Source organism: Paenibacillus sp. PsM32, from assembly GCF_030433815.1.
Lineage (GTDB): Bacteria > Bacillota > Bacilli > Paenibacillales > Paenibacillaceae > Saccharibacillus > Saccharibacillus kyungheensis.
Genome location: NZ_JARUWY010000001.1, coordinates 57,672 through 115,342 on the forward strand (window position 1 = coordinate 57,672; position 57,671 = coordinate 115,342).

Consider the following 57,671-nt stretch of genomic DNA (forward strand, 5'->3'; position numbering starts at 1 on the left):
ATTCGCGTAGATCGTCCCAGACATAATGGTAATACACCTGTTACTGCTGGATCAAGTGTACCGGTATGCCCTATTCTTTTCATGCTTACAAGACGCCGAACTTTGGCAACTACATCGTGAGACGTAAAGCCCGCCGGTTTATGTACCGCAAGCACTCCATCAAATTCATTCATAATGACTCCTTCACCTGCTGGATCACCTGTGCTGTAACTTCTTCCAGAGTACCTTCCAAACGGCAACCTGCAGCTTTGATATGACCTCCACCGCCAAAATGTTGAGCAACGGCTGCCACATTCACTTTACCTGCAGAACGGAGACTTGCTTTGACAGCATGATCATCAATCACTTTGAAAAAGATACCAACTTCGACGCCTTGAATATTGCGAGGATAGTTAACAATACCTTCTAAGTCTTCATTATCGGCTCCAGCTATAATCATATGTTCAGGTGTAACATGGACATGAGCAATTTTGCCATCTTCACTCAATTGTAATGTCGATAATGCCATCCCTAATACTTTTACTTGTGGTAAAGTCACTTCTTCTAGCAACGTTTCTGCTAAATCAGGTCCATTTACACCAAGATCAAGTAATCGTGAAGCAATCTCCATCACTTTAGGAGAAGTACTAGAATAACGGAATCCACCTGTATCTGTTAACAGACCAGTATAAATAGCTTCTGCTACTTCTGTCGTCCATTTCACATCAAAACATTCAATCCAGTCATATAAAATTTCAGCAGTTGCGGCTGCATCTGCTTTGATCAGATTTACTTCGCCATAATTATCATTGGTTGGGTGATGATCAATATTTAAAATAGAGGCTGCATCGCTCATCCAATGGCTAACTAAACCGACACGTTTGAAATCTGCACAATCTACACAAATAACATGTTGATATTGACGTTCACTACCATCTGCTTGTTGATCAATAATCTGATCAGATAAAGTTAAATAGTGCATTCTTTTGGGAATCGGTCCTTCATTCACTAATGTGAATTTTTTGCCTAGACAAGACAGAAGCCAGCCCACTACTACAGTGGAACTGACTGCGTCTCCGTCCGGCTGAACATGCGAAACCACTAGAAAATCATCGTGCTCCTCAATAAATGCTTTCGCATTCAGAAGCCCCTGTTCATAGGTCTGCATCGCCGTCTCCTTTAAAGATCAAGCTATATGGCTTGATCCTTGTAAAAGTGTTTATCCTTATTCGTTCGTTTCGTCTTTTTTGATCTCACCCAAAAGTTCTTCGATACGACTGCCATAAGCAATCGACTCGTCGATTTTGAAAATCAACTCAGGAGTGTGACGCAAACGGATACGTTTGCCCAATTCAGAACGAAGGAATCCTGTTGCTTTTTCGATACCTTTTAAAGAATTTGCTTTTTGCTCTTCATCACCCATCACACTAAGGTATACCTCAGCTTGTGATAGATCATTAGTGACATCTACACCTGTTACCGTTACAAAACCGATACGCGGGTCTTTCATTTCACTTTGAATAAGCAAGCTTAATTCTTTTTTGATTTGTTCTCCGACTCTACCTGTTCGGATTTTAGCCATGTTTTTTCACCTCGCACTTAGCGCTCTACGGTTTCCATTATGAATGCTTCGATAATGTCGCCTTCTTTGAGGTCATTGTAGCCATCTAATGTAATACCACATTCATACCCTTGAGCCACTTCTTTAGCATCGTCTTTGAAACGTTTAAGTGAATCAAGTTTACCTTCAAAGATAACAATACCATCGCGGATCAGACGGCTTTCAGCAGCGCGGACCATTTTACCGGAAGTAACCATACATCCTGCAATCGCTCCAACTTTACTGATTTTGAATACGCTACGTACTTCAGCGTGACCAACAACAACTTCTTTATATTCTGGATCCAGCATGCCTTTCATAGCTTGCTCGATTTCTTCAATAGCATTATAGATAACACGATGTAGACGGATATCTACTTTTTCTTGTTCTGCTGTTTGTGTTGCTTGGCTATCTGGACGAACGTTAAAACCGATAACGATCGCATTAGAAGCAGCAGCAAGGATAATATCGGAATCGTTAATCGCACCTACACCACGGTGGATAATTTTGACGCGAACGCCTTCGACTTCGATTTTTTCCAATGAACCTTTAAGAGCTTCAACCGAACCTTGAACGTCACCTTTGATAATAACGTTAAGATCTTTGATTTCACCATCTTTGATATGTTGGAAAAGATCATCCAATGTTACGCGAGTGTTCGCACCCAATTCAGACTGGCGATGTGTAATCGCACGTTTGTCAGCGATTGAACGAGCTTTACGCTCATCTTCAAACACCATGAACGGATCTCCAGCTAAAGGAACTTCAGTCAGACCTGTAATTTCTACTGGTGTAGAAGGACCTGCTTCTTTGAGGCGACGACCTTTATCACTTACCATTGCACGAATACGTCCAAAGCAGTTACCTGCTACAAAAGCATCTCCAACTTTAAGCGTACCGTTTTGAACAAGGACACGAACTACTGGACCGCGACCTTTATCTAGTTCAGCTTCAATAACTGCACCACGAGCACGTTTGTCAGGATTTGCTTTGTAATCATTGACTTCAGCAACCAACAAGATCATTTCAAGCAAGTCTTCGATACCATTACGTTGTTTTGCAGATACATTCACGAAGATTGTATCTCCACCCCACTCTTCCGGTACCAATTCATACTCTGTTAATTCTTGTTTTACTTTATCAGGGTTAGCGCCTGGTTTATCGATTTTGTTTACAGCAACAATAATAGGAAGACCCGCTGCTTTCGCATGGTTAATCGCTTCTACTGTCTGTGGCATAACGCCATCATCTGCTGCAACTACGATAATTGTAATATCTGTTACTTGTGCACCACGAGCACGCATAGCTGTAAACGCTTCGTGACCCGGTGTATCCAAGAAAGTAATTTTCTTTTTGTTGATTTCAACTTGATATGCACCGATATGCTGAGTGATACCACCAGCTTCGCCACCTGTTACATTGGTAGAACGAATCGCATCAAGCAATGTTGTTTTACCATGATCGACGTGACCCATGATCGTTACAACTGGAGGACGTGTGCTCAAATCAGCTTCATCATCGACTTCTTCAACCGTTTCAAAACGATCATCTTCAACCGCGATTTTGATTTCGACTTCTACCCCATAGTCGCTAGCAAGCAACTGGATCGTATCTAAATCAAGCTCTTGGTTAATCGTAGCCATTACGCCACTTGTGATCAACTTTTTGATAACTTCTGAAGCATCTTTATGAAGCAATTTAGCTGTTTCACCAACAGTCATTTCACCGCGAACGATGATTTTCTTAGGTGTATTATCAATTTTCTCACGAGGAGGTTGGTTGCTATATTGATTTTTGCCGCGACCTTTACCGCCACGACCGTTATTGTTACGGTTACCGTTGTTGCTACCATAACGGTTACCACCGCCACCACCGGAGCGATTGCCTCCGCCTTGACCGCCACCAGTACTGTTGTTGCGTTTAGGACCGGCATTACCATTTCCAGCACCGCCACTAGCATTACGGTTACCATTGCTGCTAGTACTGCTGTTACCGCCTGTAGAACCAGCACTTCTTACTTGACCTGAAGGTTGACGGTTTTGAGAGCTGGATTGAGATGGTGGACGAGAAGCGCTGCTTGGTTGACGGCTGCTTGGTCCTGATGTTGAAGATGTTCTAGCACTGCTGTTATTGCTTCCCGTACTTGGACGGTTACTTGATTGACTAGACGACGAGTTACTACGGTTACTGTTAGAGGAACCGTTTTGGGGTTTGTTATTCCCACTATTTGAGTTGTTCTGCGTTTTCGTATCCATACCTACCTGCTTTTCCTGTTGAATTTTTGGACGAGTACTATCCGCACTCGTGTTTTTGGTTGTTGCATTGACATGCTTATCCTCAGCATTGGATTTGATATCTTTAAAAAACTTTTCCACTTTGGATACAGCATCATTTTCCATAACACTCATATGATTATTGACCGGTACATCCAGTCTTTTTAAGATCGTAATGATTTCCTTACTACTCATATTGAGAGATTTCGCATATTCATAAACTCTCAGTTTATCCTTCTGCTCCTGTGTGCTCAATATATTCCACCTCCGAGGAATTCCCCATTCGTTTGCGGAATAACTCTGCGAAACCCTTGTCGGTTAGAGCCAACACGACTCGCCCATCTTTACCTATGCTTGAGCCGAGCTGATCACGATCATACCCAATAAGAAGCGGAATAGTGTAACTTCCGCATTTATCACGGAATTTTTTTTGTGTATTATCTGAAGCATCTCCAGCTAATACGACAAGGGTGGCTTCGCGAGAACGAATAGCTTTGAGAACCAATTCGTCTCCCGATAACACTTTGCCGGCTCGCATCGCAAGCCCGAGTAGGGATAGTTCGTTATTCATTAGCGCCTCTTTCCTGTACTGTACAAAAATCGTTTTCTACGTTGCTAAATTCGTTGGCAAGTTGCTCATATATTTCCGCACTAACAGGCGCTTTGAGTGCGCGATCAAACGCACGACTCTTTTGTGCCAAACGAAAACAGGCCATGTTGCCACAAATATACGCACCACGTCCCGATTTTTTACCGGTCAAATCCATTTCTACCTGATCGTCTGGCGTACGTACAATACGCACTAGACTTTTTTTCGGCATCATCTGCTGGCAAGCTACACATTTGCGCAGTGGCACTTTTTTGGTTTTTATCATCATCTCATGTCCCCCTTCGAACTCCCCATATTGTTATCATAACATCAACATCCAAAGCGGCACCTGTCCCCTGCCATTTTGAGGGAAAGTCCTATCAGGCATACAAATGAAAATGTTTAGTCAACCGATATTGAATCTTGATGCATTTCTTCGCCGGCTTCTTTAGGACGACCGTACTCTTCTTCTGCTTGCGTCTCGCTCTTAATATCAATCTTCCATCCTGTCAATTTGGCAGCAAGACGAGCATTTTGCCCTTTGATACCAATTGCTAGAGATAGTTGATAATCAGGAACGATTACACGTGCCATCTTCTCATCTTCAAATACTTGAACTTCAAGCACTTTGGATGGACTTAGAGCATTAGCAACATACTCTTCAACACTTTCAGAATAGCGAACGATATCGATTTTTTCACCGCGAAGTTCGCCAACGATCATCTGTACACGTATACCACGAGGACCTACACATGAACCAACTGGATCTACTTCTTCATTGCGTGAGAATACAGCAATTTTAGAACGGAAGCCTGCTTCACGTGCTACAGAACGAATTTCAACTACGCCATCAAAAATCTCAGGCACTTCAAGTTCAAACAAACGTTTAAGTAATCCTGGATGTGTACGTGATAAAATAATTTGAGGGCCTTTAGTTGTATTTTCAACTTTAGTGATGTATGCCTTAATACGTTCATTCATGGTGAATTTCTCGTTAGGCATCAATTCAGTTAAAGGAAGTACAGCTTCAATTTTGCCTAAATCTACATAGATGTTACGCGCATCTTGACGTTGAACGATACCTGTTACAATATCTTCTTCTTTGTCGATAAATGCATTGTAGATCAGACCGCGTTCAGCTTCACGAATACGTTGAGTTACGACTTGCTTCGCTGTTTGTGCAGCAATACGTCCAAAGTCACGTGGAGTCACTTCGATCTCAGCTACATCATCTAACTGAAAATTCGGGTTAATCTCACGTGCAGATACGACAGAAATTTCTGTACGTACATCCATGACTTCTTCCACTACATTTTTACGAGCAAATACTTTGATAACTCCTGTATTACGGTTCATATCAACACGTACATTTTGTGCCGCATTAAAATTACGCTTATAACTGGAAATTAGGGCTGCCTCGATCGCTTCAAACAGGATGTCTTTGCTAATCCCTCTGTCTCTTTCCAATTCATTCATTGCTTCAATAAACTCCATACTCATGTGCTTCAAGTTCCCCCTTTCAAAAAACTACCGTTTAAAAAATGATTGCCAGTCTTGCGCTGGCTACTTTTTCATATGGAATAGTGTGTGTTTTTTTGCCCGCTTCGATCAGCAATTCTTCATTCTCGAATGAAAGCAATCGTCCTTCAAATTCCTTCTGTCCGTCTAAAGGTGCATACGTCGTTACAAAAACATCTTTGCCAACTGCTTTTGCAACATCTTCACTCTTTTTAAGTGGACGCTCTGCACCTGGAGAAGATACTTCTAGAAAATAAGCTCCAGAGATCGGATCATTACCATCCAATTGTTCACTTAGATATTCGCTAACCCGACTGCAATCTTCGATATCAATACCGCCGTCCTTATCCACGAACACTCGCAAAAACCAGTTGTTACCCTCTTTTACATATTCCACATCGACCAACTCGAAGCCATGCTCACTCAAAAATGGCTGTACCATTTCTTCTACGGTCGTTTTAATCTTCGGTGTGCTCAAACAATTCAACCCTCCATCACCTTAAAATCCTATATGCAAAACATGTTGTTGAACAAATTCATTATTGCCGCTTTTTGTAGAAAATCGAACCAATTTAATTCTCTCGGTTCGATCGTCTGCGTCATTATTTCCTGTAAATGTATTCAACAACCTTATACCAAAGAGTAAAGAGTGGGTTTCCCCACTCTTCACAAAACGGTTTTATCTTCCTTATCACCTTAAAATTATATCATAATTCCAAAGGAGTGACAAGTAAATAACCTTGACTACACAGCGCTAGCGCTTGATGTAATCTTATCACAAGCTTTCTTAAAACAGCGACAACTGATTACTTTCTGGCAAGCCACGGAAGCAACCCATTTGAGTCATCAATTCTACAATCGTTTTACTTGCTTTGGACTTCTGTTGGAAATCTTCTATCGATAAATATTCTCCATGTTGGCGTGAAGCTGCAATATTACGTGCTGCATTATCACCAATACCCGGTACTGCGGAAAATGGAGGAATTAAGCTATCTTCATCCACTGTAAATGTTGTCGCTTCTGAGCGATACAGATCAACCGGTTGGAATTTGAATCCACGAGCTGTCATTTCCAGTGCCATTTCTAGCATCGGAATCATATTCTTTTCTTTGGTTGGCGCTTGGAATCCCATTTGCTCAATCTCTACAATTTTGCGATAGATCGCTTCGTATCCCTGACAACATAGATCAGGATCAAAGTCTTCAATCCGCACTGTAAAATAAGTCGCATAATATTGGATCGGATAATACAGTTTGAAGTAAGCCGTCCGCACTGCTGAAATAACATATGCAGCCGCATGGGCTTTCGGGAACATGTATTGGATTTTAAGACAAGAATCAATATACCATTGCGGTACTTTGCATTTCTTCATCTCATCGATCCACTCTTGTGATAACCCTTTACCTTTACGTACACTCTCTGTAATTTTAAAAGCAAGACTGGCATCCATACCTGCTTTATAAATTAAGAACAACATAATATCATCACGACAACCAATAACCGTTTTGATATTACATGTATTATTTTTGATCAAATCTTGCGCATTGCCTAGCCATACCCCTGTTCCATGAGACAGACCGGATATCTGTAACAAATCGGCAAATGAAGATGGCAAAGATTCAATCAACATCTGACGTACAAATTTGGTACCCATTTCTGGCACGCCATAAGTCGCTACAGGGCTACGCAATTGTTCTGCTGTAATTCCTAAAGCTTCTGTTGAGTTGAACATACTCATGACTTTAGGATCATTCATTGGAATTTGAGTTGGATCGACACCAGTCAAATCCTGTAACATCCGCATCATCGTTGGATCATCATGTCCCAGTATATCAAGTTTGAGCAAGTTCGCTTCAAATGCATGATAATCGAAATGAGTGGTTTTCCATTCTGCTGTCACATCATCCGCTGGAAATTGAACTGGTGTAATATCTTCGACATCCATATAATCCGGTACAACAACGATACCGCCGGGATGCTGTCCTGTACTCCGCTTAACGCCTGTACATCCAGACGCAAGACGACTGAGTTCAGCATTACGCCATTTTTTCTGATGTAACTCTTCATACTTTTTGGCAAATCCAAACGCTGTTTTCTCGGCTACTGTACCAATCGTACCTGCGCGGAATACATTTTTTTCGCCAAATAATTCTTTGGTATAATTATGAGCTTTCGGTTGATAATCTCCAGAGAAGTTCAAATCGATATCGGGAACTTTATCTCCTTTAAATCCTAAGAACGTTTCAAATGGAATATCTTGGCCTTCCCCTTTAAGCTTACCATTGCAATCAGGGCAGTCTTTATCAGGTAAATCAAATCCACTAGGAATACTACCATCTAAAAACCATTCACTATGTCTGCACTCTGGATTGGTACAGATATAATGAGCAGGCAATGGATTTACTTCAGAGATCCCCAGAAATGTTGCTACTACTGAAGAACCTACTGAACCCCTTGAACCTACTAGATAACCATCTTGATTTGACTTTTTAACTAATTTTTCTGAAATCAAATAGTTGGCAGAAAATCCGAACTTGATAATAGGCTCTAATTCTTTTTCAAGACGTTTTACTACTACATCTGGCAGATCTTCACCATAAATAGATTTCGCCGTATCATAACAAGTATTCCGAATTTCTTCATCTGCTCCATCTAAAATCGGTGTAAATAATTTATCAGGAAACAGTTCAAATGCTTCAAAACGTTCTGCTAATGCTTGCGTATTGGTGATAACAACTTCTTTCGCTTTGCTTTCACCCATAAAGCTAAATTCTTCTAGCATTTCATTGGTAGTGCGTAAATGAGCATCCGGTTTACGTTGATCTTTAAGCGGGCTAAAGCCTGTAATCCCGTTAATCGTAATATCGCGGAACAATTTCTGTCTTGGTTCTAAATAATGAACATTTCCTGTAGCCACTACGGGCTTTTCTAATTTAGCTCCAATATCATAAATCTTGTTTACTGCAATCTCTAACTCACGAGGACTTGCAACCAATCCTTTGTCTACAAGATGCATATACATCGTTAACGGTTGGATTTCTAGTACATCATAAAATTGAGCGATTTCTTCTGCTTCTTCAACCGATTTGTTCAAAACAGCTTCGAAAAACTCTCCCTTTTCACAACCAGACAGTACGATTAATCCTTCTCTATATTCAGTCAACACTGACTTAGGAATACGAGCTACCCGTTTGAAATACTGAGTATGCGATAAAGTGACTAATTTGAATAGATTCTTTTTACCAATCTCATTTAATGCATAAATGCCACAATGGAAAGGACGTACATTGGATAGATCCTGTCCTACAAATTCATTTAGCCGATCCAAACGAGTTAAGCGACGCTCTTTATCCGCATCATTTAATAAGCCGAATAAGATGCCTCCAAGCGCTATCGTATCATCTATCGCCCGGTGATGACTTTCCAGCGAAACTTTATATTTGGCTGCTAATGTGTTCAGACGATGATTTTTCAATGTTGGATAAAGTAAACGTGCAAGTTCAAGTGTATCGAGTACCGGATTTTCCATTTCAGGTAAATCATGATTTTTGAGTGTTGCTTGAATAAATCCTATATCAAAACGCGCATTATGAGCGACGAGAATACCATCGCCAGCAAATTCTACAAATTCACGAATGACTTGATCAATCTCTGGCGCTCCGCGAACCATATCGTCTGTAATATTCGTCAATTGTTGAATATTATAAGGAATACGTTCATGCGGATCGACAAAAGTAGCATAACGATCCAACTCTTTGCCATCTACCATTTTGATCGCTGCAATTTCTATAATTTTGTTCTGTGTTACAGATAAACCTGTGGTCTCTATATCAAAAACGATATACGTAGCTGTTTTCAGATCAATCGGTTGAGGATTGAGTACAATCGCTACAGCATCGTTCACTACATTCGCTTCAAGTCCATACATGATTTTGATACCATGCTTTTTAGCTGCTTTATAAGCTTCTGGATAACATTGCACTCCGCCATGATCGGTTACAGCAATCGCTGAGTGTCCCCATGCTGCCGCTGTTTTCACATATTGATCTATCGGTGTAATTCCATCCATCGAACTCATTGTCGTATGCAAATGGAATTCAACGCGTTTTTCATCTGCATCATCTTTGCGTCCAGCCGGTGCTTTGACTTCACTAAGATCAGACGGAATCATAACAAGTTCCGGTATCGTCATAAAGCGATCATATTCCACTCTACCGCGAGCTTTCACCCATTTACCATTAGCCAGTAGATTCATAATTTTGAGATCTTCTTTATTTTTGGCGAACATTTTCATTTGTAATGAGTCACTAAAATCAGTTAAGAAATACGTGAATAATGTACTACCGTTACGAAGCTCTTTGCTTTCGAGTCCGAAAATTGTTCCTTGAATCGTAATTTTCTTTTCTTCGTCTTGAATATCTTGTAGCGGTGTCGGTTGCTCTTTGATCTCATAACCGACTTGCAAGCGAACAGGTTCTCCATCTGCATCGGTATCTTCTTCAAATTCAGATTCCATACTGGTCATCAATTTCTCGATTTCTTCCAGTTCTTCTTTGCGACGTTGTACATGGAATTCTTCTACCGCTTCTGTTGTATTCTCCCCGACTTGAAGCTTGATCCGCAAAGTCAGATTAAAATAATCTTGATAAAAACGAATAATCGCTTGATCGATTTGTTTCTTTTTAGCCAGTTCCAATGACATATTATCGCTCATCGTCACTGTGACGGTATGATCATCTACCATATATTTAGCACGTGTCATCCAACCGTTGACCGAAGGAATTTCGCGTTGTACCCATTCCAAAAACATATTCCAATATTCTTCTACAATCTGTACGACATCTACAGCTTCATCGTATTGAAAAAGAAAACGGATTTTCGCGATATGTCCCATTTTCTCCTGAATATGCAAGCAAAATGCACGATAGGTAGGTGCTGCGACTAATGTTTCTTTAGCAATCACGATTTTCCATTCTTTGTTACTACGACTAATCTCTACACGATCAATCATCCCATCTGCAAAATGAGGCTCCATTAATCCAGCAGGTACTTGTGCCTGATTCATTAACAGCTCGAATCGTGTTCTTTTCTCTCCACTAACGCTCATAAGATCCCCCTTTCCAAAAAGCAACAAGCCTCCACAAAAGTTGGTATCAGACTGCCGTCTACTCCACTCTGTTGGAAGCTTGCCTGCTTCAATAGCTTTGAACCTTTAGCTATATGTTCATTTCAGCCCTATACCAACAGCAGCTAGAAATTGAATTGTACATGTATTTGATCTACCTGAATAGATCTTGTATGACCAAATATCTTAATACGCACGAGCGAATACAACAGTGTGTTTCGCTGGCTTTCCAGTTACTAAACATTTTTCTTTTTGAACATCTAATTGGAAAGGAATATTACGGATCGTTGCTCCTGTTTCTTCTTTAACTTTGGCTTCGGATTCGATCGTACCATCCCAGCCTGCGATAAAGAAGCCACGTTTTTCTTCCATAATAGCTTTCATTTCATCTAGTGTATCTACTTCATGCATGTTTTCTTCACGGAACGCCAGTGCACGATCATACATTTCTTGTTGTACTTGCTCTAACATATTTTGAACTTCTGTAACGATATTTTCAAGAGCGACTTGTTTTTTCTCGCCTGTAATACGAGAAACCAATACGCATACTCCATTTTCCATATCACGAGGTCCAATTTCCAGACGAACCGGGATACCGCGCATCTCGTACTCGTTGAATTTCCAACCTGGACGTACATCTGCACGATCATCAATGCCTACACGTACACCTGCTTTTTTCAACTCGGCAAATAATTCGTCAGCACGTCCTACCACCATATCACGTGTTTTAGGAGGGCCAATCGGAATGATCATGACCTGTTTTGGAGCTACTTTAGGAGGCAATGCTAATCCACGATCATCACCATGCACCATGATCAGTGCACCGATTAGACGTGTACTTACACCCCATGATGTTGTATGTGCATACTCTTGCGTATTTTCACGACTTAAGTACTGAATTTCAAATGCTTCCGCAAAGTTAGTACCCATAAAGTGAGATGTACCTGCTTGTACTGCACGTCCATCTTTCATCATGGCTTCGATCGAATACGTATCACGTGCGCCTGCAAATTTCTCAGAAGGGCTCTTCTGTCCTGTAATTACAGGGATGGCTAAGAAACTTTCTACAAAGTCACGATATACTTCAAGCATACGCATAGTTTCTTCACGTGCTTCTGTTTCTGTCTCATGAGCTGTATGACCTTCTTGCCACAAGAATTCACTTGTACGTAAGAACGGTAATGTACGTTTTTCCCAACGAACAACGTTCGCCCATTGGTTAATCAATACAGGTAGATCACGGTACGATTGAATCCATTTGGAATACATATGTCCGAACATTGTCTCTGATGTAGGACGGATTGCCAAACGTTCTTCCAGCTTATCTCCACCTGCTTCAGTTACCCATGGCAACTCAGGGTTAAATCCTTCAATATGCTCTTTTTCTTTTTCAAAAAAGCTTTCTGGAATAAACAATGGGAAATATGCATTACGATGACCGGTTTCTTTGAAACGACGATCTAGATCTTGCTGAATATGTTCCCAAATTTCGTATCCATCCGGGCGGAATACGATACAACCGCGTACAGGTGAATAGTCCATTAATTCAGCTTTTTTGATCACATCAATATACCAGCGTGAGAAGTCTTCACCTTGTGGTGTAATTTCAGTTACGAATTGTTTGTCCTGCTTATCATTCGACATAAAAATGGATATCCTCCTGTAAGTAACCAAATATTTAGCGAGTGTACATCAATAATGGTAGCATCGATATCTGCCACTATTGCTCACTCATTTTATCTTATTGTATCACGATTGGTAGTGCTTGTTGAATGATTTCAGACAAAGAAGCAAAAGAGTGAGTATTGCAACATCCTTCAACTTTACGCTGAGGCGTACATGTTGCATTTCCACCCTTCTGCTTCTGTGGTCTTTCCTTTAGTATATCATGTCTGTCTAGATGTTAAAGGAGAGAAATTATCCTTTAATTAAACGTACAATATCATTATAAGTTACAGCAATCATAAGCAAGAATAACATTCCAAATCCGATCAAATGAACCAGACCTTCTTTGCTTGGTTCAAGTGGCTTACGACGTATCCATTCCACAAGTAAGAAAATCAAACGACTTCCATCTAATGCTGGAATAGGGAGCAAATTGAATATACCCAAGTTGGTACTGATTAGCGCTGTCCACAGAATCATACTGTCGAGTCCTTGTCTAGCCACTTCAGTCGTTACTTGAATCGTACCTACAGGCCCTGCAAGATCATTCAGATGGAACTGTCCGAAAATCAACATTTTCAAACTTGTCAAAATCGTTGTACTCATATCGATAAAACGTTCACCTGCATAGCTGAATGTTTCACCAAATGAAGCTGAACGAGTCTGAGGTTCTACTGCTACACCGACTTTACCTACATTTTTTTCATTGGCTTTCGGAGTAATAGTAACCGTTTGTTCTTTACCACCACGTTCAATCGTCCATTCCATTGGTTTCCCAGCAGAAGATTCAATCAAACTAATCATTTTCACAGAATCCCCAGCAATGTTAGTTCCATTAACCTTTTCAACTAGATCGCCTTTCATCAGTCCACTAGATTGAGCAGGAGAATTAGAAGTAACTTGACCCAAAATAACGCCAGTCGGATTCTCTACAGGTACACCTGTCATACGTACTAAGATCAGACAAAGAATAAAAGCAAGAATAAAGTTCATCGCCGGCCCTGCAAAAATAGACAATGCACGTTGACCTACAGTTGCACTATTAAACTGACGATTACGTGGTGCAATCTGAATATCTTGACCTTTAATCGACATCATCGCTTTGGGATCTACATTAAAAGTCTGAATATCACCATCAACATCCAGTACAATTGTGAGATCGTCTATAATATCTATCGATTGTACTTCACCACGAATTACATTTTTGCGATTATCTAATTGATCTACAAAAATCGTTTTTACCACTTCATTTGCTGTGCGAATAGCGATCGTCTGTCCAGGCTGAATCTCAACCAGTTCAGGATCTTCACCAGCCATACGTGCGTAACCACCGAAAGGTAATAGACGCAATGTAAATACAGTTTCATCTTTTTTATATGAAAACAGTTTTGGGCCGAAGCCAATAGCAAATTCGCGTACTAAAACTCCTGCACGCTTGGCAAAATAATAATGCCCCCACTCATGCACCGTTACAATAATAAAAAACATGAGTACCGTCATAACTACTACTTGAAGTGTCTCCAAATCGCCAAATCCTCCTTTTTCGCTTGCGACCGAAGGTCTGCACTTTTAGATTATCACTTTTGTATGGTCTGATACAAGCAGAGCATGGCGAACATCAAGAAATAAATTCCATTTCTGTTGATAATCCCGGTTATAGGCATAATCGTAATGATACAAAACCACTACCGCATAATCGATACGAAACGTCTATATTCTGATCACTTCATGATTTAAAACATATGATCTTCATACTTATAATACTGAAAATGCACTTGCTCTCGCTCTTGTCTGTGCATCAGTAGCATAAATAACTTCCAGTTCTGGATTGGCAATCACTTCATGCTGTTGTAGCGCATCTGCAATAATGTCTTCAATCAGCAAGAAAGGAATTTCTCCATTTAGAAACCGAGAAACTGCAATTTCATTAGCAGCATTAAATACTGTAGGAGCTGTACCGCCCAGACGACCCGCTTCAAAAGCCATACTCAAGCAAGGAAAACGAACATAATCCATTTCACGGAAATTCAATTGCCCGATCTGAGCTAATGACAGACGCGAAGAAGGAGCTTGCTGACGATCCGGATAAGTTAAAGCATATTGAATCGGTACACGCATATCAGGATTACCTAGCTGCGCAATAATACTCGTATCTACAAATTCAACAAACGAATGAATAATACTTTCAGGATGTAGCAATACAGAAATCTGATCATACGGCATATCAAATAACCAGTGTGCTTCGATCACTTCTAGTCCTTTATTCGCCATCGTTGCAGAATCAATCGTAATTTTAGAACCCATAGACCAGTTAGGATGCTTGAGTGCATCAGCAACAGTCACATGCTTCAATTGCTCTCGTGTACGATCACGAAATGAACCACCTGAAGCAGTCAACGTTAATTGATGTATACGTTCACGAGGTTCTCCATTTAGACATTGAAATAATGCTGAATGTTCGCTATCAATCGGCAACAATTGAACACCTTTTTGTCTAGCACGAGCTGTCACTAAATGTCCTGCTGTTACCAATGTTTCTTTGTTAGCTAGACCTATCGTTTTGCCAGCATCAATCGCTGCTAGTGTAGAAGGAAGACCCATGCTACCCATCACTGCTGTTACTACTGTATCGGCATCTGTTCCGGCTGCAATTTCAATCAGCCCTTGCTCGCCATAAAATACTTGAATATGAGCAGGCAATTGCTGTTTGATCTGTTCTGCTGATTCTTTAGAACCTACAGAAATTTTAGATGGCTTAAATTCCAACACTTGCTGCATTAACAATTCTATATTGTTGCCTGCTGCAAGTCCTTCGACTTCAAAAGCTTCAGGATGAGCACGTACAACATCTAATGTTTGAGTACCGATTGAACCTGTAGAGCCAAGAATAGCTAATTTTTTCATTGTGCACCCCGTTAGATTACAATAGGTTATCGTTTAAATGATTATTTATTAAAAAGGTAAAAGGAACGCAATATGAACAAGCGGAAATACCATTAACCAGCTATCACAACGATCCAAAATGCCACCATGACCAGGTAATAATTTACCAGAGTCTTTGATTCCATAGATACGCTTGTATGCCGATTGAATCAAGTCACCCATTTGTCCTACTACAGCCGCAGCAATACCTATACATATCGCATTGGTCATTGGAAGTAGTTGTGGTGATATCAGTGAAAAAATAACAGCCACTACAATAGCAAATACAACTCCACCAATCGCACCTTCCACTGTTTTGTTAGGGCTGATTGAAGGCCACAGCTTATTTTTGCCCAACATTTTGCCTGTAAAATAAGCTCCAATATCACTAGCCCAAATCGAAGCAAGCAACATAAAGGTCCAGAATAATCCATGTCCATCTGGTGTCTGACGTGTATCTGCAATATATGCAAATCCTGTACCTATATAAACGGCTCCGATAAACAGTAGCGCCATTTGTTTAATATCCACTTTATTTTTGGAAATAACAGTAATGGATAACAACAATAGCATCACAATCCACATACTGTGATCATTAGACAACGGCGGTTCAAGATTCATTAATGTCCATGGGAAAAGCATATACAGTACACTAATATATCCGATTACTGCCGGTGCTCCAAACGGAGTCGACTTTGTCATGATTACAAACTCATAATATCCAATAAGAGCCATCACCACCAGCAGGCCATGATAAGCATAGCCACCGAGCAGGCAAAGCCCTAAGTAGAGTGTTCCGGCTACAATGCCAGTGATTATCCGCTCTTTCACAATCCATCCTCCATCCGAACAAATGGATATCCCCTGCCATTGCAGAGATTCCCATTCATTTCAAACCACCATATCTACGAGTTCTACGCTGGTATTCTACTACCGCTTCGATCATATGTTGCTTGCCAAACTCTGGCCAAAAAATAGGAGTAAACCACAATTCTGTATAGGCAAGTTGCCACAACATAAAATTACTCAGGCGAAGTTCTCCGCTTGTTCGTATAAGTAAATCAGGATCAGGCATCCCTGACGATTGCAAAACACGCTCAAAACTTTCAGAAGTGATATCTTCTATACGCATTGTACCGTTTTGTACCGCTTGTGCTACTTCTTTAACACCTTCAGTAATTTCATCACGACCTCCATAATTCAGAGCAAATGTAAGTACCAGCCCTGTATTATTAGCAGTATCGCGAATCGCTTTTTCCAAAGGCTCTATCGTATGAGGAGGCAATACTTCTTTATGTCCCATCAAACGAATCTGTACATTTTTTTCAATCAATTCATCCAATTCAGATACTATAAATTCACCAGGAAGTTTCATCAAAAAGTCAACTTCCTCTTTGGGTCTTTTCCAATTTTCAGTAGAGAAAGCATACATGGTTAAATATTGAACTCCCAAGTCATCCGCAGCAATTGTGGCACGCTTTACAGCCTTCATACCATTTTGATGACCCATTACACGCGGTAATCCCAAACTTTTCGCCCATCGTCCATTGCCATCCATAATGATAGCGATATGCTTTGGAATATTATCTTGCGAAAGCTCGGCGGAAACCTGTAGCTCTTCCTTTTTCCACCACGAGCGAACACGCTTGAGCATCACTTTTCCTCCATGCCAGTAGTGAAAAGAGACAAACCCCACCTATTCGGAGGGGTCGTAAGTCTCTTACACTTCCATAATCTCTTTTTCTTTTGAAGCAAGTACATTGTCGACTTCCGCAATGAATTTGTCCGTAAGTTTTTGAACATCTTCTTGGTGACGACGTGATTCGTCCTCAGAGATATCTGTTTTTTCTAGCTTTTTGATATCGTCATTTGCATCACGACGAATATTACGAACCGCAACTTTAGATTCTTCGCCAAACTTTTTAGTTAATTTCACTAATTCAGAACGACGTTCTTCTGTCAAAGCAGGAATACTCAAGCGTACGATGTTACCATCATTAGCAGGTGTAAGACCCAAATCTGACTTCATAATCGCACGTTCAATATCAGCTAAAGAAGATTTATCCCAAGGCTGAATAATCAATGTACGAGAATCTGGAGTACTGATATTAGCCAATTGATTAAGAGGTGTCAAAGCACCATAATATTCAACTTGTACGCGATCTAAAATAGAAGATGAAGCGCGTCCAGCACGAAGCGTGGATAGATCACGACTTAACGCTTGAATCGCTTTTTCCATGCGTTCTTCTGCACTTTTTTTGATTGATTGAGGCATTAATCTACACTCCCTTTGACGATCGTCCCGATCTTCTCGCCGAGCACGACCCGTTTGATGTTTCCTTCTTCGGTAATCGCAAACACGATGAGTGGAATATTGTTATCCATACATAACGATGAAGCTGTAGAGTCCATTACACCTAGATTTTGGTTCAAGATATCCAGGTATGTAAGCTGTTCGAATTTTTGAGCATTTTCGTCTTTAAATGGATCTGCTGAGTAAACGCCATCCACTTTGTTTTTCGCCATCAAAATAACTTCTGCTTCGATTTCAGCAGCACGTAAAGCAGCTGTTGTATCTGTAGAGAAGAAAGGATTACCCGTACCCGCTGCGAAAATAACGACACGACCTTTTTCTAAGTGACGAATAGCTCTTCTGCGAATATAGGGTTCTGCGATTTGTTGCATTGCAATAGAAGTCTGCACACGAGTAGGAACTTCAATTTGCTCTAATGCATCTTGCAAAGCTAAAGAATTCATTACAGTAGCAAGCATACCCATATAATCGGCTGTCGCGCGGTCAATACCATTTGCGCTACCCGCGATTCCCCGCCAGATGTTGCCTCCTCCACATACAATCGCAACTTCTACACCCAACGCGACGACTTCTTTGATCTGATTGGCAATTGAGACGATTGTATCGGCATCAATACCGTATCCGTTTTGACCCGATAATGATTCACCGCTGACTTTCAAGACAACTCTTTTAAATACAGGTTTATTCAATTGTATACCCTCCACTTTGTGAAAATTAGTCCTGATGGTAATAAAGCCGGATAGGGCGCTAATACTGCCTGTTCCGGCTCTGCCATGAGGTTCTCGGAATGATAAGATTTTACAAAAGAAGGAACACAGTCTGTGTCCCTTCCTTCTGTTCTATTCTTAAATCGTGTTCCGGTTATTGTAAATCGCTTTGTCGCTAGTCGCGATTATTGATTTACTTGTGCCATAACTTCTTCAACAAAGTTGTCTTGTTTTTTCTCAAGACCTTCACCTAGTTCATAACGAACGAAGCGACGGATTGAAATGTTTTCACCGATTGTGCTGATTTTTTCATTCAACAATTGATCGATTGTTTTATCAGGGTTTTTAACGAAAGTTTGCTCCATCAAGCAATACTCTTCATAGTATTTACCGATGCGGCCTTCAACCATTTTTTCAACGATTTTTTCTGGTTTGCCTTCGTTCAACGCTTGAGCTTTCAAAATTTCTTTTTCTTTCTCAAGAGCTTCTGTAGGAACTTCTTCACGACGAACATACAATGGGCTAGCTGCTGCGATTTGCATAGCGATATCGCGTGCAAACTCTTTAAATTGGTCTGTTTTACCAACAAAGTCAGTTTCACAGTTGATTTCTACCAATACGCCGATACGACCACCAGCGTGGATGTAAGATTCAACTACGCCTTCTGTTGCAGCGCGTCCAGCTTTACCAGCTGCTGCAGAAAGACCTTTTTCACGAAGTACGTCTACTGCTTTAGAGATATCACCATTTGTTTCTTCAAGCGCTTTTTTACAATCTAACATTCCTGCGCCTGTTTTTTCACGAAGTTCTTTTACTGCGCTAGCATTAACTGCCATTGTTGTAACCTCCATATAATTAAAAATTTAGTTTTTTTATACATCATCTTAAAAAAAGGGCAGTGAGAGGTTATCCACCTGCCAACCACCCTTTTTATTTTGTCATTCATTTAAAGATAATATGAATAGAAACAATTATGCAGTTTGCTCGCCTTGGTTAGCTTCAACCACAGCATCAGCCATTTTTCCAGTCAACAATTTAACAGCGCGAATCGCGTCATCATTACCAGGAATAACATAATCGATTTCGTCTGGATCACAGTTAGTATCAACGATACCTACGATTGGAATACCCAATTTACGTGCTTCTGCAACAGCGATACGCTCTTTACGAGGATCGATGATGAACAACGCGCTAGGCAAACCTTTCATGTTTTTGATACCACCCAAGAATTTCTCAAGACGATCTTTTTCTTTGCGAAGCAAGATTACTTCTTTTTTAGGAAGAACTTCGAAAGTACCATCTTCTTCCCATTTTTCCAACTCTTTCAAACGATTGATACGTTTTTTGATCGTTTCAAAGTTAGTTAGAGTTCCACCCAACCAACGTTGGTTGATGTAGAATTGACCAGAACGCTCAGCTTCTTCTTTAACAGAATCTTGAGCTTGTTTTTTCGTACCAACGAACAATACTGTACCGCCGTCAGCAGCGATGGATTTTACAAAGTTGTAAGCTTCATCAACTTTTTTCACTGTTTTTTGCAAATCAATGATGTAAATTCCGTTTCTTTCTGTAAAAATGTAACGATCCATTTTCGGGTTCCAACGACGTGTTTGGTGACCGAAGTGTACGCCAGCTTCTAAAAGCTGTTTCATGGAAATAACTGCCATATCCATGTACCTCCTATTATTTTGGTTTTTTGTGTGCCTCCGCAAACGTCAACTTTCGGTAAAACTTTTCGTCTGAAAAGCACCTTTACCTGAAATCAGAATGCGTGTGTTTTAACACCATTAGTTAATATATCACATCAAATAGCTATTGCGCAACACCCAAATTGATCATTATGTATATGGGATCATATTCAGACGTGAAGCCGTCTTAATAATGCAGTAATCACATTATTGAGACGGCTCATGTGTAATCTTATCAATAATCGAATCCAGATCTTCACCCGCATTTAGCGTAAAAGTACCAACCTGTAATTTAGTATTGGCTTTGAGTTCCGAAACACGATTCACAAATTCTTTTTGACTGTCGATCACACCTTCTGTTTTTAAATTATAAGCGATATCATTAAGCATTTCTCCGCTTGTAATCTTAAAAGTAGTTGGTGTATTCGGTTGTGCCGGGGAACTTGGATTACTTGTTTTAGGCGTTGTTGAATTAGTGGTCGTTTTGGTTTCTTTAGACTCTGGTGTTGTTGGATCTGCTGGCGTGGTCGGTTGCTCACTGGTCGGTTCTTTTGTAGTAGCCTGACCGTTCGCTTTTTCCTTCGCCTGTTTGGCTGCTTCTTCTTTTTGCTTTTCTTCTTGTTGCAACTGTTTCCACTCGTCGCTACTATAGACTTTCTCTGTTGAAGCATACACCTGCATATTTTGAGCTTGAGCCGCTTCTCGAATCTGCTCAGCTGTTAGCTGTGTACCATCAAGCATCGTTTGTCCTTTGCCAATATTGAAAAGTTGAAGCAATACAGCACCAATAATAATTCCTATTCCTATCCCAATCATCAAAGAACGGTTTTTAATCACGTATGTTCCTCCTGTTTGGCCAACTGCAAAATCAATTGAACTTCGCCACGTTGTAAACCTACCGTTTTGGCTATTGTATCAATTGACTTCCCATTTTTGTAAAGGGCAAACAGTTCTTGATAGCGATCCTGAATACGTTCTGTCGTATCTGCTTGCTGTTCTACAATTGGCTCACTATGCTCTTGCGCCATTCGCGCAGCTGACTCTCGTAACGCATCTCCTTGCGTTCCTGTGCCCTGTGATGGCGTATACGAAGGGTTCTGCGTAGGAGGTATCGGCTGAGCAACAGGTTGCATTATAACAGGATCTGGCTTTTGTTCTAACTGTATCAAACGTTGTCTCATTTCGGTTAACTGCTCTTGCAGCGCTAATTGCTTCGCTGTAGACTCTTGTTTGATTTTGGAGACTAGATCAATAATCTCTTCGTTCTCTTTCTCGATCTCGGCCATATAATGTTCCAATGTATCCTCTACTTTATCCACAGTAGCCATAGACTGAGCGGTAGCTGCCACATTACGAGCTTTGGGTAACAAAAATCCATATACAATCGCGACTGCCCCGATTAGAACAATATATATCCATCCTGGCAAATTCATTCAACTCACTTTTTATGTGGTTTACATTTTTAGAAAGACAAATCGATATTCTTGCCTTTGTAAGGATGTTCCGCTGGCGTAGCTTCAGGAGTAGGGTGTTCGTCTGATTGATGCTCGCTCGCCGTATGATGATGTTCTCCAGCTTCTCCATCATGAATAAAGTTGGATGACGACTCGCTTACTTCTCCACTACGGTTACGCATACGCTCTGTATGCTCATTTATTTGCTCGGCCAGTAAAGTCTGATCAATCGCTGGACGCAACAAGTGCGCTTGTTGAATTTTACCCACTTCACTGGTTCTAGGAATAGCAATTTGCAATTCAATATTTCGCATACTCATTTCAAACACCCCACCTTATGGTCAATTAATGGTTGGAAACCATCACAATATCACCATCATCATATGTGAAGCTAACACGTTCAGAGGTATCCTTAATATATTTGGTATATCGACCGATCACAACTTTGGAACCGCCAAAAATCGTATGAATCACTTCAACTTTGGCTTTTGCTGATTCTTCAAGTGTTCTTTCAATTTCCCAAATACTTTCTTTAATTTCATCATGTTCACGCAGTTGGCTTTTTTTAGTCGCCGATAATTTAATACGCAAAGCCAATTTGTCTGAACCTAGTTGTCCAGCAGAAGCAAGCTGATCGAGTAAATGAAGTGCTTTTTCTGTTTTTTCCAAATTTTCCACATGCGTTTTTAATTCTTTACGTAACACACCTAATTGATTGCGTAGTTCAGGCAATACGCCTACTTCAATATCTGTTACTGTAAAGCTCGTATTACCAATGGTTCGCGCAACAACTGTTTCACCTGCTTGTAATTGTCCACCTACAATTAACCCTTTAGGTCCATTACAGAAAATACTTTTACCAGCACGCACGTTAGAATGCATAATACTTTGAGAAACAATTACCGCTTCACCAGCTTCTACATTTCCATCCTGGATAAATGAACTTTTGACATTGACAGCTGCTTTGACCAGACCTTTATGATAACCGATCACTCCGCCTGTGATTTCAATTGAACCACCAGCTTCTAGCTCTGCGCCTTCTACACCGCCAACAATTCTAATATCTCCAGATGCTTTAACGCGAAAATTAGATAATACATTACCACGAATAACGACTGTTCCTACAAAGTCGATATTGCCTGTATGGTAATCTATATCTCCATTAACTTCATACACAGGAAATACATTAATTTTACTTTTTTCGGTTAAAGATATCATACCATCCAAAGCAGCATATATAACGGTATGTTCAGGATTTAATACAATATTTTTACCTACTTTAAATCGAGCTTCTTTACCTGCTTTGTAAGGAATAGGTTCTCCTGTAACAGATATTCCATCTTGCCCTGGTAAAGGATCGATTTTTTTACCGATCATTTGTCCTTTACGAACATTGTTCAGCTGTACTAATTCTTTGTAGTCTACTTTACCATCTTGAGTTTCGAGTGGTCTTCTACCAACATCATCAAATGATACGGTATATTCAATTCTTCCATCTATTCCATTCACTGGCTTTTGTCCTTGAGCAACGATCACTTTGTCCAAAGTATAAGCTTCAGGATTACTAGAAATTTGTTGTAAGATGATTGAATCAATTCCATTACTCAAGCCTTGCGTACGCAAAAATCCCTCCAGTTGTTCGGCTGTGCATTCAAATTCTTGATCAAACTTAGTAAATTCAAGATAGGCGACAGATTTATCATCAGAAAAAATAACTTTTAAATACGGGTCTATTGCTAATTGAGAGGTCACGCCTAATTCACCCTTTCATACAAGTAGCGGCGTCTCACATGTCTTGCATTAATAGACCTTTTTGCTTATCCAGTGCTCCACGTAATCGTAGAATAGCTTTGGAATGAAGTTGAGAGATTCGTGATGGTGATAATGACATGACTTCAGCAATCTCACTGAGTGATAGGTCTTCATAATAAAGTAGTGATACAACCGTTCTCTCTTTATCGGTAAGCTTTTCAATACCTTTCATAAGCGATTCTTTAAGTACAAAATCGTTTACAGTACGATCTGGATTTTTGGCTTTCTCATCTACGATCAAAGACATTCTTGTTTCAGACTCTTCTTCACGAATAGGATCTTCCAATGAAGTAATCGTCATAACCGCTACGTCTTGAAGCATATTTTGAAAGTCTTTTTCTGTAATATCCAAATAGTTACTAATTTCTGCATCCGATACAGAACGTAGATATTTTTGTTCCAATTGCTGATAGGCGTCTTCAATTTTGCGTGCTTTCTCACGTACCGATCTTGGAACCCAATCTCCTTGACGAAGACCATCCAATATCGCACCACGTACTCTCCAAGAAGCATATGTTTCAAATTGAAGTCCACGTTTATAATCAAACTTTTCAATTGCATCAATTAAACCCATAACTCCATTACTCATCAGATCATCTTTAGAGACATTTTTGGGTAATCCAATTGCAAGGCGGCTGGAAACATATTCAACGGTGCCATAGTAGTTTTCAATTAGCTTCTTCTTGGCTTCGACGTTTCCATACTCCTTCCACTGTACCCACAACTCTGAATGATTTAGATGGGTTGCTTTTTGCTCGCTCAATTGCTTTCACCCTCCTTACTTTTGTGTCAGGTGACGAACAGCCTTCGCCATTTCCTCCGGATCTTGTTGCTTGGTTGAAACCAGTTTGGGTGGATTAAGAGGAGCAAAGCTATCCTTTTCCACTGTGTCTGTTGGTTTCGGTGTTAGTAAGTCACTTAATTCCTGATCTTGATCAGGTGTGACTACATCAAATTGGCTGCCTCTATTTGGATCATCTGCGGAAACAGAAGTTGATTCATTTCCCGAAGAAGTAGGGCTAGAAGGCTTATTCGATGTTGCGCTTGCAGGATTGGCTAGAATCCCTAAAACAAAGCGCAACACGAATGCCAAGAAAAACCATAATGCGAATCCTAAAACCCCTCTAAATAAACTTGTGGTCCATAAATTGTTTTCGATAGAAGCAAAAAAAGTAATCAAAAAACCGATAAAGCCTAACCAGAGATTAATTTTAATATTCCCTACCATAGGCTATAATTCCTTCTTACCCATTTGTACACTTCTTATGAACAAAATCCCAGAAATACAATCCATCTCTATGGTTCGTCCGTAATTAGCGCCAGTGTCCTCTGCTAACAATGGAATTTTGTACTCTTCTAAAAACAATTTACATGCTTCCACATTACGAGGACCAATTCGCATGTGATCACCACCACTAGAAAAATTAAACATTTGAGCACCACCAGCCATTTTGGCAACCAATCGTGAGCGTGAAGCGCCAAGCTCAGTCATTTTGCGAACTAATTCTGGAAGTGCAGTATCTGCGTATTTTGCTATATTCAATTGTCCGTCTCTAGCAATATCCGATGAAGGAAGCATCACATGAGCCATCCCTGCAAGTTGAATGTTTTTGTCATATAGCGTTAGGCCCACACAAGAACCAAGTCCCGTCGTTCGAATAATTCCGGATGTTTTCACGACGTTTAAATCCGCCATACCCACTTTAACAATATTTTGCTCTTCAATCATCAGTTAATGGAACTCCTAATGATTTGAAAATTTTATCAAAAGATTCAGGGTCCGGAATCAAGAAAAACTGCCCTTCCACTTCTTCTTTTCCTTCTAAAAATGTAGTATCGATCAACAACGCATCGTCACCCATTTCTCCGAATTGGATCAGACCATAGTTCAAAATTGCACCTGCCATATCCATTGCGAGTCCAGGCACTGTAGGTGTCATTGAAAGTTTGGTAAAGTCTGCTAATGAAGATAAATACGAACCTGCCAAAATATTTCCAATTTCTGAAAGTGCAGATTGTTCCATCTCATTAAAAAATTCTTCGTCGCTGGCTTCAATCCCTGCTAAGCGATGAAGCAATCCTTTACCTGCTTCAGGAGTTAGAATAAAAAACAAATTGCCCGGCGCTTCACCTTCTACACGAAAGAAAACAGCAAGAACGATTTGTTCAGGTCCGCCAACTTTATCAGCGATTTTTTCAAAAGGTAGAATTTGAACTTTGGGTACTGCCATATCAATCGGTTTATCTAAAAGCTGGGAAAGGGCAGTGGCTGCATTGCCTGCCCCTATATTTCCCACTTCTTTTAGAACATCCATTTTGAACCCTTCAAGATTACCAAAAAGGTTCATAAGCTTAATCCTCGATATTTTCTAGTTGACTGACTTCGCTTCGGTTCAAGACTTCAGCAAGGTTAAGCATAATCAGCAGCCGTTCTTCGTCCAGCTTAGCAACTCCATCAAGATATCTTGCTTTCACTCCGCCTACAACTTCTGGCGGTTTCTCAATACGTCCGCGATCTAAATCTACTACATCGTTAGCTGAATCTACAATAAATCCAACTTGAGTTGTATCTACCTCTACGATGATAATACGTGTTTGATCGTTATATTCATTTTCTGGAAGGTTAAAACGACCACGAAGATCGATAACTGGAATAACCACACCGCGTAAATTAATAACACCTTTTACAAAATCAAATGTTTTAGGTACACGCGTAATAGGTAACATACGCTCAATCGTTTGTACTTTATCTACTTCAATACCGTATTCTTCTTTTGCAAGTTTGAAAACAATAACTTTTATATCTTCTGCCATGGTAAATCCTCCTTGTTATAAACTACATCACTTGATAAATGCATTCGGATCAATAATCAAAGCCACTTGGCCGTCTCCAAGAATCGTTGCTCCTGAAACGCCTTGAATATCTGGAAGATATTTGCCCAAGCTTTTCAGAACGATTTCGTTTTGACCAATGAAGTTCTCAACAGCTAGTGCTGCTAGTTTGTCACCTTTACGGATTACAACAATCTCTGTTTCTTCCTCTTCACGCTCATCAAAGTCTGGAACTTCGAATACACGACTTAGTGAAAGTAACGGAATATGCGTTTCACGATAAGGAATTAATTGACTACCATGCAAATCACGTACCTGTTTGGATTTGATAATGCCTGTTTCCACAATCGAAGTTAATGGAATCGCATATTTCTCCGAACCTACGCGGATCAACATTGCTGAAATAATGGACAATGTTAGTGGTAGTTGTACAGAGAACTTGGTTCCTTTACCTGGTGTGGAGTATACCGTTACATGTCCACCAAGTGATGAAATTTTGGATTTAACCACGTCTAGACCTACACCGCGTCCAGAAATATCAGAGATAACTTCTGCTGTACTGAATCCTGGTGCAAAAAGAAGTTGGTATACTTCTTCGTCTTTCATTGTGACTGATTGCTCTTGAGTCACAACACCTTTTTTAATTGCGCTTTGAAGAATCTTATCGCGGTAAATCCCACGTCCATCATCTTCAATTTCGATAAATACATGATTACCACTATGGAATGCGCTTAGTTTGACTACACCGGTCTCGTCTTTACCTGCTGCAATACGATCTGCAATTGGCTCAACACCGTGGTCAACTGAGTTACGCAATAAATGCACCAGTGGATCACCGATTTCGTCGATAACTGTGCGGTCTAGCTCGGTTTCAGCACCTGTGATAATCAAGTCTAGTTTTTTGTCTAATGATTTGGCCAAATCACGTACCATACGAGGGAAACGGTTAAACACTGTGTCTACCGGAACCATTCTCAATTTCAGTACAATATTTTGCAAATCACTACTTACACGTCCCATATGCTCGACAGCATCTGTTAATGCAGGTACTTTCACTTCACTAGCCAATTGCTCTAAACGTACACGGTCAATTAGCAATTCGCTGAATAAGTTCATAAGAACATCCAGGCGATCGATATCTACGCGAATTGTGCGAGATGGAGCAGCAACTGGAGATTTCGCAGCTGCTTTTGCTTGTGGTGGTGCTACTGCTGCTTTATCTTCTACTACAGGAGCTGAAGTCGAAGGTGTAGCTTCTAAAGATACTGTTTCAGCAGCAATTGGAGATGATTGATTTGCTGGAGCAGACATTTCTTTCAAAGATTCTGCATCCAAACGTGTCATCGTTACATTCTCAATCTCAGATACCCCTAGAATCATCGTTTTAAGTTCATCTTGATCTTTTTGCGTAATGTAATACAGAGAGAAGCTACGATCGAATTTGTCTTGTTCGATATCTTGTGTAGACGGTTCGGATTTGATGACTTCACCGAAACGCTCTAACATATCGAATACCATGTATGCGCGAACCGCTTTTAATTGACAATCTTCACGAATAAAAACTTCAACGTAAAGTGCTTGATGACCTTCAGACATCGATTGTTCAATAACAGATTGCTGGAACTCATCCAATTGGATTCCTTTGCTCTCTTGAACAACTTCAGCATCAGCAGTTACAGCAGACGGTGTTGGTGTAGCAGCTACAGTTGCTGCCGGTGCAGCAGGTGTCATTTCTCCGCGTACAATCGCTTGCAGAGATTCCACGATTGCTGTTACATCCGCTTTACCTTCTCCACCCTGCGTAATGTCTTGAACCATGGATTCCAAAGCATCTAGACTTTTAAATAATGTATCGAAAATAAATTCTTGCATGGCTAATTTTTCATTACGTACCAAATCAAGTACATTTTCCATTTGGTGCGTCAATGCCGCTAAATCTTCAAATCCCATTGTTGCAGCCATACCTTTAAGCGTATGTGCTGAACGGAAAATAACTTGGACAATCCCAAGGTCAGCCGGGCTGCTTTCCAATTCCAGCATTTTTTCATTCAACGATTGTAGATGATCGTTCGACTCATCAATAAACATGTTTAAATATTGATTCATGTCCACCGTGAGACACCTCCTCCATAAGATAGCATATAGCTTGTTGTAAACTATTTAACGATTTGTATAAGTTTAGGCGCAATTTCTGGCAGTGGGAGCAGATGATTTACACATCCGAGCTCTACAGCCGACCGCGGCATTCCGTACACTACACAGGTATCTTCGTTTTCTGCGATGGTAGAGTTTATACCGCTATCATATAAATTTTTCATTTCTCTTGCGCCATCGCTTCCCATACCGGTCATTAGTACAGCATGACGCTGTAGATCGGTAAAAGGTTGGATAGAGGCAAAAAGCGTATCCACTGAAGGGCGATGTCCATTGCGTGGTGGTTCTTGAGAAAGCTGTATTCGGTAACTTCCTTGGCTACGAGTGACTGTCATATGATAGCCACCAGGAGCAATATAAGCTGTACCTGCTTGAAGAACCATTCCCTGTTCTGCTTCAACCACAGTAATACGACTTAAACTGTTCAAACGCTGTGCCAGAGATCGTGTAAAATTCGGCGGCATATGCTGAACAATCACAATCGGAGCCGGGAAGTTAGCCGGAATATTTTCTAGTAAGCTTTTAAGCGCCCTAGGACCGCCGGTAGAGCATCCAACTGCTACCAGTTGACGCCAAGGAGCTGTGTTACGTTCAACGGCTGCTGGGCGATTTAACGCAGGCGTAGCCGTTGGTGGTGAAGAAGGTGCTACTGGTTTTTCGATTTCTTTTTTGAAAACAGGTGCTACCGGCGGAGTAATAACCGGTTTTGTTCGTTTTGGTTCTTCTTCGCGCACAGGTTTAGTTGGAATTTCCGGTTGTTTTTTAGCCGGAGTTCCAGTAACAAAAGATGGCTTGGACACAGGACGTGTATCAGCGGGCTTAGGAGCTACTGAACGTTTATCTTGCGCTGTTTTATCTGTTGATACTTCTGGACGTGAAGGACGTACATTTGTGTTTGGAGTCTGTGGTGCCGGTTTGACCTGAAAGCGCTCTGGACGACCTTGATCCAAACGTTTGTCAGCGTCGCGTTTTAATAGTTTTTTCTCAGAAGGTGCTGCCTGAAGCTCTGTCAAAGGTTGTTGACCTTCTTCGCGCAGCTCTTGACTGTCTTGCAGATATGGCGACGGAGCAACGTCAGCCGCCATGTTTTTTTGTTCAGCCCGTTTGCGGTTTCTTTCCAGTGCATGAACAGCGGTATGAAGTTGTCTGCGTAATTGTTGTCCAACTTCTTCGATATCTTGCGAATTACTGACCGAAGGCTTACGGATAAAGTCAAAAGCTCCGTTCTCCAACGCCATAATTGTTTCTCGCATACCCTGTTCATTAATGCCTGATAACATAATTATCGGCAGAGGACGCTGAGACATTATAATTTTTAGTGCTTCCAGACCATTCATTTCTGGCATTTCTACATCCATTGTAACAACATCGGGTTTAAGTTCGACTACTTTTTTAGCAGCTTCACGCCCGTTATTTGCAGTATCTATTACTTGAAACAGAGGATCTGTCTCAATTAAATCTGAAATGATTTTTCTCATAAAAGGAGAATCGTCAACAACTAATATTTTATAAGTTGCCATTATCAGCACCTCTGTTCCCTACAGAATCATTTAGTCCGTTTGAGCCATTTTTGCATAAATCCTTTGATTCCTGTTAAGGTTCCTTCTGAACTTGCATTTGGTGCAACCATGTAGCGTTGAGCCAACTGTTGAATGTCTTTAGAAGCAAGACATCCTGGAGAGTAAATTGAAAAAGGAACTTGTTTTTTTACGGATTGACTAACATGAGAATCGTCACTAACAAATCCCAAAAGAGGAATTTCCAAGTTCAGAAAGCGGCTAGTAACCAATCTAATTTTGTCTGATGTTTGTACGGCTTCTTTTTCATTTTCAGCCCGGTTTACTACTAGTTTGAAAGACACATCTTCTTCCATACCATGCACCACTTTAATCAAAGCATAAGCATCTGTAATCGAAGTTGGTTCTGGAGTAGTCACTACTATACATTCGTCAGCTGACATAATAAATTGTAGTGTTTCTTTTGATAAACCTGCGCCGGTGTCAAACAAAATGTAATCCATGTCTGTGGCGACTTTCTGAATCTGATCTGTAAAATAGATCAAATCTTTATCAGATAAAGAGAACAATGAAGACAGTCCAGACCCACCTGCAATATAAGGTAATGATCCTGCTCCCTTTTCAATAATCTCGTTGATCTGTTTCTCTCCGCTAAGCAGATGAGATAAATTGAATTTAGATCGCACACCCATCAGTACATCGATATTCGCCATTCCAATATCGGCATCAAATACCAGTACTTTCCGCCCTAGTCGCTGAAGTGCAAGCGCAAAATTAAGCGTGAAATTCGATTTTCCTACTCCACCTTTACCGCTAGTGATTGTAATAAACTTCGCACTGCGTGGTTCTGTTTGAGGAGGCTGCACCGTTTTAGACGACATCAAATTTCTTAATGATTGGGCTTGATCCATCATGGCAATATCTCTCCAAGTAATAGATTAGCGAGAAAATCTGGACTTGGCATCAACAGATCATCAGGTACATTTTGTCCATTGGTCATATACGATAGTCGTAATGGATATTCCTGAAGAAGATTGAATAATGCACCATAGCTTCCTGTTTCATCTGCTTTGGTAAAGATCACTTTGTCCAATGGGTATTTGCTGAAATGTTCTGTGATCGTTCTCATATCTTCCGTTTTGGAAGTAAACGATAACACTAGATACGTCTCACTATTTTCCAAAGGAGCCAACAAACTTTGTAATTCAGAAACAAGTAATTCATTGCGGTAGTTACGTCCTGCCGTATCCATTAGAATCAGATCGCATTCAGCTAAACGTTGTAGTGAGCGCTGCAAATCTCCGGGAGATTGAACCACTTCTAAAGGCACACCCAAAATAGAAGCATAAGTTCTAAGCTGCTCTACTGCCGAGATACGATATGTATCCGAAGTAATAAAACCTACTTTACGTTTATATTTGAATAACTGTTCAGCAGCCAACTTTGCAATTGTAGTCGTCTTACCTACTCCCGTAGGACCTGCGACGTATACAATTTTGGTAGAAGTGTTGATGCCTCCACCGATGCGTGATTGCGTAAACTGTTCGATCTGAAATTTCATTGCTGCTTTGGCATCTACGGTAGTAATTAATTCAGGCGCTGGAAATTGACCCATCGCTTCGCTTAACCACGTATCTAGCAATTCCTGTTGAATGCCTTGTTTTTTTAGACGTTCTGCGATTTCGATTAATGATTCAGGTAATGCTGCCATTTCTTTTTCGCGGCTCAATTCAGCCATCATTTTTTTCATTTCACGCAATTCTTCAAACAACTTCTCTTGTTGAAGTCCATCTGCTGACCCATTATATTCTGAGACGCGATGTACAGGTTCCTCAGGTACTAAAGGAATATGCTGTAAAGTTGGTTGCGGAATCTCCGGTACCGATGGATTAAATGATGGAGCTGGTGCTGAAGAAGCTAACGAGTTACCTTCTGCTGACTGGGTTGGTTCTCCAGCGAGTGCTTGGCGCATCGATTCAGCAAAAGCTTCGCTTGATTTGCGATAAGCATCCGGTACTACACGTTTAGGTACAGCAGAGGCAGCCGGAATAATCGTTTCTGGCTGCGCTTTGACTGGTTCAGAAGCTTGCTCTTTTTCTACTGCGGCAATCACTTCAATCTTTTTCTTCTGAAACATTCCTAGAAAACCACCGGTTTTTAGCTCTTTTGTACTTAAAATTACAGCATCGCTACCAAGATCAGTTCGAATTTTTAACATCGCATCGGGCATTGTATCAACGATATATCGTTTTACCCTCATAAGTTCACCACCCCGACACTTTGAATTTCAACGTTAGGTTCAAGTTCACTGTAAGAAAGAACTGGAATATCCTGCATCGTACGTTCAATCACTTGACGCAGATACATGCGTATAGCTGGCGAAGTCAAAACGATCGGTTGTTGTCCCATTTGTAACAGTCGATTTACTTGTTCGTTCATCTTCTGATACATCGATTGAGTCGATACCGGATCAAGTGCCAGATAACTTCCTTGTTCAGATTGCTGTACACTTTCGGCAATCTTTTTCTCCAGATTAGGTCCTACTGTAATCACACGTAGTGTTTCACCCTGGCTTGTAAATTGCTGCGTAATTTGTCGGGATAGAGCTTGACGTACATATTCAGTTAATACATCTGGATCTTTGGTATATGTTCCATAATCGGCAAGTGTCTCGAATATTGTAACCATATCCCGAATAGAAATTTTTTCTCTTAGCAATTTAACGAATACTTTTTGCACATCCCCTACTGCTAACACAGAAGGAATCAAGTCATCTACAAGTACAGGATAGTTCTCACGTAAGTTGTCGATAAGCGCTCTTGTTTCTTGACGACCCAGTAATTCGTGACAATGTTTTTTAATTAATTCTGTCAAATGCGTAGCTACTACAGAAGGTGGATCAACAACGGTATACCCTGATAACTCAGCCCGTTCTTTTGTTAATTCATCTATCCATAATGCAGGCAATCCAAAAGCTGGTTCTAAAGTCTCTATACCCGTAATTGAATCATCATCAAACCCAGGACTCATAGCGAGATAGTGATTTAGTAGTAATTCACCACCACCTACAACATTTCCTTTAATTTTGATGACATATTCGTTCGGTTTTAATTGAATATTATCCCGAATACGGATAACAGGTACCACAAGACCTAGTTCTAGCGCACATTGACGACGAATCATAATAATACGGTCTAATAAATCTCCACCCTGTTGCGTATCTGCAAGAGGAATCAAACCATATCCAAATTCAAATTCGATTGGATCAATCTGTAATAAATTGATAACACTTTCTGGACTACGTACTTCTTCAATCTGCTGTTCTTCTTGTTGCTGTTCTGCTTCAACCACTTTTTGATCCAGATTCGACTGCATCTTCCGAGCAGCAAATACTAACAGAATAGCTAGAGGGAATGTTGTAATAAAGTGAATCGGTGTAAAAATACCTAACAGTGTAATTACGCCTGCTACGATATATAACAATTTGGGATATGAGAATAGTTGTGAAGTGATATCATCTGCTAAGTTACCCTCAGAAGAAGCACGGGTTACAATCAGACCAGCAGCTGTGGAAATAAGCAATGCTGGAATCTGGCTCACGAGACCATCACCAATTGTTAAAACAGAATACGTTGAAAGTGCATCAGCGAATGCCATTCCGTGAACAGTCATCCCGATAATAAATCCACCAATTAGATTAATTAAGAGGATGATAATACTCGCAATAGCATCCCCTTTAACAAATTTACTCGCACCATCCATAGCTCCGTAGAAATCGGCTTCACGTTCGATTTTGCTACGACGTTCTCTCGCTTGATGTTCATTGATAAGACCTGCGTTCAAATCAGCATCAATACTCATCTGCTTACCAGGCATAGCATCGAGTGTAAAACGGGCTCCAACTTCTGCTACCCGTTCCGAACCTTTGGTAATAACGATAAATTGTACAACCACAAGAATAAGGAAAACTACAAATCCAATAGCGATTTGTCCACCAGCGATCCAGCTACCAAATGTAGCAACAACTGAACCTGCATCCCCTTGTCCCAAAATCAATTTTGTTGTAGATATATTCAAAGCCAGCCGGAATAATGTAGTGATTAGCAACATAGCTGGGAAAATAGAAAATTCTAATGCTTCTTTCGTATTCATTGCAATTAGAAGAATAATCATTGCCAGGGAAATATTTATAATTAGCAATATATCGAGTAGCCATGTCGGGATCGGAAGAATCATCATCATAACAATTCCTATGACACCCGCAAGCACAACCAAATCTTTAGTTTTCAATGCTATCCAGCCCTCCGATCCCCTGGTTTACTTTGTTTTGCCTTTCATCTTGTACACATAAGCAAGAACTTCTGCTACCGCTTGAAACAGATCTCCAGGAATAGAATCTCCAATTTCTGATCGAGCAAACAACGCTCTTGCAAGCGGTTTGTTCTCCATCACAACAACTCCATGTTGTTTAGCTAGTTCTCTTATTCGCAGGGCGACGTAATCTTGTCCTTTTGCGATCACTTGCGGTGCAGCCATCTGACCATTGTCATATTTTAAAGCTACTGCAAAGTGAGTCGGGTTAGTGATAATAACGTCAGCATTGGGAACGTCCTGCATCATTCGCTGCATCGCCATTCGGCGTTGTCTTTCGCGAATTTTCCCTTTTATCAACGGATCCCCTTCCACTTTTTTATATTCATCTTTAATATCTTGTTTGGACATCCGTATACCTTTATTGTGCTCATATCTTTGATACATATAATCAAAAATAGCAAGTATCAGTAAAGCCACCCCTACTTTGATTCCCAAGTTCATTGTTAATCCAGCTGTATAATGAAGAATCGCTTCTACAGACATAAATGCTGTTTTGGATAATTCATGAGAAGCACCGGATAACGTTTGATAGACTAAATATCCTATTACTGAAAGTTTTAATATTGATTTTAAAAACTCAACAACCGAGCGCATAGAAGCAATATTTTTAAACCCTTTAATAGGATCAAGCTTGCTGAATTTAGGCTGTATAGGTTCTCCAACTAACAAAAATCCAACCTGTGCATAGTTGGCAACCAGAGCAAGTACCACGACTACGCCAAATACCGGTGATACTAACAACATAATTTGTATCGCATATTGACCTAGCATCTGCATAATATTAGCAACAGTAACATCTGTAGATAAACGATGTAGAAAAGAATCTGTGAATAGCCATTCAATTCGTTTCATAAAAAAACTGCTAAACATCATCAAAGAAAATAATCCACCTAGCAATACAGCAGAACCAGGTATATCCATACTTTTGGCAACTTGACCTTTTTTACGAGTTTCTTGCTTTTTCTGAGATGTTGCTTCTTCTGTTTTTTCTCCAGAAAATAATTGCAGATTGATCCGTAATCTGAATGCCAATTCACAACCTCCTTCCAAACGAAGTTTATTGTGGTCTGTTACCTACTACTTTTAAGAACGATTGCATTGCTTGAAATAATTGACCAAACAAATGTTCAAACAGATATCCAAAGCTTGGAGTTAACAGCATTAACATAAAGAGCCCAAGAATAATCTTTACAGGTACACCGATAACAAAAATGTTAAATTGCGGTGCACTACGTGCAAGAAATCCAAGTCCTACGTCTGTTAAAAACATTGCTACTACAATCGGAGCAGCCATTTGAAAAGCAATTAAAAACGAATTGCTAAATGTTCGTATCAAAAACTCACTCATCGAGCCGTCCATCATCTTACTCATAATTTCAGAATCAATTGGAATCCAGTCATAACTATAAAGTACCGACTGAATTAAATAATGATGACCATTCATGCTCAAAAATAAAAGCATTGCAATCATATATTTCAGATTACCGAATAGAGGTGAAGAAGCACCTGTTAATGGATCAAGTACGCTAGCGATACCAAAACCTGTTTGAATATCAATAAACGCACCAGCCATTTGTATAACAGTAAACATTAAATATGCTACATATCCAAGCATCAAGCCAATCATAACTTCTCTCATCACAAGCAGAATATAAATTTCAGGGCTTTCGGATACGGTTACCGTTGTGCTTTTGATCAGATAAATCAGAAGCGAGATAAAAAATGCAATGCCTACTTTAAACGTATTTGGAACCCCTTTTGATGAAAAGACGGGTGAAACTACAAAAAAAGCAATCATTCGACAAAAAACAAGCAAAAAAACAGGAAAACTTTGCTGTAACATCTCCATAAGCAATCAGCCTAACCGACATATTTGTATAAATTGTCGAGAATATTATACGTGTAATCTACTAAAACACTCAGTATCCATGGACCGAATAGCAGAAGTGCAAGCATAACAGCCACGATTTTAGGTACAAAGGCAAGCGTTTGCTCCTGAATTTGCGTAGTCGCCTGAAAAATACTTACTAATAGACCGACTACAAGTCCAAGTACAAGCATCGGTGCGCTGACTTTGAGTACTGTATACACTGCCTGTCCCGCCATACCGATGATAAACTCCGAACTCATGATTAACCTCCCTTAATTAGGAACATCTCTAACTTCGCTAATTGAAGCTGAGTAAGAGGGACTTAACGACCAAATACCATCCGTCTACGAGAACGAACAGTAAAATTTTAAACGGTAATGAGATCATAATCGGCGGTAGCATCATCATACCCATAGCCATCAGTACACTGGCGACTACAATATCAATAACTAGAAACGGTATGAAAATCATAAAGCCCATTTGAAAAGCTGTTTTCAATTCACTGATTGCGTAAGAAGGCACCATAACCGTAAGCGGAATATCTTGAATATTGCTAGGTTTTTCTGCACCAGTGTAATTGAGGAAAAGAAGTAAATCTTTTTCACGTGTATGTTTGAACATAAATTCTTTAATCGGTATTTCAGCAGCTTTCAGAGCTTCCGTCTGTGTGATGCTACCTTTTAAATAAGGTTGAAGCGCTGTTTGATTCATTGTTGATAATACCGGCGACATTATAAAAATAGTTAAAAATAAAGCCAGCCCCACCAATACCTGGTTAGGAGGCATCTGGTTAGTCCCGAGCGACGTCCGGACAAAGCTGAGCACGATAACAATACGTGTAAAACTGGTCATTAAGACCAAAAATGCTGGCGCAACACTGATAATGGTAAGCAGCAACAGGATAGATAACGAGCTAGTTGCTGGTGCTGCATCTCCTGAGCCACTATCATTGCCGATCTGAATATCAATATTAGGTATCGGATCGGCAGTGGCAAATGCTGAACTTACAGATGTCAGACTAACGATAAAAAGCAGTACGAGCGTTATAATCAGCTTTTTTTTCATGAATCCCTCGACCGATCTGTAGAGTTTTCCTCCTTCATCAGCTCTTCCATCTTCTGTTTGCGATTTGGAATTTGGCGTAGCTTGCTTTCAAATACTTCTTGAAAAGCTTCTGTTTCGCCTAACTCCTCTTCTTGTACATCCGATTTTGGACGAAATCTTTCACTGATTTTGGAGATCAGTGGAGAAAGAATATTTTTCTGCTCCACCGCTTCTGTCTGAAATGAATTGATAATCAGCATAGCTTCTTCTGGATCAGAGATTTTATCTACTAACGTAATATCATCTCCAACACCAACTAAATATATACTGCTACCAATTTCAATAACTTGTAATGATTTATTTGGTCCCATTGCTACCCCGCCGATTGTGCGTATTGCACGACGTGATAACCAGGTTTGACTTTTGCGACCAAGAAATTTAAGCAATAAAATAATGAGCGCTATAATTACAGCCAAGACGATTATAACCCAGACTATGCTTAGGAAATAATCGCCTGTTCCTCCCATTGTGGCTGTTTCACCTGACATGGGAATAATCTCCTACACGCCAAGCGTTTTGCTAATAGCTTCGATAACGCGGTCAGCCTGGAAGGGTTTAACGATAAAATCTTTAGCTCCTGCTTGAATTGCATCAATAACCATTGCTTGTTGACCCATCGCAGAACACATAATTACTTTTGCAGCTGCATCTAGCTTTTTAATTTCTTTAAGAGCAGCGATACCATCCATTTCAGGCATTGTGATATCCATAGTAATTAAATCAGGACGCAATTCTTTAAATTTCTCGATAGCTTGTGAGCCATCTTGTGCTTCCCCCACTACTTCATATCCGTTTTTACTCAAAATGTCTCGAATCATCATTCTCATAAAAGCTGCATCGTCCACGATAAGAATTCGGTTTGCCATTGATTTAAAATCCTCCCTAAATGATCATTATTGTATTTTTTGAATGCGGTCCCATTGGCTGATGATATCCGTAACACGAACACCAAAGTTTTCATCAATAACAACAACTTCGCCTTTGGCGATCAGTTTGTTATTTACAAGGATGTCTACTGGTTCACCTGCCAATTTGTCTAGTTCAATAATTGCGCCCTGAGACAATTCGAGGATATCTTTAATCTGCTTTTGGGTTCTACCTAATTCTACGGTTACTTTGAGCGGTATGTCCATCAATAAGTTCAAATTATTTTCATCCATGTTTGTTACTGACGGTGATTGGAAGTTTGCAAATTGAACTGGTTGAACATTAACCTCTCGTCCAGCCATACCACCGTAATGCTGTGGAGCCTGTGGTGGATAAGGCTGTGGCGGCATCGCGTACCCTGGTGGATACTGTGGATACGGCGGGTATGGTGGATATGGTTGTTCAGGCGCTCCGTATGGAGGCTGTTGGCCATAATCCGGTTGCATACCAGGTTGTGGCATAGCAGGCGGTGCAACGGGTTGCTGTGGAGCCTGTTGAGGTGGTACGGCAGCCGTAGGTGCTGGTGGTGCGACTGGAACTTCTGGTTCGGCTACAGTTTCTTCAACACCTCCATTAATTAATATATCTACCATATATTTAGCAAATTTGACTGTCAACAATTGCATGATTGTAGAATCAATCAAATCACCAATCAAAAGTCGGAATGAGATTTTGATTAATGTCTCATCATTAGGAAGCATGGTTACCCCTTGATCATTGCTTACATCAAGGATATCAATTCCCGGTGGTGAAATATTAACAAAGCGGTTAAAAATAGTAGACATTGAAGTTGCAGAAGAACCCATCATCTGATTCATCGCTTCTTGAACAGCACTAATATGAATCTCATTTAATTCTTCGTCTTTCGGATCTCCTTCGCCGCCTAACATCAGATCAGCGATTACCTGTGCATCTCTTGTTTGAATTACTAATGAATTGATACCTTGAAATCCATCTACATATTCAACATGAACAGCAACATGTGGTTTTGGAAATTCATTTTCAAACTCAGGACGTGTGATAATTCCTACTTGAGGAGTTGTAATATCTACTTTTTGTCCAAGTAGTGTAGATAAAGCTGTCGCTGCACTACCAAAAGTAATATTACCAATCTCACCAAGAGCATCCTGCTCCATAGGAGTCAAAAAGTCGTCTACCGTTTTGACAGACGATGACGAAGAAGTATCATCATCGCTTGCAGACTGTTTTAGCAAAGCGTCGATTTCTTCTTGTGACAAATAATCCTTACTCGTCAAAATCTTCCACTCCTTCACTCACAATTTCATCAATCTGTATAGCTACCCGGTCTTTTACAGTTCCCGGACTACCAATAAATTTAACTTTGTTACCAATTTTGATCGATAAAGCATCATGTACCGGTTTGTTTAAAGAAATCACATCGCCTATCGATAACCCGATAAACTCCTGAATAGATAAGTTAGATTCTCCCAATTCAGCAATAACAGGCAATGTAGCACGATTCACACGATGTTGTAGAGCTTCTACCTCTTCAGGAGCAGGCTCTTTTTTCTGAGAAACGAACCAGTGATGCGCAGATAGTTTGGTCATAATTGGTTCAATAACCACGTGAGGAATACATAAGTTGATCATTCCTGTAGTATCACCGATTTTGGTGCTTAGTGAGATCAAGGCTATCGTTTCATTGGGTGAGACAATCTGCATAAATTGAGGATTGGTCTCTAGTGCTTCCATTCTTGGTGAAAGATCAATAACGGTTTTCCACGCTTCTTGCAAACTATCAAATGTACGGCTGAACACTCTTTCGATAATAGTCGTTTCAATTTCTGTCAACGCATTTATTTTTGAAGGAGCGTTTCCTACACCACCAAGTAAGCGATCTAACATCGCATAAGCAATATTAGGATGAACTTCCATAACCATTCTACCTTCAAGTGGTTCAGCTTCAAAAATATTAAGTATCGTCATTTTAGGAATAGAACGAATAAATTCATCGTAAGGAAGCTGTTCTACCTGTACAACGCTAATTTGAACAAAAGTACGAAGTTGAGCAGAAAAATAGGTGGTCAGATATCTGGCAAAGTTTTCGTGAATCCTTGTCAAACTTCGAATATGATCTTTCGAAAAACGGACAGCCCGTTTAAAATCATATGCTCTAACCTTTTTCTGTGTATCTTCTTTTTTTAGTTCTTCTGCATCCATCTCACCGGAAGAAAGTGCTGCTAGAAGAGCATCTATCTCATTTTGGGATAATACATCTACCATAATCTCACCCCCCTTGCTAGTTTATTTATAATGAGAACTATCTTATTCCAAGATTAAATCGCACTCACAATAAAATTAGTAATCTCAATATCTACCACTTTACCTCCGTCTTCTGGAAGAGAACTGTTGATCAATTTAAGCAACTTATCATTAAGAGCATCTTTTCCTTTTGCTCCGTTCAAAGCATCTGGGTTCGTATCAGCAAGTGTTTTGATAATTAATGGCTTCACTTTCAAGTCTTTAATTAATTCAAAAGCTTCTTTTGTTTTGGCATCTTGAAGTTGGAATGAGAAACTCATATTGACTACATATGAAGGATCACCCAAGTTCGTTTTAATATCGTCTATTGTCGAAGAAACATCAGCAATTTCAGAAGCAGTCATTTTAGATAATGCTTCTTTTTCAGCTGCGGCAGCAGCTGCGGCACTTACTGGCTCTTTTTCTCCAAACATATTCCCCATCAAGAAATATGCGACCACACCGATTAATCCTACTGCTAATACCCCGCTAACGATCCAAGGTAGTAACTTCTTCATGATAATTCCTCCATATGCTGCACTTTAATAGTTCCTGTCAGTGTACCTATACTTTTATTGTATTCGTGGATGAGCTTGTTTAATTGATCTGCTTTTTCTAAAACGATAATTCGCTTACCTGTAGTTAATGTGACATACGTATCCGGTGTCTCTTCGATCATCTCGATCAATAGAGAGTTAAGCCACATCGGTGAGCCGTTTAATCTTGTTACAGGGATCATTTTGCCCCTCCTCAAAAAATGTCCTTATACAGCAAAAGGATGAGAAGGATAGCACTATCCTTCTCGAACCTTTAATTAATTATCGTTTCAAGTTAACGATTTCTTCAAGAATAGAGTCAGACGTTGTAATAATACGAGAGTTCGCTTGGAAACCACGTTGAGCTACGATCATTTCTGTAAATTCACTTGTCAAATCAACGTTAGACATTTCAAGCTGACCTGCTACGATTGAACCTGTACCTGTTTCAGCATTATTAGCTGTAGTCAATTCGATTGCACCATCAGTGATCGCATTTGGTGTTACACGATACAAGCTACCTCCAATTTTTTCCAAACCTTCAGGGTTAGTCACTTTAGCAACTCCCAAAGTCTGCCCAGTAGCTGTTGTACCATCAGCCAATGTATACAATAATTGACCATTTTGCTGAATAGTGAATGAAGTTGCTTCTTCTCCAACGACTACAGGAGCGCCATCACTATCTACTACATAAGCACCATCAGAAGTTACAAGGTTACGGTTAGCATCGACGTGAAAGTCCCCTGCGCGCGTTAAATAAGGAGTTTCTTGATCTTCAGATAATTTAACAGCGAAGAATCCATCACCATCTAGACGTAAGTCTGTAGGGTTGTTTGTTGTCTGTGCACTACCTGCTAAATGAAGAGTATCGATAGAAGATACAGATGAACCCAACCCGATTTGTTGAGCATTTACACCACCCGCTGTATCTGTAGGAGCCGAAGTTCCTTTGACTGTTTGGCTCAAAATATCCTGGAACATAACGCGAGATTGTTTGAAACCTACTGTATTTACATTGGCAATATTGTTACCAATAACATCTAATTTTGTTTGAAAGCCTTTCATACCTGAAATTCCTGAATATAAAGATCTTAACATTGTGTTTCCTCCTATGGATGTTCAATTAGTGGGTTGAGACTGCTTCAGTCGGTCGGCAGTCTCCTGACTTTCCAGTGATGGTCCAGTCAGCAATCAAATAATTACGGCACTGTCGATTTGAGTAAAAACGTTGTCTTTCATTGATTTGCCATCCATGGCGGTAACAACGGTCCGATTGGGTACATTCACTATTAAAGCAACGCTATTCTGCATGAGTATCAGTGACTCTTTAGCACCTTTGGCAGCGGCTTTATCTATTGCTTGATTTACACTTTTTAACTGATCTGCACTAAGTTCTATTCCTCGCTGCTCTAATCGTTTAGAAGCATGATTGCTGAACTTTAGTAATTTGTTATCTAAAATATTTTGAAAGTCAGATGTTGAATTTTCGTTGTTTACGTTTTTGGTACGTCCCAGTAGACCTGAATTGAGATTAGTCGGATATAACTGACCTACTTGGATAGGACCACTCATGATGAACCTTCTTCACTAGCCGGTGTTGTTGTATCCGTTACAGGTTCTGATGTTGTCGGTGTTGCTTCTGTAGGCGTACTTGCTTGTTCTCCTGAAGATGGAGTAGCTGTTTCTTCAGTAGTTGTAGTAGGCGTTGTTGCTGCTGGTTCAGTTGTTGTAGCTGGTGTTGTTGTTTCTACAGGTGCTGTTGGTGTCTCAGTTACGCCTGATGGTGTTGTTGTCGCTGGTGTAGGCGTTGTTGTATCTGTTTTGGTTGGTGTTGTCGTTGCATTTGCTGCTTCTACCATAGCAATGATACTAAGCGGAACCGCATTTTCTCCTACCTGCGCATATTGCACGCCAGCTTTGAGAACGATTGATCCTACAACTCCGGATTGATACGTTGTTGTTTTTTCACCTGTTGCACTATCGGTTTTTTCTTCAGGCCACGTGATTTTTTTACCGATCAATTGTGAAGAAGCTCCGAGTGAATTATCTACAGATGAACCTACAGAATCAATTTTTTTACCGATATTAATCAATTGTTCTAGTGAGGAGAACTGAGCCATCTGTCCGATAAATTCTGTGTTTTCCATAGGAGACATTGGATCTTGGTTTTTCAATTGAGCGACTAAGATAGTTAGAAATTGATCTTTACCTAGTTCACTTTTACTTGTCGATGCTGCTTTTTGTACATTGCCTGTTGAATAATTAGGCCACATGTTGGATGTTGATATTGCATCTGCCAATTATATTCACCTCCATTCGTTTATGCTTTCGCTACATACGTACTACCGTAATTCATAGTGCTTGATGCTGTAGCTGCTTTTGTTTCTTCGCGCCATTCTTTCAATTCACCATTCAACTCAACAGCAAGGATTGCATCATCATTTTGTTCTTCTCTTCCGTTAGAACGTCTTCCGGATTGTTGTTGACCTGCACTAGAACCAAATCCTTGTCCGCCGTTATACATCTGTGATTGTAATGAAGAACTTTGCGTTACTTCTAGCTTTTCAACTTGAAGCCCTTGAGATTGAAGTGCTGAACGTAATTGAGACATTTGCTGATCTAACATATCTTTAGCCATATGCTTTTCAGTAATAAACTGAGCTAACACTTGACCATTTTGTATCGTAATTTTGACATCCACTTGACCCAAGTTTTCCGGGTTTAAAGAGATAGTCGCTTCAGACATTCCTTTAACTTGTTGAACGTCTAATTTATTAACGATAAATTTACTCATTTCATCTGGAAAGTTCTGAATGTTTACTGTAGTAGTTGGCACTACAACTTTAGCGGTTGGAGCAGCTTCAGCACGCATTGCAAATTGTCCTACAGTCATTACTACTGGTTCAGGTTGCTCGTCTGATTGATCAGATGTTGCAGCTTGATCTCCACTTGCATCTTTCGCAGCATTTTGAACAATGCTTTGTACTGCACCTTGTTCAGCAGCTTTTTTCGTTTCATCCACTACTGTGATCTGTGCCGCTGTATTAGCTTTGGCTTCATCTTTAGGTGCTGTGATAATAGCTCCTTGATTATTTACAGAAGTTGTTACTGCATCAGGTGTTTGAGTACTCGCTTTTTGTAACATCGTTTGTAATCCTGTTAACAATTGTTCAAGTTCAGGATTAGCAGCCTGTGTACCATTTTTAACAGCTTGTAAAGTATCTACAATTTGTGTCACAGCATCTGCAACTGCAAAGCGAAGTGTTTCCGGGTTTTTCGCTAGATTGTTCATCGCTTCCTGACCTGTATTCAAAACGTTAGCACCTGTTACATTTTGTGCTTCTGTTCCTTCTGTAGAAGAAGTCTGTTCTGAAGAACCAGATAAAACTTGTTGAACTTGTGTTAGCCAACCTTGTAATGATTGAACAAGAGCAGGATCCGTTGTAATCGCTTGGTCCATATCTTGCAGTTTGTCTAACAAGTCATCTAGAAGTTTACCTACTTTTTCAACTTGTTCTCCATCTGTGCCCTCACCTGTAACATCAGTAGATTGCTGACCACCAGAAATCATCGCCTGTAGTGTTTCTAATAAAGAAGCAGCTGTACCCATAATTCCAGAAGCTGTTTGAGCTAGTGGATTAGCTGGTGTACCGTTTGTTCCCATCACTTGCACAAGAGCTTGATTAAATCCTGGAGCCGAAGCTACATTCGTACCTGATGCTTTGGTTGCCGTCGTTGCGCCTGCATTGCCTAATAAGTTTTGAAGTATCATACTCATTTATTATCACCTCCTTTAAGGAAAAGGTTAATAAGACAGACTTCCCAACTGTGCCCTATAGCCATACAATAGGAAATGCTTCCGACTGTTCTTATCATTATTAATTACCTGCCATAAGCTGATTAATAATTTTCACTGTTGCTGCTGGATCTTTAGTAGACATCGCAGAAAGGATTCCTGCTCTTGTAGTGTCATCCATTGTGTTTAACACTTTCAATACTTTCGCCTGGCTACCTTTAGCTGTTTGCAATAATAAATCTGCTGCACTAGCTGCTGGCATACTTGTAAATGTTTGAGCCAATGCTTGATCATCTAATTTAGAACTCGTAGTAGATGAAGCTGGTGTAGGAGCTACTGTTGTTGTAGCATTTTGCAAAGCTAGTGAAGTCACTGAAGCAACTTTGGCATCCATTTTTTGCAAAATTCCTGCTTGGTCTGTCGCATTCATTGCATTTAATATTTCTACTTGTTGAGGTGTAGTCATATTTTGCAAAATTGCTGCTGCTTTGGAAGAACTCATATTAGAGTATATTTTCGCAACATTCTTAACTTGTTTTTGATAATCATTAAGTGTTGATGTGCCTGTACTCGTAGTACCTGTAGCTGTTGTTCCAGTTGTCGTGCCTGTAGTTGCTGGTGTGGTTCCAGTCGTTGCCGGTGTTGTCGATGTTCCGTTCGTATTTGTTGTAGCATTCTTTTTAAGAGTCTCAATTTCTTTTGCTTGTTCTTCTTGAGTTGCTTTGGAAGCAGCAAGTTCTTTTTTTAATTTATCTACTGTAGCACTATCACTTTCTGATTGAGTAGTACTTGCAGTAGCACTACTACCTTTATCGGCAGAAGGCACCCAATTTTTCACTATAGGAATTTTGTCTAGTGTACTAAACATACTATTACGTAAATCTACGTTAAATAACATAACAATTACGCCAACTAATACAAGGGTAAACAGAATTGGAGTCGCAATAAAAAGGAATCTTCCCATTCCGCCTGATTCCTTTTCTACTTCCATTTCTGGACTTTTCTTCGCCACGGTAAACCTCCTTGATCACAACATGCTTATTTCTTATTAGCGTCATTCAGGTATAGTTTGGTGTATATATTACTTGGAGTTCATTACATACCGTACTGTAGCCATTTCATCAAGATCGTTTTGTTCACGAACCATATATTCATGATTGAATTTAGTCTTTGCTTTGTCTTTAGCTTGTAGCCATACTTTTTCATCTACCATTTTTTCAGTCAAATGAAGTTTTTTGTGTTCTACTTCTACTTGAGCTTCACGAATATCAACAATTTTGCGCGATATGCATTGGTCTAGATAAACGACGTAACGCTGTAAATCTTGCAATTCAGAAATAGGTGCTCTATTTTCAATTGCCTGATTAATCATTTCCAACGTGCGACCCTGATCTTCCAGCAGTTGATCTAATGTTTGTTCCTGTGCTTGTAATTCTCCCAGTGCTGAAGATAGGAGCCATTCTGCCTGGTTTTTTGCACTTGATTTAATATCAACAACTTTTTGAAAAGTATACTGGAATTTCATAATTTATCAGCTCCTCGCAAATTCGGCAATCATCTGTTCTTGTGCTCCAGATAGTGTCGTTTTTTCATGTACTTTTTGTTTGGTAAATCTCCATATATCCTGTATACGTTCAATGGCTTCATCAATATCAGGACTTGATCCTTTTTGATAAGCACCAATATTAATCAAATCTTCGGATTCTTTAAAAACAGACATTAATCGCTTCATGTTATCTGCTGCATCTGTCTGTTCTTCTTCTACGATGTCTTTCATAACCCGGCTAATACTTGCCAAGACATCAATAGCTGGGAACTGTCCTTTATTGGCAATAGAACGGTTTAGTACAATATGGCCGTCTAAGATACCTCTGACTGCATCGGCGATCGGTTCGTTCATATCATCACCATCTACCAACACCGTATAGAAAGCTGTGATAGAGCCTGTAGGACCTGTACCTGCTCGTTCTAGCAATTTAGGTAAGCCTGCAAATACAGATGGCGTATATCCTCTCATTGCTGGTGGTTCACCAACTGCTAACCCTACTTCACGTTGCGCCATAGCATAACGAGTGACAGAGTCCATCATGAACATCACATTCATTCCACGATCTCTGAAATATTCAGCTATCGTTGTAGCAATCAAAGCACCTTTGATACGAATGAGTGCAGGTTGATCAGATGTAGCTACGATAACTACAGAACGTTGTAGACCTTCTGGACCAAGATCGCGTTCGATAAAATCGCGTACTTCGCGTCCACGTTCTCCAATAAGTGCAATGACATTCACATCTGCTTCTGTATTACGAGCAATCATTCCCATTAACGTACTTTTACCAACACCAGAACCAGCGAAGATACCTACACGTTGACCTTTGCCTATTGTAAGCAGACCGTCTATTGCTCTTACTCCTATACTGATAGGATCTTGAACCCTTGGTCTTGAAAGTGGATTAGGCGGTGTATTGAATGTAGAATAATGAGTCATTCTAGCTGGAATCAATGAACCATCTAAAGGTTGACCCAATCCATCTAGCACTTTACCTAGTAGTTCTGAACCTACTTGAACCGTAAGTGGTTTACCTGTACCTACAACATCGCATCCAGGGCCAATCGATTGTAATTCACCGAGTGGCATCAATAGCACTTTATTATCTCGAAAGCCAACAACTTCTGCTCGTAAAGGAGCAATACCTTTGGTTGGATAGATGTAACACACATCACCAATACTTGCGTCCGGCCCTTCAGACTCAACCATTAATCCAATTACTTGAGTGACCTTGCCATTAATACGAACCGGATCAAGTTGTTTGAGATATTCTAAATACCTTGAAGAATTAAGATCCTGCATTACTATTCCCCCGCTCTTCGTCATGAAGCGCTAAGCGAACCAATTCTTTTTTAATTTCGCTTAGTTGAGTATCAATACGAGCATCTACACTACCAAATGCTGACCGAATGACACATCCGCGATCGATTACCGTCGAATCCGGTAAGATTTGAAGTTCTGCTTGAGAATCGATTGACAGTGTTAACTCTTCTCTAGCAGCATGTACAAAATCAAATTGACTAGGACTAATACATAATGTGATAACACCTTGTTCGCGTTTACGAGCCAGTGTTCTTTTGATGAGATCAATTACATAATCTTGTTGTTCTTCAAGCTTTTTATTGATTACTTTTTCAGCTATACCACAACTTAGATTAACTAAAAAAGGTTCTGCTTCTTGAATAATTTGTTCTTTTGCTTCATAAGCTTGACCCAGAACTGTTTGTGCTTCTTGCATAACTTCACTCATATGAATTTGCATTTCCGCTTCTACACGTTCTCGACCTTCTTCAAAGCCTTCTTGAAAAGCTTGTACTTTGATAGCTTCAATCAAATGTTCATCTTGCTGGCGACGTTCTTCCCACCAAGCTGCTATCGTTTCTTGAGCATTTTGGAGAATACGTTCTGCTTCCTCTGCTGCTTCGCGTACTTGACGTTCTGCAAATTCTTTGGCATCTGTCAGCATTTCTTCTTTTAAACGAACGGTATGTTCATCCACATGAGGTTGATCATAAGCATGTGGATGAGAAACCGTATAAGTGTCTTGAGTAGCTCCATCAGATTGCTTGTAATAATCACGGCTGAAATCGAGCTTTTTAAGCACTTCTACCGGAATATATTGGGATGATTTGATCAAATTAGACAATGATATCATCTCCTCCACCGCGTGCTATGATAATTTCACCTGACTCTTCAAGTCTTCTAATAATTCCCACTATACGAGTCTGTGCTTCTTCTACATCTTTCAAGCGGACAGGTCCCATAAATTCCATTTCTTCTTTGAATGTTTCAGCCATACGTTTGGACATATTTTTGAATACCGATTCGCGTACATCTTCGCTTGCCACTTTGAGTGCCAATTGAAGATCGGCATTTTCGACATCCCGTACAATCCGTTGAATCGAACGATCGTCGATATTGACAATATCTTCGAAAACAAACATCCGTTTTTTGATTTCTTCAGCAAGTTCAGGATCTTGAATTTCTAGTGAATCAAGGATCGTTCTTTCTGTTCCTCGGTCAACACCATTCAAGATTTGAACAATCGATTCGATACCACCCGCATTTGTATAATCCTGTGTAACCGTAGCTGATAATTTCTGCTCCAATACACGTTCAATTTGCGAAATAACTTCCGGTGATGTACTATCCATCATCGCCACTCTTCTTGCTACTTCAGCTTGCTTTTCCTGAGGTAGCGAAGAAAGAATAGCAGCCGCTTGTTCAAATTGTAGATAAGAAAGTACCAAAGCAATGGTTTGTGGATTTTCATTTTGAATAAAATTCAAAATCTGACTAGGATCAGCTTTACGAGCAAAATCGAACGGTCTTACTTGTAATGTAGCTGTTAGTCTGTTAATCACTTCAAGAGCTTTGTTTTCACCTAATGCTTTTTCCAAAATTTCTTTAGCGTAATTAATACCACCTTGAGAAATATATTCTTGAGCTAAGCAAATCTGATGAAATTCAGAAACGACTGAATCTTTCTCAGCACTTTCTACTTTACGTACATTAGCAATTTCAAGTGTTAATTGTTCTATTTCTTCATCACGTAGATGTTTAAATATTTGAGCCGATACTTCCGGTCCGAGTGAGATTAATAATATGGCTGCTTTTTGTCTTCCGTTAAGCGCCTGAGTACTTCCCTTTGCCATCGATTCACCTCTTATTCATCAGCAAGCCATGTACGTAATAAGTTAACAAATTCATCCGGTTTCTTTTTGGCAAGTGATTCAAGTTGCTTACGTACCTGACTATCATTCGTCAAGTTGTCCAAACTAATCGAAGGAAGCTCAGTTACTACTGGTAACAGCATATCTTCTTCATAGTCTCCTGTTTGTTGCTGTTTGCGACGACGTAAGATTATAAAGACAACAGCCGCGATAACAAGTGCTGCGATTGCTGCAATAATCCAAGTCATATTATTAGCAAAAAATCCTTGATCTGTTGTATCTGTAGCGAATGCTTGTGAGAACACATTTACTTTAGAAGCTAAAGCAGGATCATTTTCTGCATAGGTCACACCATTTTCTGATAACGAAGTTCTAACAATACTTTCAAGCATGGTTTGAACTTGTTTATTCAAATCAGATTGTTGCGTAACCGTTTGACCTGCTACTGGATCAATAGCTACATTAATTGTTAAATCTTTTACAAAATAAGGACTAGATACAATTTCATTATGAATTTTATTTACATCATAATTGATTGTACTTTGAGATTTTTCGGATTCGTTACTACCTGATGATGAACCACCTGGATACGTTGGAGTATCTGTACCTCCTGTTCCAGCAACACCACTATCTGGAGTAGAAGTACCTGTACTACTTTCTTGGATCTGCTGTGCACTGATTTCGATACCTTTCATATTCTCGACATCTACAGGCTCTACACGATCTTCTTTAGAATTTTTTTGATCAAAATTCAAGTTCGAAGCAACCAGTACATTTACACGTTCAGGTCCTAGCAATCTTCCCAAAAACTGTCTTACATTATTTTCAACATCTGCTTCATATTTTTTCTGTAAAGCCATGTTTTCTTGTACTGCTCCAGCCAACCCAGAAGGTCCGCCACCTTTAACGGTAGATACCAATTCACTACCATCTGTTCCATTCGTGATTGTAATATTCGCAATCGGTAAATGTGGAACAGCAGTACTTACTAAATTGTAATAACCATCAACTGCTTCTTGCGTTACACGAAATCCTGGTTTGAACTGCATAACTACTGATGCTGTTCCTGTATCTTCGTCTTCTGTACTAGCAAAAAGACTTTCTTCTGGTAAATTCACCAATACTTTCGCATTGCTTACTCCGTTCATCTGTTTGAGCAATTGCGATACTTCGCCATTCAAAGCGTTATTATATTTCACGTTAAATTCATTATCTGTCATACCAATAGCAGAAGAGCTTGCATTAAATTCGCTAAATCCGATCGTTCCGTTTTGCATTAATCCTTGTGATCCTACAGCGACTTTAGCTCTAGCAGCACTTTCACTTGCTACAGAAATGCTTGTACCATCGCTACTTAACTGGTAAGGAATACCTTGTCCATCTAAGTATTCCATAATTGCAGCGGAATCTGTAGCATCTAAGTTTTGGAATGCTACTTCATATTGGACTTTAGAAAATTGAATAGTTAGTACAACAATAGCAATAATAATAAATGCCAGCGTTGAGATCAGTAATATTTTTTGGTTTTTATTAAAATTCTTCCAGTATTGGACAAGTTTATCTCTATACTGGGCAACTCTTTCATTCACAATGTCACCCCACTCGAAACTATGCTATGGAACATATACAGCTACTTACAATTGAGTACGCATGATTTCCTGATAAGCTTCAAGCGCTTTGTTACGAACTTGAGAAACCATTTGTAGACTAAGTAGTGATTTCTCAGAGGCGACCATTACTTGATCCACATCTACTTGTCCTAGCAAGAACTTATCGTTCATCTGGTGAACTGTTTTCTCCTGTTGTCCAACTTGATTCATAGCATCTTCTAAGTAAGAACCAAATTGTTCCATTGCTTCACCAGGTGTTGCTTTGGCTTGTGTCGTCATTCCCGTCGTCATCTTCAAAGGGGATGCAGCATTGAACATTGTGTTCTCTATCATTATTTACCCCACCTTTCCATTTTTGATCGTTTATTTACCAATTTGTAAAGCTTTGGTAATCATTGCTTTGGAAGCATTAAGTGCAGTTACGTTAGCTTCATATGAACGCGAAGCCGATATCATGTCCACCATTTCTTTTAAATTATCGACGTTAGGCATTTTTACATAGCCATCTTTGTCTGCGTCTGGATGTGTCGGATTATATACAAGTTTGAAAGGTTCTGGATCTTCTTGAATGGCTGAAGCTTTAACACCGTTAATCCCGTTGCGGCTTCCATTCATTGCGGAATCAAGTGTATCTGCGAAAGATGGTTTGTTTGTCGATAACACAACTTCTTTACGACGGTAAGGAACAGCTTCACCATTAACGACTTGTGCTCTTGTTGTCTCTGCATTCGCAATATTGGAGGAGACAACATCCATTCGAAGTCGCTGTGCTGTTAACGCAGAAGCACTAATATCAAAACTGCTACTAATTCTCATGGATTAGCTTCCTCCTTGAATAGCGGTTCGCATCATTTTAATCTGATGGTTAATTTGTTCGATGTAAGCATTGTAACGAAGTTGGTTTTCAGCAAGGTTACTCATTTCTACATCCATATCAACATTGTTCAAGTTGTTGTTCATGACTGTACTTTGATTGCTAGTGACCATTGCTTGCGGAACAGAGTTAGTATTACCAATTTGGAAATGTCTTTTATCTTCAACTTTACCACTAAATGGCATTTGAGAATCATCCATTTGGCTTTGAAGCATATTTTCAAAAGAAACATCTGATCTTTTAAAATAAGGGGTATCTGCATTTGCTATATTGTTTGAAATTACTTGTTGTCGAAGTGTAGCAGCACCCATTGCTCCTTCTAATCTTTTAAATCCAACATCATTTAAAAGGTTCATTGACATCACTCCTTTCAATATCCATGCTGTTCTGGAAAGTAAATTCCATATTTTTATCATAATTCTTTTTTTTTCGACAAAATCATCACAAAACTCATTCTCAGTTTATAGCTCTTTGTGCGTCATTCTTCCTAAAATCTTATAACATAAGTTTCCTAGAGAATTGGTCATAACACAATGAGAATAAAGCCCTATCTTTTGACAAAAACTGAGTCTTTTTGTCTTGTTTTAAAAATATTCTTCCAAATTACATGAAGAAAATACCATTTGAGAACAATAAAACCATGTAATAATTGTCGATTATGCACGAATTTAACTAACTTAACTTTTAAAGTCTAATATTAATTTTAAATATTTTAGGTCTTTTATCATTCATCTTATCATGATAAAAATTAACCAAATAAGTTAATAGATGATCATAACTTATATTTTCACGACATATAGCCTAGTGCATATTACTTACTGCAAAATAATTTTTAAAGATTTTGTGAATTTTCTTGCGTCTAATCATTTATTTTTAGACAAATTTGCTTTTTTATAGAATAGTACATGCTGAGGAGAAATAATTTGCATGTTTGCGAAAATGAATCAATCATAACTTATTCATTGTAAAATGGCTAGTATAATATATACGTGTTGTTTACTATATCGGATCATCTAACAATAACTTGTACAACGTTTTTCTTTCTGTACTCATCATACCTCTTTCGCGACTACGAAAATATAGGAAAAAGGCGGGGAACTTTGAGAAACAGTACCCCACCTTTTTCCTAAAAAGATGATTTCCTATTCAATTTCGGTCTTTATCGACTAGTACAGGTGCTAGAGACGTAGCTCATTACAAAATATATTGACTTAAATCTCTGTTTTGAGCAATCTCACGTAATTTTTCTTGTACATATTGAGGTGTAATAATCATTTTCTCTAACGTCAATTCTGGCGCTTCAAAAGATAAATCTTCTAACAGTTTTTCTAAAATCGTATGCAAACGACGTGCACCGATATTCTCAGTGTTTTGATTAACTGCCGCTGCGATCGAAGCGATTTCTCGAATAGCTTCATTAGAAAATTCCAATTCTATATTTTCCGAACGTAAAAGATAGACATACTGTTTTGTTAATGCATTTTCAGGCTCTGTCAAAATATTTACAAAGTCCTCTAATGTCAAACTATCCAGTTCTACCCGAATCGGGAAGCGACCTTGCAATTCTGGAATCAGATCAGAAGGCTTAGACGTATGGAAAGCACCGGCTGCTATAAATAAAATATAATCTGTTTTGACCGGGCCATACTTCGTCATAATCGTAGAACCTTCTACAATCGGAAGGATATCACGCTGTACCCCTTCTCTAGAAACATCAGGGCCTGTACCACGCCCAGAACTGGTTACTTTATCTATCTCATCGATAAAAATAATACCCGTTTGTTCTGCACGACGTAGTGACTCTTGATTCACATCGTCCATATCCATCAATTTGTTCGCTTCTTGCTGTGTTAATATTTTGCGAGCATCTTTAATCGGAAGTTTACGTTTTTTTGTTTTTTTAGGTAAAAAGCTACCTAACATTTCTTGCATATTCATCCCCATTTGATCGTTGCCCTGACCTGCAAACATATCCATCAAAGAAGGCATAGAATCTTCTACTTCTACTTCAATCACATCATTTTCTAATTTGCCTGCTAATAGATCAAAACGCACTCTGCGTCTTTTATCTTGAATCGAACCATCTTGCTCAAAATTAGTCTGAGGTTCTTCCGTTTGATTTTGATTACCAAATAGCATTTCAAGCGGATTACGTTGTGATTTGTTTTTAAAGCCAGAAGGCACTAAAATTTCGACAATACGTTCATTTGCCATTTCTTCTGCTTGATCTTTTACTTTTTCAGTACGTTCCAATTTGACCATACGAATAGCTGTTTCTACAAGATCACGCACCATAGATTCTACATCTCGTCCAACATAACCTACTTCAGTAAACTTGGTTGCTTCTACTTTGATAAACGGAGCATGAACGAGCTTCGCGAGCCTACGGGCAATCTCTGTTTTACCTACACCTGTTGGCCCGATCATCAAAATATTTTTTGGTACAATCTCATCCTGTATATTTTCAGGCAAAAGACTACGGCGATAACGATTACGAAGTGCAACTGCAACCGATTTTTTAGCATTTTTTTGTCCAACAATATACTTATCCAATTCGGTAACTATTTCTCTAGGGGTCAAAGCAGTGGTTGTCATGATCTTACCTCCATATCGATAAAAGTAGTGAACTGATAGTAACTATAGTGATTAAACAGTATAACGATTATATAAAAACCGGTGCTTATCGCACCTGTTACTAAAGTACGCAGTAGCACCGGTCCATCTTACAATTCTTCTACAATAATATTATCATTCGTATATACACAAATTTCCGCAGCGATATGCAGTGAAGCTTCCACAATGTCTTTTGCTTCTAAATCTTTACCATGACGTTTAAGTGCACGTGCAGCAGACAAAGCAAAATTACCTCCAGAACCGATCGCAATAACATCGTCATCCGGTTCGATAATTTCTCCGCCACCAGAGATTAACAAAATTCCGCTTTGATCCATAACAATCAATAAAGCTTCTAATTTGCGAAGTACACGATCAGAACGCCATTCTTTAGCAAGCTCTACCGCAGCACGTTGCAAATTACCATGATGCTCTTCAAGCTTCGCTTCAAACTTTTCAAATAACGTAATCGCATCAGCTACCGAACCAGCAAATCCAGCTAATACTTGTCCACGATAGAGGCGACGTATTTTTTTAGCATGTTGCTTCATAATAACATTTTGTCCGAATGTGACTTGACCATCACCAGCTATAGCTGCTTTACCATTGTGACGAACAGCACATATCGTTGTAGCGTGAAATGAGAGATCCATTTATACTTCCCCTCCTCTACATAATCAAACGTGAATTATTGTGTAACTTCTGTTTGCTCTAGCTCAAAAAAAGTTTTAATACTTTCTAAAGCCTGATTTGCCAGCATTTCATTTTTTTCTTTTTTATTACGAATACGTTTTTCTGGTTTAGGTAATAGACCAAAATTAGCATTCATCGGTTGGAAATGATCTGGATCAGCATGTGTAATATAGTGAGCCATACTTCCTAGTGTACTCTCCAAAGGTAAATGAAGCAATTCTTGCCCTTTAGCTAGACGTGCAGCATTCATACCAGCAATCAAACCAGATGCGGCAGATTCTACATATCCTTCTACACCTGTCATCTGTCCGGCAAAGAAAATACGATGATCATTTTTAAGCTGATATGTATCTTCTAACAGCTTAGGAGAATTGATAAACGTATTACGATGCATCACACCAAAACGAACATACTCTGCATTTTCAAGACCAGGAATCATAGAAAATACACGACGTTGCTCGCCCCATTTCAAATGCGTTTGGAATCCAACTAGATTATAAAGAGTACCTGCTGCATTATCTTGACGCAATTGAACAACCGCATAAGGCAATTCACCTGTATGAGGATTAACCAAACCTACTGGTTTCATCGGTCCAAATAAAGCTGTTTGTCTACCACGTTTCATCATCACTTCGATAGGCATACAACCTTCAAAATAGATTTCTTTTTCAAAATCTTTTAATTGAGCCGTTTCTGCTTCGATCAGTGCTTCATAAAACGCATTGAACTCTTCTTCGTTCATCGGGCAGTTCAGGTAAGCGGCTTCACCTTTATCATAACGCGAAGCTAAATAAACTTTATTCATATCAATTGAATCTTTTTCTACAATAGGAGCTGCTGCATCATAGAAATAGAAATATTCTTCACCTAAAAGTAATTGAATTTGTTGCGACAATGCAGGCGATGTTAAAGGTCCTGTCGCAATAACCACAATACCGTCTGTAGGAATTTGTTGTAATTCTTCATTAACTACGGTCACCAAAGGATGATTGTGTAGCGTAGAAGTAATCTCACCAGAGAATCCATCACGATCTACAGCAAGTGCTCCACCGGCTGGAACGGCATGACGATCTGCTGCTCCAAGAACTAACGAATTCAGCATACGCATTTCTTCTTTCATTACGCCTACTGCATTTGCTAAAGTATTGGAACGTAAAGAGTTACTACATACCAACTCTGCAAATTGATTTGTATGATGCGCTGGTGTTTTTACCACAGGACGCATTTCGTATAAGGTAACAGGTACACCTTGACTTGCGATTTGCCAGGCTGCTTCACTACCTGCAAGACCTGCTCCAATAACCGTTACTTTTTGAATATCTGACACAATAAAAAACCTCCTGCATAATGCACTTAATCTAAATAGTTATAACTTGCACCCTGTTTGAATAAACAAGATACAAGTTATGATAGGTAACGTGGATCCAAAAGATCCACACTGTATTTAATGATACGTATTATACGTGAAAAAGTCTCAAAATCCTATTTTGTAGAAAGGAAACGTTAATCCACCTCTAATGCCTCATCTTCTGGTTCTTCCACCATTTCAGTATGATCACAATGAGTACATTGCAACTTCACACCTTGTTTGTTACGTTTTTCGACCATCATTGATTCACAGACTGGACAAGGTTTAGGTGATGGACGATCCCATGATACAAAATCACAATCAGGATAACGATCGCAACCGTAGAATACCCGACCCTTTTTACTACGGCGTTCAACGACATGCCCTTCTTTACATGTTGGACAAGTAACCCCAATATCTTTAATAATCGGTTTGGTGTTACGACAATCTGGGAAACCAGAACATGCCAGGAATTTACCAAAGCGTCCTAATTTATAAACCATTGGCAATCCACATTTGTCACACAGCTCGTCAGACACTTCGTCTTCGATCTCAATTTCTTTCATTTCTTCTTCAGCAAATTCTAAGCGTTTTTCAAAAGATTCGTAAAATTCACTTAATACGTGAACCCAGTCTTCTTCCCCATCTTCCACATGGTCCAAGTTCTGTTCCATATTCGCTGTAAACTCAGCATTTAATATTTCAGGGAAAAATTCTTCCATCTGCTGAATAACCAATTCGCCCAGTTCTGTCGGCATAAATTTCTTTTCTTCAATCGCGACATAACCACGTT

General features: G+C 39.7%; 59 protein-coding genes (2 of these 59 cut by a window edge). All 59 read right to left on the reverse strand.

Annotation, left to right across the window (positions count from 1 at the left end):
* Window positions 1-173, reverse strand: partial view of a tRNA pseudouridine(55) synthase TruB gene (gene truB, locus QCD85_RS00250; RefSeq protein WP_301261322.1) — the start only. It extends 769 nt beyond the left edge of the window; the window shows 173 of its 942 coding nt (coding positions 1-173); it begins with the start codon at window positions 171-173; its stop codon lies off the left edge, out of view.
* Window positions 170-1,147 (reverse strand): DHH family phosphoesterase, encoded by a 978-nt coding sequence (locus QCD85_RS00255; RefSeq protein ID WP_301261323.1) that lies wholly within the window; start codon window positions 1,145-1,147, stop codon window positions 170-172. Before QCD85_RS00255 ends, truB begins: the two co-directional genes overlap by 4 nt.
* 57 nt (window positions 1,148-1,204) lie before the next feature.
* Window positions 1,205-1,561: a 30S ribosome-binding factor RbfA gene (gene rbfA, locus QCD85_RS00260; RefSeq protein WP_273615804.1), complete on the reverse strand. Its 357-nt coding sequence runs from the start codon at window positions 1,559-1,561 to the stop codon at window positions 1,205-1,207.
* Between the two features lie 17 nt (window positions 1,562-1,578).
* Window positions 1,579-4,107: a translation initiation factor IF-2 gene (gene infB / locus QCD85_RS00265; protein ID WP_273615803.1), complete on the reverse strand. Its 2,529-nt coding sequence runs from the start codon at window positions 4,105-4,107 to the stop codon at window positions 1,579-1,581.
* Window positions 4,082-4,423, reverse strand: coding sequence for a L7Ae/L30e/S12e/Gadd45 family ribosomal protein (locus tag QCD85_RS00270; RefSeq protein ID WP_204824537.1), 342 nt, complete (start codon window positions 4,421-4,423; stop codon window positions 4,082-4,084). The genes infB and QCD85_RS00270 overlap by 26 nt, the downstream gene beginning before the upstream one ends.
* Entirely contained in the window at window positions 4,416-4,724 is a 309-nt protein-coding gene (rnpM, locus tag QCD85_RS00275) for an RNase P modulator RnpM (RefSeq protein WP_273616283.1), read from the reverse strand. Before rnpM ends, QCD85_RS00270 begins: the two co-directional genes overlap by 8 nt.
* A gap of 119 nt (window positions 4,725-4,843) precedes the next feature.
* Window positions 4,844-5,941, reverse strand: coding sequence for a transcription termination factor NusA (gene nusA, locus QCD85_RS00280; protein WP_273615802.1), 1,098 nt, complete (start codon window positions 5,939-5,941; stop codon window positions 4,844-4,846).
* A gap of 34 nt (window positions 5,942-5,975) precedes the next feature.
* Window positions 5,976-6,437 carry a ribosome maturation factor RimP gene (rimP, locus tag QCD85_RS00285; protein ID WP_204824539.1) on the reverse strand — a complete coding sequence of 154 codons (462 nt, stop codon included), beginning with the start codon at window positions 6,435-6,437 and terminating at the stop codon, window positions 5,976-5,978.
* A gap of 309 nt (window positions 6,438-6,746) precedes the next feature.
* Complete coding sequence (locus QCD85_RS00290; RefSeq protein WP_301261324.1) at window positions 6,747-11,066, reverse strand: PolC-type DNA polymerase III; 4,320 nt, start codon at window positions 11,064-11,066, stop codon at window positions 6,747-6,749.
* 204 nt (window positions 11,067-11,270) lie between these two features.
* Window positions 11,271-12,728 (reverse strand): proline--tRNA ligase, encoded by a 1,458-nt coding sequence (gene proS, locus QCD85_RS00295; protein WP_301261325.1) that lies wholly within the window; start codon window positions 12,726-12,728, stop codon window positions 11,271-11,273.
* Window positions 12,729-13,001: 273 nt separating this feature from the next.
* Window positions 13,002-14,273 carry an RIP metalloprotease RseP gene (gene rseP, locus QCD85_RS00300; RefSeq protein ID WP_301261326.1) on the reverse strand — a complete coding sequence of 424 codons (1,272 nt, stop codon included), beginning with the start codon at window positions 14,271-14,273 and terminating at the stop codon, window positions 13,002-13,004.
* A gap of 231 nt (window positions 14,274-14,504) precedes the next feature.
* Window positions 14,505-15,653, reverse strand: a complete 1,149-nt coding sequence (locus tag QCD85_RS00305; RefSeq protein ID WP_273615798.1) for a 1-deoxy-D-xylulose-5-phosphate reductoisomerase — start codon at window positions 15,651-15,653, stop codon at window positions 14,505-14,507.
* 48 nt (window positions 15,654-15,701) lie between these two features.
* Complete coding sequence (locus tag QCD85_RS00310) at window positions 15,702-16,502, reverse strand: phosphatidate cytidylyltransferase (RefSeq protein ID WP_273615797.1); 801 nt, start codon at window positions 16,500-16,502, stop codon at window positions 15,702-15,704.
* A gap of 55 nt (window positions 16,503-16,557) precedes the next feature.
* Window positions 16,558-17,325: an isoprenyl transferase gene (locus tag QCD85_RS00315; RefSeq protein ID WP_273615796.1), complete on the reverse strand. Its 768-nt coding sequence runs from the start codon at window positions 17,323-17,325 to the stop codon at window positions 16,558-16,560.
* 66 nt (window positions 17,326-17,391) lie between these two features.
* Window positions 17,392-17,946: a ribosome recycling factor gene (gene frr, locus QCD85_RS00320; protein ID WP_274170301.1), complete on the reverse strand. Its 555-nt coding sequence runs from the start codon at window positions 17,944-17,946 to the stop codon at window positions 17,392-17,394.
* Complete coding sequence (gene pyrH / locus QCD85_RS00325; protein ID WP_069327350.1) at window positions 17,946-18,674, reverse strand: UMP kinase; 729 nt, start codon at window positions 18,672-18,674, stop codon at window positions 17,946-17,948. The genes frr and pyrH overlap by 1 nt, the downstream gene beginning before the upstream one ends.
* Window positions 18,675-18,877: 203 nt before the next feature.
* A complete protein-coding gene (gene tsf / locus QCD85_RS00330; protein ID WP_069327351.1) occupies window positions 18,878-19,528 on the reverse strand; it encodes a translation elongation factor Ts in 651 nt (216 codons plus the stop codon).
* 135 nt (window positions 19,529-19,663) lie between these two features.
* Entirely contained in the window at window positions 19,664-20,359 is a 696-nt protein-coding gene (gene rpsB, locus QCD85_RS00335) for a 30S ribosomal protein S2 (RefSeq protein WP_069327352.1), read from the reverse strand.
* A 228-nt stretch (window positions 20,360-20,587) separates the two neighbouring features.
* Complete coding sequence (locus tag QCD85_RS00340) at window positions 20,588-21,217, reverse strand: hypothetical protein (protein WP_301261327.1); 630 nt, start codon at window positions 21,215-21,217, stop codon at window positions 20,588-20,590.
* Entirely contained in the window at window positions 21,214-21,813 is a 600-nt protein-coding gene (locus tag QCD85_RS00345) for a DUF6115 domain-containing protein (protein WP_301261328.1), read from the reverse strand. The genes QCD85_RS00340 and QCD85_RS00345 overlap by 4 nt, the downstream gene beginning before the upstream one ends.
* A gap of 29 nt (window positions 21,814-21,842) precedes the next feature.
* Window positions 21,843-22,154 carry a hypothetical protein gene (locus QCD85_RS00350; RefSeq protein WP_301261329.1) on the reverse strand — a complete coding sequence of 104 codons (312 nt, stop codon included), beginning with the start codon at window positions 22,152-22,154 and terminating at the stop codon, window positions 21,843-21,845.
* Window positions 22,155-22,179: 25 nt separating this feature from the next.
* Window positions 22,180-23,586: a DUF342 domain-containing protein gene (locus tag QCD85_RS00355; protein ID WP_273615791.1), complete on the reverse strand. Its 1,407-nt coding sequence runs from the start codon at window positions 23,584-23,586 to the stop codon at window positions 22,180-22,182.
* 34 nt (window positions 23,587-23,620) lie between these two features.
* Window positions 23,621-24,409, reverse strand: a complete 789-nt coding sequence (locus QCD85_RS00360; protein ID WP_273615790.1) for a FliA/WhiG family RNA polymerase sigma factor — start codon at window positions 24,407-24,409, stop codon at window positions 23,621-23,623.
* A 15-nt stretch (window positions 24,410-24,424) separates the two neighbouring features.
* A complete protein-coding gene (locus tag QCD85_RS00365) occupies window positions 24,425-24,874 on the reverse strand; it encodes a hypothetical protein (RefSeq protein ID WP_273615789.1) in 450 nt (149 codons plus the stop codon).
* Between the two features lie 3 nt (window positions 24,875-24,877).
* Window positions 24,878-25,375, reverse strand: coding sequence for a chemotaxis protein CheD (locus QCD85_RS00370; protein WP_273615788.1), 498 nt, complete (start codon window positions 25,373-25,375; stop codon window positions 24,878-24,880).
* Window positions 25,368-25,994 (reverse strand): chemotaxis protein CheC, encoded by a 627-nt coding sequence (locus QCD85_RS00375; protein ID WP_273615787.1) that lies wholly within the window; start codon window positions 25,992-25,994, stop codon window positions 25,368-25,370. Before QCD85_RS00375 ends, QCD85_RS00370 begins: the two co-directional genes overlap by 8 nt.
* Window positions 25,995-25,998: 4 nt before the next feature.
* Entirely contained in the window at window positions 25,999-26,460 is a 462-nt protein-coding gene (locus QCD85_RS00380; protein ID WP_204824557.1) for a chemotaxis protein CheW, read from the reverse strand.
* Window positions 26,461-26,487: 27 nt separating this feature from the next.
* Window positions 26,488-28,590 carry a chemotaxis protein CheA gene (locus QCD85_RS00385; protein WP_301261330.1) on the reverse strand — a complete coding sequence of 701 codons (2,103 nt, stop codon included), beginning with the start codon at window positions 28,588-28,590 and terminating at the stop codon, window positions 26,488-26,490.
* Window positions 28,591-28,634: 44 nt separating this feature from the next.
* Window positions 28,635-30,152, reverse strand: a complete 1,518-nt coding sequence (locus tag QCD85_RS00390) for a protein-glutamate methylesterase/protein-glutamine glutaminase (protein WP_301261331.1) — start codon at window positions 30,150-30,152, stop codon at window positions 28,635-28,637.
* Between the two features lie 26 nt (window positions 30,153-30,178).
* A complete protein-coding gene (locus QCD85_RS00395; protein ID WP_273615784.1) occupies window positions 30,179-31,063 on the reverse strand; it encodes a MinD/ParA family protein in 885 nt (294 codons plus the stop codon).
* Window positions 31,060-32,409: a flagellar biosynthesis protein FlhF gene (flhF, locus tag QCD85_RS00400; protein ID WP_301261332.1), complete on the reverse strand. Its 1,350-nt coding sequence runs from the start codon at window positions 32,407-32,409 to the stop codon at window positions 31,060-31,062. The genes QCD85_RS00395 and flhF overlap by 4 nt, the downstream gene beginning before the upstream one ends.
* Window positions 32,406-34,439 (reverse strand): flagellar biosynthesis protein FlhA, encoded by a 2,034-nt coding sequence (gene flhA / locus QCD85_RS00405; protein ID WP_273615782.1) that lies wholly within the window; start codon window positions 34,437-34,439, stop codon window positions 32,406-32,408. The genes flhF and flhA overlap by 4 nt, the downstream gene beginning before the upstream one ends.
* 27 nt (window positions 34,440-34,466) lie before the next feature.
* Window positions 34,467-35,555 (reverse strand): flagellar biosynthesis protein FlhB, encoded by a 1,089-nt coding sequence (gene flhB, locus QCD85_RS00410; protein WP_273615781.1) that lies wholly within the window; start codon window positions 35,553-35,555, stop codon window positions 34,467-34,469.
* A 25-nt stretch (window positions 35,556-35,580) separates the two neighbouring features.
* Window positions 35,581-36,372: a flagellar biosynthetic protein FliR gene (fliR, locus tag QCD85_RS00415; RefSeq protein WP_273615780.1), complete on the reverse strand. Its 792-nt coding sequence runs from the start codon at window positions 36,370-36,372 to the stop codon at window positions 35,581-35,583.
* A gap of 11 nt (window positions 36,373-36,383) precedes the next feature.
* Window positions 36,384-36,653, reverse strand: coding sequence for a flagellar biosynthesis protein FliQ (gene fliQ / locus QCD85_RS00420; RefSeq protein ID WP_069327369.1), 270 nt, complete (start codon window positions 36,651-36,653; stop codon window positions 36,384-36,386).
* Window positions 36,654-36,690: 37 nt separating this feature from the next.
* Entirely contained in the window at window positions 36,691-37,458 is a 768-nt protein-coding gene (gene fliP / locus QCD85_RS00425) for a flagellar type III secretion system pore protein FliP (protein ID WP_204824565.1), read from the reverse strand.
* Complete coding sequence (locus QCD85_RS00430; RefSeq protein ID WP_273615779.1) at window positions 37,455-37,985, reverse strand: flagellar biosynthetic protein FliO; 531 nt, start codon at window positions 37,983-37,985, stop codon at window positions 37,455-37,457. The genes fliP and QCD85_RS00430 overlap by 4 nt, the downstream gene beginning before the upstream one ends.
* Window positions 37,986-37,997: 12 nt before the next feature.
* Window positions 37,998-38,363: a response regulator gene (locus QCD85_RS00435; RefSeq protein ID WP_069327372.1), complete on the reverse strand. Its 366-nt coding sequence runs from the start codon at window positions 38,361-38,363 to the stop codon at window positions 37,998-38,000.
* A 27-nt stretch (window positions 38,364-38,390) separates the two neighbouring features.
* Window positions 38,391-39,680 carry a flagellar motor switch phosphatase FliY gene (gene fliY / locus QCD85_RS00440; RefSeq protein WP_273615778.1) on the reverse strand — a complete coding sequence of 430 codons (1,290 nt, stop codon included), beginning with the start codon at window positions 39,678-39,680 and terminating at the stop codon, window positions 38,391-38,393.
* Window positions 39,670-40,668, reverse strand: a complete 999-nt coding sequence (gene fliM, locus QCD85_RS00445; RefSeq protein ID WP_273615777.1) for a flagellar motor switch protein FliM — start codon at window positions 40,666-40,668, stop codon at window positions 39,670-39,672. The genes fliY and fliM overlap by 11 nt, the downstream gene beginning before the upstream one ends.
* 53 nt (window positions 40,669-40,721) lie before the next feature.
* Window positions 40,722-41,204 carry a flagellar basal body-associated FliL family protein gene (locus QCD85_RS00450; RefSeq protein WP_204824569.1) on the reverse strand — a complete coding sequence of 161 codons (483 nt, stop codon included), beginning with the start codon at window positions 41,202-41,204 and terminating at the stop codon, window positions 40,722-40,724.
* The gene (locus QCD85_RS00455; protein WP_069327376.1) at window positions 41,201-41,425 is read right to left on the reverse strand and encodes a flagellar FlbD family protein; all 225 of its coding nucleotides are present in this window, start codon (window positions 41,423-41,425) and stop codon (window positions 41,201-41,203) included. Before QCD85_RS00455 ends, QCD85_RS00450 begins: the two co-directional genes overlap by 4 nt.
* Window positions 41,426-41,504: 79 nt before the next feature.
* A complete protein-coding gene (gene flgG / locus QCD85_RS00460) occupies window positions 41,505-42,320 on the reverse strand; it encodes a flagellar basal body rod protein FlgG (RefSeq protein WP_273615775.1) in 816 nt (271 codons plus the stop codon).
* Between the two features lie 93 nt (window positions 42,321-42,413).
* Window positions 42,414-42,794, reverse strand: a complete 381-nt coding sequence (locus QCD85_RS00465) for a TIGR02530 family flagellar biosynthesis protein (RefSeq protein WP_069327378.1) — start codon at window positions 42,792-42,794, stop codon at window positions 42,414-42,416.
* Window positions 42,791-43,522, reverse strand: a complete 732-nt coding sequence (locus tag QCD85_RS00470) for a flagellar hook capping FlgD N-terminal domain-containing protein (protein WP_301261333.1) — start codon at window positions 43,520-43,522, stop codon at window positions 42,791-42,793. Before QCD85_RS00470 ends, QCD85_RS00465 begins: the two co-directional genes overlap by 4 nt.
* 20 nt (window positions 43,523-43,542) lie before the next feature.
* Window positions 43,543-45,000 carry a flagellar hook-length control protein FliK gene (locus tag QCD85_RS00475; RefSeq protein WP_301261334.1) on the reverse strand — a complete coding sequence of 486 codons (1,458 nt, stop codon included), beginning with the start codon at window positions 44,998-45,000 and terminating at the stop codon, window positions 43,543-43,545.
* Window positions 45,001-45,100: 100 nt separating this feature from the next.
* Window positions 45,101-46,030, reverse strand: a complete 930-nt coding sequence (locus QCD85_RS00480; RefSeq protein ID WP_301261335.1) for a magnesium transporter MgtE N-terminal domain-containing protein — start codon at window positions 46,028-46,030, stop codon at window positions 45,101-45,103.
* Between the two features lie 69 nt (window positions 46,031-46,099).
* On the reverse strand, window positions 46,100-46,543 hold the full coding sequence (gene fliJ / locus QCD85_RS00485) for a flagellar export protein FliJ (protein WP_273615772.1): 444 nt from the start codon (window positions 46,541-46,543) through the stop codon (window positions 46,100-46,102).
* 6 nt (window positions 46,544-46,549) lie between these two features.
* Entirely contained in the window at window positions 46,550-47,869 is a 1,320-nt protein-coding gene (fliI, locus tag QCD85_RS00490; protein ID WP_273615771.1) for a flagellar protein export ATPase FliI, read from the reverse strand.
* Window positions 47,856-48,722 carry a FliH/SctL family protein gene (locus tag QCD85_RS00495; RefSeq protein WP_441005588.1) on the reverse strand — a complete coding sequence of 289 codons (867 nt, stop codon included), beginning with the start codon at window positions 48,720-48,722 and terminating at the stop codon, window positions 47,856-47,858. The genes fliI and QCD85_RS00495 overlap by 14 nt, the downstream gene beginning before the upstream one ends.
* Window positions 48,706-49,722 (reverse strand): flagellar motor switch protein FliG, encoded by a 1,017-nt coding sequence (gene fliG / locus QCD85_RS00500; RefSeq protein WP_069327385.1) that lies wholly within the window; start codon window positions 49,720-49,722, stop codon window positions 48,706-48,708. Before fliG ends, QCD85_RS00495 begins: the two co-directional genes overlap by 17 nt.
* An 11-nt stretch (window positions 49,723-49,733) precedes the next feature.
* Window positions 49,734-51,329 carry a flagellar basal-body MS-ring/collar protein FliF gene (fliF, locus tag QCD85_RS00505; RefSeq protein ID WP_273615769.1) on the reverse strand — a complete coding sequence of 532 codons (1,596 nt, stop codon included), beginning with the start codon at window positions 51,327-51,329 and terminating at the stop codon, window positions 49,734-49,736.
* 45 nt (window positions 51,330-51,374) lie between these two features.
* Window positions 51,375-51,683, reverse strand: a complete 309-nt coding sequence (gene fliE, locus QCD85_RS00510) for a flagellar hook-basal body complex protein FliE (RefSeq protein WP_069327387.1) — start codon at window positions 51,681-51,683, stop codon at window positions 51,375-51,377.
* Window positions 51,684-51,713: 30 nt separating this feature from the next.
* Window positions 51,714-52,166: a flagellar basal body rod protein FlgC gene (gene flgC / locus QCD85_RS00515; RefSeq protein ID WP_069327388.1), complete on the reverse strand. Its 453-nt coding sequence runs from the start codon at window positions 52,164-52,166 to the stop codon at window positions 51,714-51,716.
* 3 nt (window positions 52,167-52,169) lie between these two features.
* Window positions 52,170-52,580, reverse strand: coding sequence for a flagellar basal body rod protein FlgB (flgB, locus tag QCD85_RS00520; protein ID WP_273615768.1), 411 nt, complete (start codon window positions 52,578-52,580; stop codon window positions 52,170-52,172).
* A gap of 838 nt (window positions 52,581-53,418) precedes the next feature.
* On the reverse strand, window positions 53,419-54,819 hold the full coding sequence (gene hslU / locus QCD85_RS00525; RefSeq protein WP_301261337.1) for an ATP-dependent protease ATPase subunit HslU: 1,401 nt from the start codon (window positions 54,817-54,819) through the stop codon (window positions 53,419-53,421).
* A 128-nt stretch (window positions 54,820-54,947) separates the two neighbouring features.
* Window positions 54,948-55,490, reverse strand: a complete 543-nt coding sequence (gene hslV, locus QCD85_RS00530) for an ATP-dependent protease subunit HslV (protein WP_204824583.1) — start codon at window positions 55,488-55,490, stop codon at window positions 54,948-54,950.
* A 35-nt stretch (window positions 55,491-55,525) separates the two neighbouring features.
* Window positions 55,526-56,857 (reverse strand): FADH(2)-oxidizing methylenetetrahydrofolate--tRNA-(uracil(54)-C(5))-methyltransferase TrmFO, encoded by a 1,332-nt coding sequence (trmFO, locus tag QCD85_RS00535; RefSeq protein WP_301261338.1) that lies wholly within the window; start codon window positions 56,855-56,857, stop codon window positions 55,526-55,528.
* Window positions 56,858-57,033: 176 nt separating this feature from the next.
* Window positions 57,034-57,671 carry the 3' end of a type I DNA topoisomerase gene (topA, locus tag QCD85_RS00540; protein ID WP_273615766.1) on the reverse strand. The gene runs 1,468 nt beyond the window's last position, so 638 of the gene's 2,106 nt are visible here — the last part of the coding sequence; its start codon lies off the right edge, out of view — the gene reads right to left on this strand; it ends in the stop codon at window positions 57,034-57,036.

Excerpts from the sequence above, each read along its gene's own strand:
- QCD85_RS00255 (WP_301261323.1), bottom strand. The coding sequence starts at position 1,147 with ATGCAGACCTATGAACAGGGGCTTCTGAATGCGAAAGCATTTATTGAG.
- rbfA (WP_273615804.1), bottom strand. The coding sequence starts at position 1,561 with ATGGCTAAAATCCGAACAGGTAGAGTCGGAGAACAAATCAAAAAAGAA.
- QCD85_RS00270 (WP_204824537.1), bottom strand. The coding sequence starts at position 4,423 with ATGAATAACGAACTATCCCTACTCGGGCTTGCGATGCGAGCCGGCAAA.
- nusA (WP_273615802.1), bottom strand. The coding sequence starts at position 5,941 with ATGAGTATGGAGTTTATTGAAGCAATGAATGAATTGGAAAGAGACAGA.
- QCD85_RS00290 (WP_301261324.1), bottom strand. The coding sequence starts at position 11,066 with ATGAGCGTTAGTGGAGAGAAAAGAACACGATTCGAGCTGTTAATGAAT.
- proS (WP_301261325.1), bottom strand. The coding sequence starts at position 12,728 with ATGTCGAATGATAAGCAGGACAAACAATTCGTAACTGAAATTACACCA.
- QCD85_RS00305 (WP_273615798.1), bottom strand. The coding sequence starts at position 15,653 with ATGAAAAAATTAGCTATTCTTGGCTCTACAGGTTCAATCGGTACTCAA.
- QCD85_RS00315 (WP_273615796.1), bottom strand. The coding sequence starts at position 17,325 with ATGCTCAAGCGTGTTCGCTCGTGGTGGAAAAAGGAAGAGCTACAGGTT.
- frr (WP_274170301.1), bottom strand. The coding sequence starts at position 17,946 with ATGCCTCAATCAATCAAAAAAAGTGCAGAAGAACGCATGGAAAAAGCG.
- tsf (WP_069327351.1), bottom strand. The coding sequence starts at position 19,528 with ATGGCAGTTAATGCTAGCGCAGTAAAAGAACTTCGTGAAAAAACAGGC.
- rpsB (WP_069327352.1), bottom strand. The coding sequence starts at position 20,359 with ATGGCAGTTATTTCCATGAAACAGCTTTTAGAAGCTGGCGTACACTTC.
- QCD85_RS00345 (WP_301261328.1), bottom strand. The coding sequence starts at position 21,813 with ATGAATTTGCCAGGATGGATATATATTGTTCTAATCGGGGCAGTCGCG.
- QCD85_RS00350 (WP_301261329.1), bottom strand. The coding sequence starts at position 22,154 with ATGAGTATGCGAAATATTGAATTGCAAATTGCTATTCCTAGAACCAGT.
- QCD85_RS00365 (WP_273615789.1), bottom strand. The coding sequence starts at position 24,874 with ATGGTAGGGAATATTAAAATTAATCTCTGGTTAGGCTTTATCGGTTTT.
- QCD85_RS00370 (WP_273615788.1), bottom strand. The coding sequence starts at position 25,375 with ATGATTGAAGAGCAAAATATTGTTAAAGTGGGTATGGCGGATTTAAAC.
- QCD85_RS00375 (WP_273615787.1), bottom strand. The coding sequence starts at position 25,994 with ATGAACCTTTTTGGTAATCTTGAAGGGTTCAAAATGGATGTTCTAAAA.
- QCD85_RS00380 (WP_204824557.1), bottom strand. The coding sequence starts at position 26,460 with ATGGCAGAAGATATAAAAGTTATTGTTTTCAAACTTGCAAAAGAAGAA.
- QCD85_RS00390 (WP_301261331.1), bottom strand. The coding sequence starts at position 30,152 with ATGGCAACTTATAAAATATTAGTTGTTGACGATTCTCCTTTTATGAGA.
- QCD85_RS00395 (WP_273615784.1), bottom strand. The coding sequence starts at position 31,063 with ATGATGGATCAAGCCCAATCATTAAGAAATTTGATGTCGTCTAAAACG.
- flhF (WP_301261332.1), bottom strand. The coding sequence starts at position 32,409 with ATGAGGGTAAAACGATATATCGTTGATACAATGCCCGATGCGATGTTA.
- fliR (WP_273615780.1), bottom strand. The coding sequence starts at position 36,372 with ATGGAGATGTTACAGCAAAGTTTTCCTGTTTTTTTGCTTGTTTTTTGT.
- fliQ (WP_069327369.1), bottom strand. The coding sequence starts at position 36,653 with ATGAGTTCGGAGTTTATCATCGGTATGGCGGGACAGGCAGTGTATACA.
- fliP (WP_204824565.1), bottom strand. The coding sequence starts at position 37,458 with ATGAAAAAAAAGCTGATTATAACGCTCGTACTGCTTTTTATCGTTAGT.
- QCD85_RS00430 (WP_273615779.1), bottom strand. The coding sequence starts at position 37,985 with ATGTCAGGTGAAACAGCCACAATGGGAGGAACAGGCGATTATTTCCTA.
- QCD85_RS00435 (WP_069327372.1), bottom strand. The coding sequence starts at position 38,363 with ATGGCAAACCGAATTCTTATCGTGGACGATGCAGCTTTTATGAGAATG.
- fliM (WP_273615777.1), bottom strand. The coding sequence starts at position 40,668 with ATGGTAGATGTATTATCCCAAAATGAGATAGATGCTCTTCTAGCAGCA.
- QCD85_RS00450 (WP_204824569.1), bottom strand. The coding sequence starts at position 41,204 with ATGAAGAAGTTACTACCTTGGATCGTTAGCGGGGTATTAGCAGTAGGA.
- QCD85_RS00455 (WP_069327376.1), bottom strand. The coding sequence starts at position 41,425 with ATGATCCCTGTAACAAGATTAAACGGCTCACCGATGTGGCTTAACTCT.
- flgG (WP_273615775.1), bottom strand. The coding sequence starts at position 42,320 with ATGTTAAGATCTTTATATTCAGGAATTTCAGGTATGAAAGGCTTTCAA.
- QCD85_RS00465 (WP_069327378.1), bottom strand. The coding sequence starts at position 42,794 with ATGAGTGGTCCTATCCAAGTAGGTCAGTTATATCCGACTAATCTCAAT.
- QCD85_RS00475 (WP_301261334.1), bottom strand. The coding sequence starts at position 45,000 with ATGAGTATGATACTTCAAAACTTATTAGGCAATGCAGGCGCAACGACG.
- fliJ (WP_273615772.1), bottom strand. The coding sequence starts at position 46,543 with ATGAAATTCCAGTATACTTTTCAAAAAGTTGTTGATATTAAATCAAGT.
- fliI (WP_273615771.1), bottom strand. The coding sequence starts at position 47,869 with ATGCAGGATCTTAATTCTTCAAGGTATTTAGAATATCTCAAACAACTT.
- QCD85_RS00495 (WP_441005588.1), bottom strand. The coding sequence starts at position 48,722 with ATGATATCATTGTCTAATTTGATCAAATCATCCCAATATATTCCGGTA.
- fliG (WP_069327385.1), bottom strand. The coding sequence starts at position 49,722 with ATGGCAAAGGGAAGTACTCAGGCGCTTAACGGAAGACAAAAAGCAGCC.
- fliE (WP_069327387.1), bottom strand. The coding sequence starts at position 51,683 with ATGATAGAGAACACAATGTTCAATGCTGCATCCCCTTTGAAGATGACG.
- flgC (WP_069327388.1), bottom strand. The coding sequence starts at position 52,166 with ATGAGAATTAGTAGCAGTTTTGATATTAGTGCTTCTGCGTTAACAGCA.
- flgB (WP_273615768.1), bottom strand. The coding sequence starts at position 52,580 with ATGAACCTTTTAAATGATGTTGGATTTAAAAGATTAGAAGGAGCAATG.
- hslU (WP_301261337.1), bottom strand. The coding sequence starts at position 54,819 with ATGACAACCACTGCTTTGACCCCTAGAGAAATAGTTACCGAATTGGAT.
- hslV (WP_204824583.1), bottom strand. The coding sequence starts at position 55,490 with ATGGATCTCTCATTTCACGCTACAACGATATGTGCTGTTCGTCACAAT.